This is a genomic window from Kitasatospora sp. NPDC090308 (assembly GCF_044769485.1).
GTDB classification, from domain to species: domain Bacteria; phylum Actinomycetota; class Actinomycetes; order Streptomycetales; family Streptomycetaceae; genus Kitasatospora; species Kitasatospora fiedleri.
This window is the reverse complement of sequence record NZ_JBIVXY010000018.1, coordinates 1-57,547: the sequence shown is the minus strand read 5'-3', so window position 1 is coordinate 57,547 and position 57,547 is coordinate 1. Positions and strand designations below refer to the sequence as shown.

At 75.1% G+C, this 57,547-nt stretch carries 45 protein-coding genes; 28 read left to right on the top strand and 17 right to left on the bottom strand.

Translation table 11 applies throughout. The features are described 5' to 3' along the window. The 11 genes from ACIQVD_RS29990 to ACIQVD_RS29940 all read left to right on the top strand — a co-directional run. Positions 1-1,900: AMP-binding protein (locus tag ACIQVD_RS29990; RefSeq protein WP_402292298.1), on the top strand; the 1,900-nt coding region annotated here is incomplete at its 5' end. Further along, positions 1,900-7,599, top strand: a complete 5,700-nt coding sequence (locus ACIQVD_RS29985; protein ID WP_402292297.1) for an SDR family NAD(P)-dependent oxidoreductase — start codon at positions 1,900-1,902, stop codon at positions 7,597-7,599. The genes ACIQVD_RS29990 and ACIQVD_RS29985, both read left to right, overlap by 1 nt. Beyond that, entirely contained in the window at positions 7,592-8,461 is an 870-nt protein-coding gene (locus tag ACIQVD_RS29980; protein WP_400690967.1) for a 3-hydroxyacyl-CoA dehydrogenase family protein, read from the top strand. Before ACIQVD_RS29985 ends, ACIQVD_RS29980 begins: the two co-directional genes overlap by 8 nt. A 131-nt stretch (positions 8,462-8,592) precedes the next feature. Further along, on the top strand, positions 8,593-8,862 hold the full coding sequence (locus ACIQVD_RS29975) for an acyl carrier protein (protein WP_400690971.1): 270 nt from the start codon (positions 8,593-8,595) through the stop codon (positions 8,860-8,862). A 35-nt stretch (positions 8,863-8,897) separates the two neighbouring features. After that, positions 8,898-10,112: an acyl-CoA dehydrogenase family protein gene (locus tag ACIQVD_RS29970; protein WP_402292296.1), complete on the top strand. Its 1,215-nt coding sequence runs from the start codon at positions 8,898-8,900 to the stop codon at positions 10,110-10,112. Continuing rightward, positions 10,109-11,263 carry an HAD-IIIC family phosphatase gene (locus ACIQVD_RS29965; RefSeq protein ID WP_402292295.1) on the top strand — a complete coding sequence of 385 codons (1,155 nt, stop codon included), beginning with the start codon at positions 10,109-10,111 and terminating at the stop codon, positions 11,261-11,263. The genes ACIQVD_RS29970 and ACIQVD_RS29965 overlap by 4 nt, the downstream gene beginning before the upstream one ends. After that, complete coding sequence (locus tag ACIQVD_RS29960; RefSeq protein WP_402292294.1) at positions 11,260-12,039, top strand: thioesterase II family protein; 780 nt, start codon at positions 11,260-11,262, stop codon at positions 12,037-12,039. The genes ACIQVD_RS29965 and ACIQVD_RS29960 overlap by 4 nt, the downstream gene beginning before the upstream one ends. Next, a complete protein-coding gene (locus tag ACIQVD_RS29955; protein WP_402292293.1) occupies positions 12,036-12,824 on the top strand; it encodes a 4'-phosphopantetheinyl transferase family protein in 789 nt (262 codons plus the stop codon). The genes ACIQVD_RS29960 and ACIQVD_RS29955 overlap by 4 nt, the downstream gene beginning before the upstream one ends. Positions 12,825-12,854: 30 nt before the next feature. Further along, the gene (locus tag ACIQVD_RS29950) at positions 12,855-13,496 is read left to right on the top strand and encodes a LysE family translocator (RefSeq protein ID WP_111555270.1); all 642 of its coding nucleotides are present in this window, start codon (positions 12,855-12,857) and stop codon (positions 13,494-13,496) included. A gap of 17 nt (positions 13,497-13,513) precedes the next feature. Further along, a complete protein-coding gene (locus tag ACIQVD_RS29945; RefSeq protein ID WP_400690987.1) occupies positions 13,514-14,560 on the top strand; it encodes a histidinol-phosphate transaminase in 1,047 nt (348 codons plus the stop codon). 148 nt (positions 14,561-14,708) lie between these two features. Beyond that, on the top strand, positions 14,709-15,398 hold the full coding sequence (locus ACIQVD_RS29940) for a DUF6308 family protein (protein WP_400690990.1): 690 nt from the start codon (positions 14,709-14,711) through the stop codon (positions 15,396-15,398). A gap of 76 nt (positions 15,399-15,474) precedes the next feature. On the opposite strand, the gene ACIQVD_RS29935 is transcribed toward ACIQVD_RS29940, so the two are convergent. From ACIQVD_RS29935 to ACIQVD_RS29905, 7 genes are all read right to left on the bottom strand, one after another. Further along, positions 15,475-16,911, bottom strand: a complete 1,437-nt coding sequence (locus tag ACIQVD_RS29935; RefSeq protein WP_400690993.1) for a carotenoid oxygenase family protein — start codon at positions 16,909-16,911, stop codon at positions 15,475-15,477. Between the two features lie 121 nt (positions 16,912-17,032). After that, positions 17,033-17,965, bottom strand: a complete 933-nt coding sequence (locus ACIQVD_RS29930; RefSeq protein WP_400690996.1) for a hypothetical protein — start codon at positions 17,963-17,965, stop codon at positions 17,033-17,035. Beyond that, complete coding sequence (locus ACIQVD_RS29925) at positions 17,962-19,188, bottom strand: MFS transporter (protein ID WP_400690998.1); 1,227 nt, start codon at positions 19,186-19,188, stop codon at positions 17,962-17,964. The genes ACIQVD_RS29930 and ACIQVD_RS29925 overlap by 4 nt, the downstream gene beginning before the upstream one ends. Continuing rightward, positions 19,188-20,561, bottom strand: coding sequence for an alkaline phosphatase family protein (locus ACIQVD_RS29920; protein WP_402292292.1), 1,374 nt, complete (start codon positions 20,559-20,561; stop codon positions 19,188-19,190). The genes ACIQVD_RS29925 and ACIQVD_RS29920 overlap by 1 nt, the downstream gene beginning before the upstream one ends. A 161-nt stretch (positions 20,562-20,722) precedes the next feature. Further along, the gene (locus tag ACIQVD_RS29915; RefSeq protein WP_400691004.1) at positions 20,723-21,565 is read right to left on the bottom strand and encodes a lysostaphin resistance A-like protein; all 843 of its coding nucleotides are present in this window, start codon (positions 21,563-21,565) and stop codon (positions 20,723-20,725) included. Positions 21,566-21,867: 302 nt separating this feature from the next. Beyond that, positions 21,868-23,235 carry a hypothetical protein gene (locus ACIQVD_RS29910; RefSeq protein WP_402292291.1) on the bottom strand — a complete coding sequence of 456 codons (1,368 nt, stop codon included), beginning with the start codon at positions 23,233-23,235 and terminating at the stop codon, positions 21,868-21,870. Positions 23,236-23,387: 152 nt separating this feature from the next. Then, entirely contained in the window at positions 23,388-24,602 is a 1,215-nt protein-coding gene (locus tag ACIQVD_RS29905; protein WP_402292290.1) for an ROK family protein, read from the bottom strand. A 194-nt stretch (positions 24,603-24,796) separates the two neighbouring features. Between ACIQVD_RS29905 and ACIQVD_RS29900 the strand changes: the two genes are divergently transcribed. The 7 genes from ACIQVD_RS29900 (at position 24,797) to ACIQVD_RS29870 (ending at position 33,002) form a co-directional block, all read left to right on the top strand. Next, a complete protein-coding gene (locus ACIQVD_RS29900; RefSeq protein ID WP_400691012.1) occupies positions 24,797-26,146 on the top strand; it encodes an ABC transporter substrate-binding protein in 1,350 nt (449 codons plus the stop codon). After that, positions 26,143-27,156, top strand: a complete 1,014-nt coding sequence (locus ACIQVD_RS29895) for a carbohydrate ABC transporter permease (RefSeq protein WP_402292289.1) — start codon at positions 26,143-26,145, stop codon at positions 27,154-27,156. Before ACIQVD_RS29900 ends, ACIQVD_RS29895 begins: the two co-directional genes overlap by 4 nt. Next, positions 27,153-27,971, top strand: coding sequence for a carbohydrate ABC transporter permease (locus ACIQVD_RS29890; protein ID WP_400691018.1), 819 nt, complete (start codon positions 27,153-27,155; stop codon positions 27,969-27,971). The genes ACIQVD_RS29895 and ACIQVD_RS29890 overlap by 4 nt, the downstream gene beginning before the upstream one ends. Positions 27,972-28,097: 126 nt before the next feature. After that, positions 28,098-29,390: a Gfo/Idh/MocA family protein gene (locus tag ACIQVD_RS29885; protein WP_402292287.1), complete on the top strand. Its 1,293-nt coding sequence runs from the start codon at positions 28,098-28,100 to the stop codon at positions 29,388-29,390. Between the two features lie 196 nt (positions 29,391-29,586). Next, positions 29,587-31,428 (top strand): ricin-type beta-trefoil lectin domain protein, encoded by a 1,842-nt coding sequence (locus tag ACIQVD_RS29880; RefSeq protein WP_402292286.1) that lies wholly within the window; start codon positions 29,587-29,589, stop codon positions 31,426-31,428. Between the two features lie 159 nt (positions 31,429-31,587). After that, complete coding sequence (locus ACIQVD_RS29875) at positions 31,588-32,253, top strand: GntR family transcriptional regulator (RefSeq protein ID WP_402292285.1); 666 nt, start codon at positions 31,588-31,590, stop codon at positions 32,251-32,253. An 80-nt stretch (positions 32,254-32,333) separates the two neighbouring features. Further along, positions 32,334-33,002 (top strand): GntR family transcriptional regulator, encoded by a 669-nt coding sequence (locus ACIQVD_RS29870; protein ID WP_400691030.1) that lies wholly within the window; start codon positions 32,334-32,336, stop codon positions 33,000-33,002. Positions 33,003-33,101: 99 nt separating this feature from the next. On the opposite strand, the gene ACIQVD_RS29865 is transcribed toward ACIQVD_RS29870, so the two are convergent. Continuing rightward, positions 33,102-33,878, bottom strand: coding sequence for an SDR family NAD(P)-dependent oxidoreductase (locus tag ACIQVD_RS29865; RefSeq protein ID WP_402292284.1), 777 nt, complete (start codon positions 33,876-33,878; stop codon positions 33,102-33,104). Positions 33,879-33,995: 117 nt separating this feature from the next. Here ACIQVD_RS29865 and ACIQVD_RS29860 point away from each other — a divergent pair, with 117 nt between their 5' ends. From ACIQVD_RS29860 to ACIQVD_RS29815, 10 genes are all read left to right on the top strand, one after another. Beyond that, entirely contained in the window at positions 33,996-34,646 is a 651-nt protein-coding gene (locus ACIQVD_RS29860) for a bifunctional 4-hydroxy-2-oxoglutarate aldolase/2-dehydro-3-deoxy-phosphogluconate aldolase (RefSeq protein ID WP_400691036.1), read from the top strand. A gap of 14 nt (positions 34,647-34,660) precedes the next feature. Then, positions 34,661-35,578 (top strand): sugar kinase, encoded by a 918-nt coding sequence (locus ACIQVD_RS29855; protein WP_402292336.1) that lies wholly within the window; start codon positions 34,661-34,663, stop codon positions 35,576-35,578. Positions 35,579-35,642: 64 nt separating this feature from the next. Continuing rightward, the gene (locus ACIQVD_RS29850; protein WP_402292283.1) at positions 35,643-36,614 is read left to right on the top strand and encodes an SMP-30/gluconolactonase/LRE family protein; all 972 of its coding nucleotides are present in this window, start codon (positions 35,643-35,645) and stop codon (positions 36,612-36,614) included. A 29-nt stretch (positions 36,615-36,643) separates the two neighbouring features. Further along, positions 36,644-37,930 carry an MFS transporter gene (locus tag ACIQVD_RS29845; RefSeq protein ID WP_402292281.1) on the top strand — a complete coding sequence of 429 codons (1,287 nt, stop codon included), beginning with the start codon at positions 36,644-36,646 and terminating at the stop codon, positions 37,928-37,930. 56 nt (positions 37,931-37,986) lie between these two features. Next, positions 37,987-39,162, top strand: a complete 1,176-nt coding sequence (locus ACIQVD_RS29840) for a mandelate racemase/muconate lactonizing enzyme family protein (RefSeq protein ID WP_400691045.1) — start codon at positions 37,987-37,989, stop codon at positions 39,160-39,162. Positions 39,163-39,229: 67 nt separating this feature from the next. Then, a complete protein-coding gene (locus tag ACIQVD_RS29835) occupies positions 39,230-40,714 on the top strand; it encodes a hypothetical protein (protein WP_400691048.1) in 1,485 nt (494 codons plus the stop codon). A 125-nt stretch (positions 40,715-40,839) separates the two neighbouring features. Beyond that, complete coding sequence (locus ACIQVD_RS29830; protein ID WP_402292280.1) at positions 40,840-41,157, top strand: hypothetical protein; 318 nt, start codon at positions 40,840-40,842, stop codon at positions 41,155-41,157. A gap of 115 nt (positions 41,158-41,272) precedes the next feature. After that, entirely contained in the window at positions 41,273-43,924 is a 2,652-nt protein-coding gene (locus tag ACIQVD_RS29825; RefSeq protein ID WP_402292279.1) for a SpoIIE family protein phosphatase, read from the top strand. A 241-nt stretch (positions 43,925-44,165) separates the two neighbouring features. Continuing rightward, positions 44,166-44,357, top strand: coding sequence for a hypothetical protein (locus ACIQVD_RS29820; RefSeq protein WP_402292278.1), 192 nt, complete (start codon positions 44,166-44,168; stop codon positions 44,355-44,357). 119 nt (positions 44,358-44,476) lie between these two features. Then, positions 44,477-46,870: a SpoIIE family protein phosphatase gene (locus ACIQVD_RS29815; protein ID WP_402292277.1), complete on the top strand. Its 2,394-nt coding sequence runs from the start codon at positions 44,477-44,479 to the stop codon at positions 46,868-46,870. Positions 46,871-46,906: 36 nt separating this feature from the next. Here ACIQVD_RS29815 and ACIQVD_RS29810 read toward each other — a convergent pair whose 3' ends face one another. From ACIQVD_RS29810 to ACIQVD_RS29770, 9 genes are all read right to left on the bottom strand, one after another. Further along, entirely contained in the window at positions 46,907-47,602 is a 696-nt protein-coding gene (locus ACIQVD_RS29810; protein ID WP_400691060.1) for a FadR/GntR family transcriptional regulator, read from the bottom strand. 227 nt (positions 47,603-47,829) lie between these two features. Beyond that, positions 47,830-48,507: a ThuA domain-containing protein gene (locus tag ACIQVD_RS29805; protein WP_402292276.1), complete on the bottom strand. Its 678-nt coding sequence runs from the start codon at positions 48,505-48,507 to the stop codon at positions 47,830-47,832. A gap of 47 nt (positions 48,508-48,554) precedes the next feature. Continuing rightward, positions 48,555-49,535: a hydroxyacid dehydrogenase gene (locus ACIQVD_RS29800; RefSeq protein WP_400691089.1), complete on the bottom strand. Its 981-nt coding sequence runs from the start codon at positions 49,533-49,535 to the stop codon at positions 48,555-48,557. Between the two features lie 105 nt (positions 49,536-49,640). Beyond that, complete coding sequence (locus ACIQVD_RS29795) at positions 49,641-50,582, bottom strand: carbohydrate ABC transporter permease (RefSeq protein WP_402292275.1); 942 nt, start codon at positions 50,580-50,582, stop codon at positions 49,641-49,643. Then, positions 50,579-51,463, bottom strand: coding sequence for a carbohydrate ABC transporter permease (locus tag ACIQVD_RS29790; protein WP_400691069.1), 885 nt, complete (start codon positions 51,461-51,463; stop codon positions 50,579-50,581). The genes ACIQVD_RS29795 and ACIQVD_RS29790 overlap by 4 nt, the downstream gene beginning before the upstream one ends. Positions 51,464-51,554: 91 nt before the next feature. Then, a complete protein-coding gene (locus ACIQVD_RS29785; RefSeq protein WP_400691072.1) occupies positions 51,555-52,832 on the bottom strand; it encodes an ABC transporter substrate-binding protein in 1,278 nt (425 codons plus the stop codon). A gap of 171 nt (positions 52,833-53,003) precedes the next feature. Further along, on the bottom strand, positions 53,004-54,134 hold the full coding sequence (locus tag ACIQVD_RS29780) for a substrate-binding domain-containing protein (RefSeq protein ID WP_402292274.1): 1,131 nt from the start codon (positions 54,132-54,134) through the stop codon (positions 53,004-53,006). A gap of 147 nt (positions 54,135-54,281) precedes the next feature. Next, a complete protein-coding gene (locus tag ACIQVD_RS29775; RefSeq protein ID WP_402292273.1) occupies positions 54,282-56,321 on the bottom strand; it encodes a PQQ-binding-like beta-propeller repeat protein in 2,040 nt (679 codons plus the stop codon). Positions 56,322-56,347: 26 nt separating this feature from the next. Then, positions 56,348-57,235, bottom strand: a complete 888-nt coding sequence (locus ACIQVD_RS29770; RefSeq protein ID WP_402292272.1) for a heparin lyase I family protein — start codon at positions 57,233-57,235, stop codon at positions 56,348-56,350. Between the last annotated feature and the right edge of the window lie 312 nt (positions 57,236-57,547).

The window sequence follows — 57,547 nt, the reverse complement described above, 5'->3', positions numbered from 1 at the left end:
CGCCGACCGGGCCGCCGACCGGCCGGAGGCCGTCGCCCTCCTCGCCCCCGACCGGGCCCCGCTCAGCTACCGGGCGCTCGCCCGGCGGGTCGAGGAGGTCGGGCGGACCCTGAACGGCCTCGGCCTGGGCCGTCCGCACCGGGTCGCCCTGGTTCTGCCCAACGGCCCCGACCTGGCCGTCGCGTTCCTCGGCACCGCCGCGTACGCCCAGAGCGCCCCGCTCAACCCGGCGTACCGGCGGCAGGAGTTCGCGTTCTACCTCGCGGACATGCGGGCCGACGCCCTGCTGGTCGAGGCGGGCGACGACTCGCCCGCCGTCGAGGTGGCCCGCGAGCGCGGCCTCCGGATCATCGAACTCACCTCCCGGCCCGGCAGCCCCGCCGGTGAGTTCGAGCTGCGCAGCGCCGGCCCGGCCACCGCCGTCCCGGTCGCGGACGGCGGCCCCGGCGGCCCGGACGACACCGCGCTGATCCTGCACACCTCCGGGACCACCGACCGCCCCAAGCTCGTCCCGCTCACCCACGCCAACCTGCACGTCGCCGCCCGCAACACCGGCGCCGCCTTCGCCCTCGACGAGCACGACCTCTGCCTCAACCCGATGCCGCTGTTCCACGCCCACGGCCTGACCAGCACCCTGCTCGCCACCCTGGTGCGCGGCGCGGGCATCGTCTGCACCCCCGGTTTCAGCGACACCGGCTTCTACCGCTGGCTGGGGGAGTTCCGCCCGACCTGGTACACCGCCGTGCCCGCCATGCACCAGGCCCTGCTGTCCGTCGCCGACCGGCACCGCGAGGTCCTCGCCGCGACCCGGCTCCGGTTCGTCCGCTCGGCCTCCGCGCCGCTGCCCGGCGCCGTCCTCACCGCCCTGGAGGAAGCCTTCCGCGCCCCGGTGATCGAGGCGTACGGCATGACCGAGGCCGGCTCCCTGGTCACCACCAACCCGCTGCCGCCCGGGACGCGCAAGCCCCGCTCGGTCGGCCTGCCGGTCGGCGAGGCGGTGGCCGTCCTCGACAAGGCCGGCCGCCCGGTGCCGGTCGGAGAGTCCGGCGAGATCGCCATCCGCGGCGCCAACGTCACCGCCGGCTACGAGGCCAACCCCGAGGCCAACGCCCGTGCTTTCACCGGAGGTTGGCTGCGCACCGGCGACGAGGGGCGGCTCGACGAGGACGGCTACCTGTACGTCGTCGGCCGCAGCAAGGAGATCATCAACCGGGGCGGCTCCAAGGTCGCCCCGGTCGAGATCGACGAGGTGCTGGCCGGCCACCCGGCGGTCAAGCTGGCCGTCGCCTTCGGCGTCCCGCACCCGACCCTCGGCGAGGACGTCGCGGTGGCCGTCGTCCCGCGGCCCGGCGCCGTCGTGGTCGAGCGGGACATCCGCGAGTACGCCCGGGAACGGCTCGCCGACTTCAAGGTCCCCAGCCGGGTCCACCTGGTCGAGGACGTCCCGCGCAGCCCCACCGGCAAGGTCCAGCGGCTGCGGCTCGCCGAACTCCTCGCCGCCGCCGGGGCCGCCGCCCCCGCCCACCGGGACGCCCCCGGCGACCCGCTCGCCCGGCAGGTCGCCGCCGTCTGGGCCGAGGTGCTCGGCACCGAGGACTTCGGCGCCGACGACAACTTCTTCGACCTCGGCGGCAACTCGCTGCTGCTCAAGCGCGTCGCCGCCGCCCTGGGCGAGCGGCTCGGCCGGGACGTCCCGCTGCTGGCGCTGACCATGTGCCCCACCGTCGACACCCTCGCCCGGCACCTCGCCGACCGGCCCGCCGGGCCCGCCGGGTCCGCAGCGCCCGCAGCGCCCGCGGGCCCCGACCCCGCGACCCGGGAACGCCTCGACCGCGGCCGCGACCGGCTGCGCCGGCAGCTCGACCGGCGGCGCACCGGCGCACCGAAGGAGAACAGCTGATGGAGCACGCCGACGACACCACCGGCCTGGAGATCGCCGTCATCGGGCTCGCCTGCCGCTTCCCCGGCGCGGACGGCCCCGAGCAGTACTGGGAGAACCTGCGCACCGGCACCGAGTCGATCACCTTCTTCACCCCCGGGGAACTCGCCGCCCGGGGCGTCCCCGAGGCGCTGCGCACCGACCCCGACTACGTCGCCGCCCAGGGCGTGCTGGCCGGTGCCGACCGCTTCGACGCGGACTTCTTCGGGATGAGCCCGAAGGAGGCCGACCTGACGGACCCCCAGCACCGGGTCCTGCTCCGGTGCGCCTGGGAGGCCCTGGAGGACTCCGGCCACGACCCGCGCGCCGTGCCCGGCCAGGTCGGCGTCTACGCCGGCACCTACTACAACAGCTACGTCGACCACGTCGACGGCCTGATCGACCCCGACGACCCCGGCGAGGTCTTCGCCCGCAACCTCGCCAACGAACGGGACTTCCTGGCGACCCGGATCGCCTACAAGCTCGACCTGTCCGGCCCCGCCCTCACCGTCCAGTCCGCCTGCTCCACCTCCCTGGTCGCCGTCCACCTGGCCTGCCAGGCCCTGCTCAGCGGCGCCTGCGACACCGCGCTGGCCGGCGGTGCCACCGTCCGCGCCCACCAGCACCAGGGCTACCTGTTCCAGCCCGGCGGGATCTTCTCCGCCGACGGCCACTGCCGCCCGTTCGACGCCGCCGCCCAGGGCACCGTCGCCGCCAACGGCGTCGGCGTGGTCGTGCTCAAGCGGCTGGAGGACGCGCTGGCCGACGGCGACCCGGTCCGGGCCGTCATCAAGGGCTCCGCGGTCGGCAACGACGGCGCCGAGCGGATCGGCTTCACCGCCCCCGGCGTGGCCGGCCAGGCCCGGGTGATCCGCGCCGCCCTGGAGGCCGCCGAGGTCGACCCCGCCACCATCGGCTACGTCGAGACCCACGGCAGCGGCACCCCGCTCGGCGACCCGATCGAGATCGAGGCGCTCGGCCGGGCCTTCGGTGGCCTGCCGCCCGGCAGCTGCGCGATCGGCGCCGTCAAGGGCAACATCGGCCACACCCACGCCGCCTCCGGCGTCGCCGGGCTGATCAAGACCGTGCTGGCGCTCCAGCACCGGCAGATCCCGCCCAGCCTGCACTTCGACGTCCCCAACCCGGCCGTCGACTTCACCGCCGTGCCGTTCCGGGTCAACACCCGCCTCACCGACTGGCCCGCCGACCGCGGACCGCGCCGGGCCGGCGTCAGCTCCTTCGGCATGGGCGGCACCAACGCCCACGTCGTCCTGGAGGAGGCCCCCGCGCCCGCCGCCCGCCGCGCCCCCGGCCGCCGCCGCGTCCTGCTGCCGCTCGCCGCCCGCACCGCCACCGCGCTGGAGGCCGCCACCGACCGCCTCGCCGACCGCCTCGACGGCGCCGCCCCGCCCGACCTGGCCGGCACCGCCCGCACCCTGCAGACCGGCCGCCGCCACTTCGGCCACCGCCGCTTCCTGGTCGCCGAGGACACCGCCCGGGCCGCCCGCGCGCTGCGCGAGCGCACCCCCGGCACCGTCCGCACCGGCCACCACGACGGCACCCTGCGCGAGGTCGCCCTGGTGCTGCCCGGCCTCGGCGAGCAGCGCCCCGGCATGGGGCGCGAACTGTACGAGGCCGAACCGGTCTACCGGGCCGCCCTCGACCGCTGCGCCGAAGGCTTCCGCCCCCACCTCGGCCTCGACCTGCGCGAACTGCTCCACCCCGCCGGCGCCGCCGACACCGCCGCCGGGCCCGACCTGCGCCGGATGCTGCGCGGCCCCGCCGCCGCCGACCGCACCGAACTCGACCGCACCCGCTACGCGCAGCCCGCCACCTTCGCCGTCGAGTACGCGCTGGCCCGGCTCTGGGAGTCCTGGGGCGTCCGCCCGGCCGCGCTGATCGGCTACAGCATCGGCGAGTACACCGCCGCGCACCTGGCCGGGGTGCTGTCGCTGGACGACGCCCTCAAGCTGGTCGCCCACCGGGCCCGGCTGATCGACGGCCTGCCCGCCGGCGCCATGCTGGCCGTGCCGCTGCCCGAACGCACCGTCCTCGGCCTGCTCGGCGACGACCTGTCGCCGGCCGCCGTCAACGGGCCCGAGCTGTGCGTGGTCGCCGGCACCGACGAGGCGGTCGCCGCCCTGGAGGCCCGGCTGGCCGCCGACGGCGTCGCCGCCCGGCGGCTGCAGACCACGCACGCCTTCCACTCGCACCTGATGGACCCGATCACCGAGGAGTTCGCCGACCTCGCCGCCGGGGTCGCCCTGCACCCGCCGACCGTCCCGTACGTCTCCAACGTCACCGGCGACTGGGCCGACGCCGACCTGGTCACCGACCCCGGCTACTGGGTGCGGCACCTGCGCCGCCCGGTCCGGTTCGCCGACGGCGTCCGCCGGCTGTGGGAGCGGCCCGGCCGGGTGCTGCTGGAGACCGGCCCCGGCCAGTCGCTGACCAGCCTGGCCCTGCAGCTGCGCCCGGCCGGCGCCGCCCCCGGCGTCGCCCTCGCCTCGATGCCCGGCCGGTTCGACCGGCAGGGCGAGGAGCGGTTCCTGCTGAACACCGCCGGCGCCCTGTGGGCGGCCGGCGTCGACCTCGACTGGTCCGCCGTCGGCGGCGGCGACGGCGCCGCCCGGGTCTCCCTCCCGCCCTACCCGTTCGAGGAGAGCCGGCACTGGATCGACCCGGCCCCCCGCCGGACCGCCCCCCGGCCCGGGCTCGCCCGCCGGGCCGACCTGGCGGACTGGTTCCACACCCCCGTGTGGGAGTCGCTGCCCGCCCGCCCGCAGGCCGCCCCCGGCGCGCCGTCCTCCTGGCTGCTGTTCACCGACGAGGTGGGCGTCGGCGACGCGCTCGCCGCCCGCCTGCGCCGCGACGGCCACCGGGTCAGCACCGTCCGGGCCGGCCGCGGCTGGGGCGAACTCGGCGACGGCGCCTACCGGATCGACCCCGCCAGCGCCGCCGACCACCGCCGCCTGGTCGACCGGCTCACCGCCGACGGCGGCCCGCCCGACCGGACGGTCCACCTGTGGACCGTCGGCCCGCGCCGCCCCGTCGACGAGACCCTGCAACGCGGCTTCCACAGCCTGCTCCGGCTCGACCAGGCCCTCACCGCCGCCGCCCCCGGCACCCCGCCGCACCTCACCGTCGTCTCCAGCGACGCCCACGCCGTCCTCGGCACCGAACCCCTCGCCCCGGAGAAGGCCACCGTCACCGGGCCCGCCCTCGTCCTCCCGCTGGAACAGCCCGGCACCACCTGCCGCGCCGTCGACGTCTCGCTGCCGCCCGGCCGCCGCTGGAGCGCCGCCGACACCGACCTGCTGTACGCGGAACTGCTCGACCCGATCACCCGCCCGCTCACCGCGCTGCGCGGCCGCCGCCACTGGGAGCGCACCCACCGGCCGGTCCGGGTGGAGGCCGCCGCGGACGGCCGCACCCCGCTGCGCGAGCACGGCGTCTACCTGATCACCGGCGGCTTCGGCGGCGTCGGACTCACCCTCGCCCGGCACCTCGCCACCGCCGTCGCGGCCCGGCTGGTCCTGGTCGGCCGCACCCCGCTGCCGCCCCGCGAGGAGTGGGCGGCGCTGCTCGCCGACGGCCGGGCGGACGGCGCGGCGGCCGAGCGGGTCCGGGCCGTGCTGGAGCTAGAGGGGCTCGGCGCGCAGGTGATGACCGCCGCCGCCGACGTGGCCGACGCCGCCGCCCTCCAGCGGGTCGCCGACCGGGCGGTGGAGCGGTTCGGCGCCGTCCACGGCATCGTGCACGCCGCCGGGGTGCCCGCCGCCGGCCTCGCCCAGCTCAAGACCGCCGAGGCCGCCGACCGGGTGCTCGACCCCAAGGTCCGCGGCGGCCTGGCGGTCGACGCGCTGGCCCGCCGGCTGGCGCCCGACTTCACCGTGCACTGCTCCTCCAGCCTGGCGCTGACCGGCGGCGTCGGACAGGTCGACTACGTCGCCGCCAACGCCTTCCTGGACGCCCTGGCGCAGCACAGCGACGCCACCGGCGGCCCGCGCACCGTCTCGGTCAACTGGGACGGCTGGCAGGAGGTCGGCATGGCCTTCCGCACCCTCGGCCCGGGCGGCCACCCGGACGCCGCCGCCCCGGCCGCCCGCACCGGCCCCGTCGACCACCCGCTGCTGGACGCCTGCCTGCGCGACGACGACGCCGTCGCGGTGTACGCGGTGGCACTCAGCGTGGCCGGGTCCTGGCTGATCGACGAGCACCGGATGGCCGGCAACGCCGTCGTCCCCGGCACCGGCCACCTCGAACTCGTCCGGGCCGCCCACGAGCACCAGAGCGGCGACCCCCGGGCGGTGCTGGAGGACGTCACCTTCCTCTCCCCGGTGGTGGTCGGCGAGGACCGGCAGCGCGAACTGCGGGTGGTGCTCGACAAGCGGCACGCCCCGGCGCGGTTCGCCGTGGTCAGCCGCGAGGGCGCGCCCGGCGGCGGGCCGGCGGACGGCGCGGGCGGTGCGGACGGGCCGGGCGGTGCGGACGGGCCGGGCGGTGCCGGGCCGGACGGCGGCGACGGCTGGCAGGTGCACGTGACCGGTGCCGTCGGCCCGGTCGGCGACGACACCGCCCCGCCCCGCCGGCACGACCCGGCCGAGCTGGTCGCCCGGGCCGGCATGCGCGACCTCGGCGCCCTCACCCACACCGGGCCGATGGGCTTCGGCCCGCGCTCGCACTGCCTGCGCCGGGTGCACCTGGGCGAGAAGGAGGCGCTCGCCGAACTCGAACTGCCCGCGCAGTTCGCCGCCGACCTGGACCGGATCGCGCTGCACCCCTCGCTGCTCGACCTGGGCGCGGGCTTCCACGGCATGAACCTCGCCGAGGAGTTCCGCATCCCGCTCCGCTACGGCCGCCTCACCCTGCTCGCCCCGCTGCCGCGCCGGATCTACAGCCACCACCGCTTCCACGAGGCGGACCGCCGCGGCAAGGAGACCTTCACCGCCGACTTCACGCTGCTCGACGAGACCGGCCTGGAGACCGTCCGGGTCGAGGACTTCGTCCTCAAGCGGGTCGCCGACCTGGAGACCCGGCTCGGCGCGCTGCGCGACGGCACCTCCCGGGAGACCGCCGCCTACCGCTTCCCGCCCGCCGCCGCCCCGGCCGCCCGCCCCGGCGACGCCGGACCGCTCCGCGACCACCTGGACCAGGGCATCCGGCCCGCCGAGGGCGTCGAGGCGCTGTTGCGGCTGCTCACCGCCGGTCTCGGCCCGCAGGTCGCGGTGGTCGCCAAGGACCTGGACGCGGTGTTCGCCGACATCCGCGCCCACCGGATCGGCGCCCCCGGGCCGCAGGACGCCCCGGACCCCGGGCGGCCGGACGGCGCGCTCCACCCGCGCCCCGGCCTGCTCACCGCGTACGCCGAGCCCCGGGACGACACCGAGACCGGGCTCGCCGAACTGTGGGCGGACCTGCTCGGCCTGGAGCGGGTCGGCGTGCACGACGAGTTCTTCGAGCTCGGCGGCCACTCGCTGCTCGGCCTGCAACTGGCGGCCCGGATCCGCCGCCGGTTCGGCGTCGACCTGCCGCTGAACACCCTGTTCGAGGCGCTCACGGTGGCGGAGCAGGCCGCCGCCCTCCGCCGCCGCCTCGGCACCGACGCCCCGGCCCACCCCCCGACGACCGGCACCCCGACGACCGACGGCACACAGAAGCGGAGCACAGCACATGTCTGACATCCACACGGTCGGCGTGGTCGGCGCCGGCGTCATGGGCACCGGCCTGGCGCAGGCGCTCGCCCAGTCCGGCCACCGGGTCCTGCTGGTCGACCGGACGCCGGAGATCCTGGCCGCCGCCGAGCGGACGGTCCGTCAGGGCCTGCGCTTCGCCAGGCTGCTGGGCGACCGGGGCCCGCGGGAGGACCAGCGGACCGTCCTGGAGCGGATCACCTCCAGCACCGACTACGAGGGCTTCGACGACGCCGACTTCGTGATCGAGAACATCACCGAGGACTGGGGCCTGAAGAAGGGCGTCTACCAGCGGCTGGACGCGATCTGCCCGGAGCGCACCGTGTTCGCCGCCAACACCTCGGTCATCCCGATCACCCGGATCGGCGCGGCCACCTCCCGCCCGGCCAACGTCCTGGGCATGCACTTCATGAACCCGGTGCCGCTCAAGCCCACGGTGGAGGTGATCCGCGGCCACCACACCTCCGCCGCGACGCTGGACGCCGCCCGCACCCTGCTCGCCCAACTCGGCAAGGAGGGAATCCTGGTGGAGGACTCGCCGGGCTTCGTCAGCAACCGGGTCCTGATGCTCACCGTGAACGAGGCCGTCTACCTGGTCCACGAGGGGGTGGCCGCCGCCGAGGAGGTCGACCGGATCTTCAAGACCTGCTTCGGCCACACCATGGGTCCGCTGGAGACCGCCGACCTGATCGGCCTGGACACCATCCTGCAGTCCGTCGAGGGCCTGTACGCCGCGTTCAGCGACAGCAAGTACCGGCCGTGCCCGCTGCTGGTGCGGATGGTCGACGCCGGACTGCTCGGCCGCAAGAGCGGCCAGGGCTTCTACAGCTACGCCACCGCGCTGCTCTGAGCCCCCGCCGCACCGCAATCCGGGCCACCGCCCCGCCCCCGCCGTACCGGCCCGCGCGCCCCGAGCCGCCACCGGCCCGAACCGAGAAGCCCGAACCGAGAAGCCCGACCGAGAAGAAGGAACCGCACACCATGACGACGGCCGACCACAAGCCGCAGATCCTCGCCTTCCTCGCCCAGTTCTTCGGCGAGCACCGGCTCGCCGACGACGAGGACATCTTCGCCTCCGGGTTCGTGAACTCGCTCTTCATCATGCAGCTGGTGCTGTTCGTCGAGGGCGAGTTCGGCATCACCGTGGAGGACGAGGACCTGGAACTGGCCAACTTCCGCACGGTGGAAGCCCTCGACGCGCTCGTCACCCGCAAGCGGGCCGCCGTGGGCGCCGCCGCGCCGCGCGCCTGACCCGCCGGACCGGAGAGGAGGCAGGAGAGGGACAGATGGCCATCCGAGTGCAACTGACCCCGGGCCAGGCCGCGGCGCGGGAGGAGTACGAGTCCTTCGTCCGGGAGGCCGTGGCCCCCCGCGCGGACGACTGGGACCGCGCCGAGCGGCTCCCCGAGGAGTTCCTGAAGGACTTCGCGGCCCGCGGCCTGCTGGGCGCCGCCGTCCCGGCCGACTACGGCGGCACCGGACTCGACCCGATCACCTTCGGGCTGCTCAACGAGGAACTCGGCCGCGGCTGCTCGTCCGTGCGCAGCCTGGTCACCGTGCACGGCATGGCCTCGTACGCGGTCGCCCGCTGGGGCAGCCGGGACCAACGCGCGCACTGGCTGCCGAAGTTCGCCACCGGCGAGGCGATCGGCGCGTTCGCGCTCACCGAGCCGGGCGCCGGCAGCGACGTCAAGGGCCTGCGGACGGCCGCCCGGCGCACCGCCGACGGCTACCTGCTGACCGGCGAGAAGCGCTGGACCACCTTCGGCGCCCGCGCCGACGTGTACCTGCTGTTCGCCCGGCTGGACGGCCGGGAGGCGGCCTTCCTGGTGCCCCGCGACGCCCCCGGGCTGACCGTCCGGCCGCTCACCGGCGTGCTCGGCACCAGGGCCTCGATGCTCGCCGAACTCAGCCTGGCGGACTGCCGGGTGCCGGACGGCGCGCTGCTCGGCCGCCCCGGCTTCGGGCTGAGCGCCGTCGCCGCCAGCGCCCTCGAACTCGGCCGCTACAGCGTCGCCTGGGGCTGCGTCGGCCTCACCCAGGCGTGCCTGGACGCCTCCCTGGACTACGCCGACCGGCGCGAGACCTTCGGCGTCCGGCTCCGCGACCACCAGCTGGTGCAGCGGATGCTCGCCGACATGGCCACCGGCGCCGCCGCCGCCCGGCTGCTCTGCCAGCAGGCCGGCTGGCTGCGCCAGGACCGCTCCACCGACAGCCTGCACGCCACCTGGCTCGCCAAGTACCACGCCTCCCGCACCGCGTTCCGGTCCGCCTCCGACGCCGTCCAGGTGCACGGCGCGCACGGCTGCGGCGACGCCTACCCGGTGCAGCGCTACCTGCGGGACGCCAAGGTGATGGAGATCATCGAGGGCAGCACCGAACTCCAGCAGACCACCATCGCCGAGTCCGCCTACCACTCCCGCCCCCGCACCGCCCCCACTGCCACCTCCGGCCCCACTGCCACCTCCGGCCCCACTGACACCGAAAGGGTGACGGCATGACCACCCAGGGCACCGCCGACCCGCAGGAAGGCACCGCCGGCGAGCGGCCCGCCAAGACCGTCAAGTGCGTGGTCTGGGACCTCGACCACACCCTCTGGGACGGCATCCTGCTGGAGGACGGCGAGGCGCCGCTGCGCCCCGGACTGCGCGAGGTCATCGTCGAGCTCGACCGCCGCGGCATCCTGCACTCCGTCGCCAGCCGCAACGACCACGACGCCGCCACCGCCGCGCTGCGCCGGCACGGCCTGCTCGACTACTTCCTCTACCCGCAGATCAACTGGAACGCGAAGTCCTCGTCGATCCGCTCCATCGCCGCCTCGCTCAACCTCGGCCTGGACGCCTTCGCCTTCGTCGACGACGACGCCTTCGAGCGCGGCGAGGTCGCCTTCGAGCTCCCCGAACTGCTGTGCGTCGACGCGGCGGACGCGGCCGGCCTCGCCGACCGGCCGGAGTTCTCGCCCCGGTTCGTCACCGAGGACTCCGCCCGCCGCCGCGCGATGTACCTCGCCGACCAGGAACGCACCCGGGTCGAGCAGGAGTTCACCGGCCCCCAGGAAGCCTTCCTCGCCACCCTCGGCATGACGCTCACCGTCCTGCCCGCCCAGGAGGAGGACCTGCGTCGCGCCGAGGAGCTGACCGTCCGGACCCACCAGCTCAACACCACCGGCTACACCTACTCGTACGAGGAGCTCGACGCCTTCCGCCGCTCCGACACCCACGAACTGCTGGTCGCCCGGCTGGAGGACCGGCACGGCCCGTACGGCACCATCGGCCTGGTGCTGCTGGCCGAGGACCCCGGCACCTGGACGGTCAAGCTGCTGCTGATGTCCTGCCGGGTGATGTCCCGGGGCGTCGGCGGCGTGATCATCAACCTGCTGCGCCGCCGCGCCCGGGCGGCGGGCGTCCGGCTGCTGGCCGAGTACCTGCCCAACGGGCGCAACCGGATGATGCTGATCACCTACAAGTTCACCGGGTTCCGGCAGCTCACCGGCGACGACGGGCTGGCGCTGTTCGAGGCCGACCTGACCGACGTCCCCGGTGACCCGCAGTACCTGACCGTGCAGGCGCCGTCCCTCCAACCGCCGTCCGCCGAGCCGCCGTCCGGGGAGGATTCGCCCGGGGAGCCGCCGTCCGGGGAGGGCCCGCGGTGAGCGCGTCCGGCGGGCCGTGGGTGGTCAGGACCGCGCCCAACCCCGGCGCCCGGCTCCGGCTGGTCTGCTTCGCCTACGCCGGGGGCGGCAGCTCGGCGTTCGCCGAGTGGCCGTGCGGCCTGCCGGACGACGTCGAGGTGTGCGCCGTCCGGCTGCCCGGCCGCGAGTCGCGGATCTTCCAGCGGGCCCACACCGACGTCGAGGACCTGCTGCCCGACCTCACCGAGGCGCTGGCCGAGCACTGCCGGCCCCCGTTCGCCCTGTTCGGGCACAGCATGGGCGCGCTGATCGCGTTCGCCCTCACCCGCCGGCTGCGCGCCCTCGGCGCGCCCGCCCCCGACCACCTGGTGGTCTCCGGCCGCCGCGCCCCGCAGCTCGCCCACAACCGGCCGCTGATCCACCACCTGCCGGAGGACCAGTTCCTGGCCCGGCTGCGCGAACTCGGCGGCACCCCCGACGCCCTGCTCGCCGACGCCCGGGTGATGCGCCTGGTCCTGCCCGGACTGCGGGCCGACTTCCAGCTCAACGACTCCTACACCCACCGCCCGCAGGAGCCGCTGCCCGTCCCGATCACCGCCTTCGGCGGCCGGGCCGACCCGGACGTCGACCCCGCGGGCCTGGCCGCCTGGGCCCGGCAGAGCACCGGCGCCTTCACCCTGCGGATGTTCGACGGCGGGCACTTCTTCCTGCACACCGCCCAGGCGGAGGTCCTGGCCGAGCTCTCCCGGCTGCTGCGCCGCCCGGCCGACCGCGGTGCCGGAGCGCTCACCCCGTGACCGCGCCCCGCCCCGACCACCGGCCGCCCGGGCGCTGGCCGCCGGGCCCCGCCGCGCCCGTCCTCGCCCCCGGCGAGGTGCACGTCTGGCGGGCCCGCCTCGACCTGCCCGCGCCCGCCGCGCGCCGGTACGCGGACCTCCTCGACGCCGGGGAGCGGGCCCGGGCCGCCGGCTGCCGACTGCCGCTCGAACGCGCCCGCCACGTCGCCGCGCACGGCGCGCTGCGCACCGTCCTGGCCCGCTACACCGGACAGGCCCCCGCCGACCTCCGGCTGCACCGCACCGCCCGCGGCCGCCCCCGCCTCGCCCCGGCCCCCGGCACGGACGCCGGCGCGGCTCCCGGCGCGGCGGGGCTCGACTTCAACCTCTCGCACTCCGGCGGCCTCGCGCTGATCGCCGTCACCGGCACCGGCACCGTCGGCGTCGACCTGGAGCTGGTCCGCACCGACCTCGACCACCGGGCGATGGCCGCCCGCTTCCTCGACCCGGCCGACGCCCGGCTGATCGCCGCGCTGCCGCCGGCCGCCGGACGGCACGCCTTCTTCACCCGCTGGACCTGGCGGGAGGCGTACGCCAAGGCCGCCGACGTGCCCGTCCCGCGCCGGCTCAGCACCGGCGCACAGGATCCGACGACGATCACCGTCGGTCGGTGGAAACTGAGCAACCTCCCACTGGACAAAGGATATTGTGCGACCGTCGCGGCTTTCGAGCCCTGCGCGCCGGCGCACCGCTGGACCTTGACGCAGGACCGGGCCCGCCGGACGACGCCCATCCGTTCCGCCTGACGAGAACGCGGACGAAAGGAACCGGACCGCATGCCTGACCTGTCCAGCCTCTGGTGGTTCTTCACGGCCTCCCTGGTGCTCCTGCTGATCCCCGGGCCGTCGGTGCTGTACGTCACCGGCCGCACGCTCGACCAGGGGCGCCGGGCCGGCCTGCTGTCCACCCTGGGCCTGGCCTGCGGGGACCTCGTCCAGGTGGTCGCCGCCGTGGTCGGCCTGTCCGCCCTGGTGGCCTCCTCCGAGACGGCCTTCGACGTGGTCAAGTACGCGGGCGCCGGCTACCTGGTCTGGCTCGGCGTCAAGCGCCTGCGCACGCCCGACCCGGACCCGTCCGAGGAACGGCCCGCGGAGGCGCCCGCCCGCTCGCCGCGGATCTTCTCCGACGGCCTGGTCGTCAACGCGCTCAACCCGAAGAGCACCCTGTTCTTCCTCGCCTTCCTCCCGTCCTTCATCCACAGCGGACACGGGGCGGTCTGGTCCCAGACCCTGGTCTTCGGACTGGTCTTCGTCCTGGTCGGCGTCTGCACCAACGCCGGTTGGGCGCTGCTCAGTTCACTCCTGCGCCAACGCGCCCGGCAGAGCCGCGGCTTCCTCCGCGCGGAGCGGTACATCGTCGCCGGCGTCTTCCTCGTCCTCGCCGCCGCCACCCTGGCGACCGGCCTCACCGGCGGCTGAGCCGCCACGGAGCCGACATGACCGACACCCCCGCCGCCGTCCCGCCGGCGCCCGCCGCCCACCGGCCGGACACCGCCCACCGGCTGCACGCGAACGAGAACCCCTACCCGCCGCTGCCCGGCGTCCTGGAACGGGCCACCGCCGCCCTGCGGACCCTCAACCACTACCCGGACCCGACCGCCGCCCGCCTGACCGCCGCCCTCGCCGCGCACCTGCGCGTCCCGCCCGCGCACCTGGTGATCGGCCCCGGCTCGGTCGGCGTGCTGTTCCAACTGGTCCGCTCCGCCGCCGGGCCCGGCGACGAAGTCCTGTACGCCTGGCGTTCGTTCGAGGCGTACCCGGAGGCGACCGCACTCGCCGGGGCCACCCCGGTCGCCGTCCCGCTGGCCGCGGGCGAGGTCCACGACCTCGCCGCGATGGCCGCCGCCGTCACCCCGCGCACCAGGGTCGTCCTGCTCTGCAACCCGAACAACCCGACCGGCACCGCCGTCCCGCCCGCCGACCTGGTGAAGTTCCTGGACGCCGTCCCCGCCGACACCCTGGTCGTGCTGGACGAGGCCTACCGCGAGTTCGCCCCCGACGGCACCCCCGACGGCGTCGACCTCCACCGCACCCGCCCGAACCTGGTCGTGCTCCGCACCTTCTCCAAGGCGTACGGCCTGGCCGGGCTCCGGGTCGGCTACGCCGTCGCCCACGAGACCGTCGCCGCCGCGGCCCGGGCCGTCGCCCTCCCGTTCGGCGTCAGCCGGATCGCCCAGGACGCCGCCGTCGAATCCCTCGCCGCCGGCCCCCACCTGCGCCGGCGGGTCGACGCCCTGGTCGCCGAACGCACCCGGGTCCAGGCCCGGCTGCGGGCCCAGGGCTGGTCCCCGCCCGACTCGCACGCCAACTTCGTCTGGCTCCGGCTGGACGACCGCACCACCGCGTTCGCGGCGGCCTGCACCGCCGCCGGAGTCACCGTCAAAGCCTTCCCCGGCGAAGGCGTCCGCCTCACCATCGGCACCCCCGAGGCCAACGACACCGCCCTCGCCGTCACCGCCGCCTGGCGCGCCTCAGCCGGATAGGCGGACCGAAAGCGTGAGTTGACCGAACGTCAGGTACGGTGGGGCGGCCGGGGGCTGTCGCGTCCCCGCCCCGGAGGGGCCGAGCCGCCCGCCGGCCACCGCACCGAGGCCGGAGCCGGTTCACCGGAAGGACGGAGACCGCGCACCCGTGACCGCCCGGACCGCCCGGACCGGGCCGCAGGGCCCGCCGCTGGCCGCGCGGTTGCACGCCCTGCTCGCCCGTGACGGTGCCGTGGCCGACCTGCGCCGCTACTACGGGATCGGGCTGCCGCCCGGTGCCGCGCCGTACACCGGCGGCCGGTTCGAGCGGCTGGCCGGTGGCGGGGAGCGCCCGGGCAGCGCCGACCGGTTCACCGCGGACGACCTGATCGCCGTGCAGACCCTGTCGGTGACCGTGCCCGCCCGCGTCGCCCTGGACCTGCTGGAAGGCCGGCTGGGGGAGGACCTGCACGCCCTGCTGCGCGCCGTGCCGGTCGGTCTCGACCTGGCCGACGCCGACCCCGGACACGTCGCCGACGACTCGCCCGCCGCCCGGGCCTGGCACCTGCTGGTCGCCGAGCCCGGCGTCGGCTGGGTCCTCGCCGGGAAGCTGCTGGCCCGCAAGCGCCCCCGGCTGCTGCCGGTCTACGACCGGGTGGTGCGTTGCGCGCTGGACCGGCCCGACCGGTTCTGGTCGCCGCTGCACACCGCCCTGCGCGCGGACGGCGGCGCGCTGGCGCACCGGCTGGCGCAGCTGCACGCCGCCGCCGACCTGCCGGCGGCGGTGAGCGCGCTGCGGGTGTGCGACGTCGTGGTGTGGACGGGCCACCGCGCCACCGGCCACCCCTGCCCCTCCTGACCGCGCCGCACGCCGCGCGCCGAGGACGGGCCGCCGCCGACGCTTCCGGCCGGTGCCCCCGGCCGGCCCCCGCCCGTCAGAGCGGCGGCGGCCCGTCCTCGGTGGGCAGCCAGCAGCCGTGCAGGCCGAGCGGGACGCGGACCGGGACGCGGGCGCGGGCGATCGGCCCGGCGGCGGGGTCCGCGGCGGGGAGCACCAGGAACCAGCTGGTGCCGTCGGTGCGGTCGGTGGCGAAGGTGAGCCAGTAGCCGTCCCCGCCGCTGCCGCCGGGGGCGTGGACCGGCTCGCCGACCGAGAGGTCGCCCGCGTCCCAGTGCCGGGTGGTGCCGTCGGCCAGGTCGTACCAGCGGATCGCGTCGTACTCGCCGGACAGCAGGTCGGCGCGGCCGGTGGTGGCGGCCAGCGCGGCGTACCGGTGGCGGCGGCCGAGGAGGCGGTCGTCGATGCGGGGGAACTCGACCCGGGCGTCGTCCAGCACGGTGCGGGACAGGGTGCCCGTACCGGGGTCGATCCGGGCCCGGACCAGGGCGCCGGTGACGGGCGGCTCGCCGGGGCGGGGGCCGCCGAGGGCGAGGCGGCTCCACTGGACGTAGTCGAGGACGACCGGGGCGTCGGCCTCCGGGCCGTCGTCGTAGGCGTTGACGGTGTGCCACATCCAGAACGCCTCGTCGGCGGCCCAGCGCGGCGGGCCGCCGTCGCGCGGGACCAGGACCACCCGGGTGCCGTGCTCGGGCCGCCAGGCCAGGAACGAGCCGCCGGCCATCGCCGCGTCGAGGTCGAAGAAGGCGGGGGCCAGCACGAGGACGGCGTAGCGGCCGGTGAGTGCCATGTCGTGGATCATCACGGGCCGGTCCACGCCGTCGATCGGCGTCGGCCCGTTGGTGACGGTGCCGTCCCGGCCGATCGTCGCCCAGGTCAGGTACGGCGGTTCGAGGGCGTAGCAGAAGACGACCATCTCGCCGGTGAGCGGGTCGGTCTTGGGGTGGGCGGTGATCCCGGCGGGCAGCGCGCCGTCGAAGTCCTCGGGCCCGAGGGTGGCCAGGCCCGGGCCGATCCGGAACGGGCGGGCGGACTCGGCGAGGGCGAGCAGCCGCCCGCCGTGCCGCACCACGTTGACGTCGGGCAGGTCGCGGAAGGTGCCGGCGAGTTCGGGGCCGACCTGCTCGGCGGACGGCAGGACCATCGACTCCAGCCCGCCCCACAGGGCGCGGCCCGCGCGCTCCTCGGCCGCCAGGGCGGGGGTGCGCACGAAGCGGTTGCGGTAGCGGGCCCGGCCGCCGGAGAGCCGGACGCCGTGCAGCATGCCGTCGCCGTCGATCGGGTAGAGGTAGGAGCCGACCGGGGTGAACCGGGGATTGGGGCCGTTGCGCAGGTACAGGCCGTCGAGGTCGTCGGGGATCTCGCCGGTCACCTCCAGGTCGGCGGCGTCCACCTCCTCGGTGACCGGCGCGAACGCCCCGAGCAGGTGCGGTACCCGGGTCGGGTCGAACCGGGTGCGTGCTGGCGTGTCCATGGGGCCTCCCGGAGCACGGTCTCGGCACCTTCCAGTGAACCCCCCTCGCCCGCCCGTGGCCAGTGGCCCGTGGCCTGTAGCCGCGGGTGGGGGCCGGGTCGGCGTCCGGGGCGCGCGGCGGTCAGCGCAGCTGGGCGGGGGACTCGGCGTCCCGGGCGAGCAGCCGGGGGGTGCCGCCGCCGTCGGCGGGGACGGTCCAGGTGTCGGCGCCGGTGCCGTGGTCGTGCGGGAGGCCGTAGGCCACGGTGGCGTCGTCGAGCCAGGCCGCCTGGTCGTCGACGCTGCGGGTCTCGGCGAGCGGGGTCTCGGTGCCGTCGGCGAGGAGCAGGACGGTCAGCCGCCAGGTCTGGTCGGGGAGCATCTTCTTGTAGGCGATCCGGGTGCCGTCCGGGGAGAGGGACGGGCACTCGACGTTGTCCTTGAGGACCTGGAGGTCGCGCCGGGCGAAGTCGCCGCGCACCAGCGAGCGGTGGCCGCCGGTGGACAGGGTGGCGTAGAAGGTGTTGTCGTCGGTGGTGAAGGTGACGCCCCAGACGTTGGCGTCGGCGGGCAGCGGGCGGCCCTCCTCGGTGAAGCTCTCCAGGGTGCCGACCAGGGTGCCGGTGCGGGTGTCGAGGATGCCGGAGCGGGTGGAGAAGCGCCCGCCGTTGTAGGAGTCGCCCGCGACGAAGACCGTCCAGGCGACCATCCGGCCCGAGGGCGAGACCCGGGCCCGGCTGGGCGTGCCGTTCAGCGGGATGCTGCGCAGCTGGTTCAGGTTCCGGTCCAGGACGGTGAGTTGGTAGGAGCCGGGGCTCTCCCGCAGGCACACGCCGGTGCCGGACGCGGCGTACACCCGGGCGCAGTGCAGGTCGGTGCCGGAGCGGGTGCCGTCGGGGTGCTGGAGGGCGAGGGTGCCGCCGGCGGTGTCGCGCAGCAGCAGGCCGGGTGCGTCGAGGGTCACCGCGCGGCGGTCCCCGGCCGGGGCCGGGTGGGCGCGCAGCAGGGTGTAGCCGACGGCGACGGCGGCGAGCAGCACGGTGGCGGCGAGGGCGGTCAGGACGCGCCACTTCATCGGGTGGTTCCTTTGAGCAGGGGAGCGGCGGCGGCCGTGGCCGCGACGGCGGCCGCGGCGGCGGCCAGGCAGGCGGTGGTGCTGCCCAGGTGCTGCCAGGCCAGGCCGAACAGCAGGGAGGAGACCAGGTAGGCCAGGGCCTGGCAGGTCTGGACGAGGGCCAGGCCGGTGGTGCGCAGCTCGGGGGCGGTGAGCGGGCCGGCCAGCGCCATCAGGACGCCGTCGGTGGCGGCGTAGAAGGCGCCGTACAGCAGCAGGACGGCCCAGAGCGGGCCGCGCCCGGTGGCCAGCAGGAGGTAGACGGCGAGCAGCGCGCCGTAGCCGCCGAGGGCGACCGGGCGGCGGCCGATCCGGTCGGCGAGCCGGCCCAGCGGCGGGGCGAGCACCAGGTAGGCGCTGGCGGTGCCGACGGCCAGCAGCGGGAAGGTGGTCAGCGGCAGGTCGTCGCGGTGCTGGAGCAGCAGGTAGACGAAGCCGTCGCCGACGGTGGCCAGGCCGAGCAGCGCGGCGCCCGCGCAGACCGCCCGCAGCGGCCCGGCCTTCAGCAGGGCGAGGGCGGCGCGCGGGGAGACGGCGCCGGGCGGCAGCGGCTGCTCGCGGTCGCGGACGAACAGGGCGAGCAGCAGCACGCCGAGCAGGGCGAAGCACAGGCTGGTGACGAATACGGCGTCCCAGGAGCGCCCCGCCCCGCCGGCCAGCGCGAGCACGCCGAGGGCCACGACCGGCCCGGCGAACGCGCCGAGGCTGTCGAGGGCGCGGTGCGCGCCGAAAGCCCGGCCGAGCTGCTCGCGGGGCGCGGAGAGGGTGATGAGCGCGTCGCGCGGGGCGGTGCGCAGGCCCTTGCCGGTGCGGTCGGCGGCCAGTACGGCGCCGACCGCCGCGGGCGCGGCGGGCGTCAGCAGCAGCCCGACCTTGGCGAGCGCGGACAGGCCGTAGCCGACGGCGGCGACGAGTTTGCGCCGGCGGAGCCGGTCGGCCAGGTAGCCGCCGGCGAGGCGGGTGAGCGCGGTGGCGCCGGTGTAGAGGCCGTCGAAGGCGCCGTACTGGGCGACGCCGAGGTGCAGGCCGAGGACCAGGTAGGCGGGCAGGACGGCGGTGACCATCTCGGAGGAGACGTCGGTGGCCAGGCTGACCAGGCCGAGCGCCAGGACGTTCCCGGTCAGCACGCGGCGGGCCGGGGCCCCCTTGAGGGAGGCCCCGGGGCGGGTGTCGGTGAGGTACATCAGCTGAGCGTGAGGTCGTCGAACCAGGTGATGCTGGGGTCGCTCGGGTGGTTGTCGTCGTGGTTGACCAGCTGCACGGTGTACGAGTGGCCGGGGGTGAGCTTGTCGGTGACCTGCTGCCAGGAGCCGTTCGCCGTGCAGGTCTTGGGCAGCGGGGTGCTGGTGCTGCCGCTGGTGTTGTGCTTGACGACGACGGTCGCCCAGGCGTACGCCACGGTGTCCTTGCAGTCGCCCTTCCACCAGAGGGTGAGCTTGGTGACGCCGGGCGGCGCGGTGAAGGTCTGGGTGAGGACGGAGTCGCCGTTGGTGGGCGAGGCGGAGCCCACCGCGGCGGCGTAGGCGCCGGAGTGCGGGGCGGCGGCGATCGCGGTGGTGCCGGTGCGGGTCCAGCCGGTGAACGTGCCGTACTCGAAGCCGCCGTTGACCAGGCCCGGGATCGGGGTGGGCGAGGGGCCGGGCGAGGCCGGGCCGGTGGGGGAGGGAGTGGCGGTGGGCGGCGGCGAGGTGGTCCACACGTCGGTGATCGGGGTCGCGCCGGCGGCGGAGCCCAGCGGGGCGAGCCCGTAGGCGTCCTCCAGCGTCCGCAGCACGCTGTAGTGGTTGATCTGCTCGGCGTAGGTGCCGGGCCGGACCTTCTCGCCGACCATGACGGTGGCGATCTGGTTGATCGAGCTGAAGTTGTCCTCGTCGAAGGTGGCGATCAGCAGGCTGTTGTGGGTCTTGGCCCACTGCGCGTAGCCGTCGAGGTTGTTCTTCAGCCAGGTGTCCCCGGTGCCGACGGCGCAGTCGTGCATGTCGTTGCACATGTCGGGGGTCACGAAGGAGACGGTGGGCAGCTTGCTGTAGTCGGTCGGGAAGGTGCCGAACGGGACGCTGCTGGCGGCGGGCACGTTGTCGAAGTCGGCCCACGGCGCGTGCTTGCGCTGGTAGGTGCCGCTGGAGCAGCCGGTGTAGCCGGTCGAGGGGAGCGCCTCGGAGTAGCCCTTGAACGTGTACCCGGCGGAGAGCAGTTGGCTGCCCAGGTTGGCCGTCCCGGTGAAGTTCTTCGGGCAGGAGTCGTCGGTGACGCCCTGCTGGGAGCCGGAGAACAGGGCGAGGTAGTTCGGCTGGCTGGGGTGGGTGACCCCGTAGGACTGGGTGAAGCTCGCGCCCTGCGCGGCCAGGGAGTTGACGTACGGCGCGTTGGCGCTGCCGATGATCGTCGAGTAGTCCTTGTTCTCGAACAGCACGATCACGACGTGGTCCGGGCGGGGCACGGCAGCGGCGGCGGCAGCGGTCGTGGTGCCGGAGAACCCGGTGTCCACGGCCAGGACCGAGCCGACGAGGGCGAGCGCTCCCGCGAGGAGGGAGGCGATCACCGGCTTCCTGATCATTGTGGTCGTCCTTACTGAGGACGGACGCTCGCGGCGGAGCGCTCGGCGCGGGAGGGTGTGGGGCGCGGCAGCCGGGCGGGGCCGGACGCCTGCGGCGGCTGCATCATGGCAGGCGACCGGCAGGACATGTCAATGGTGTTTGCCGACTGGCCACCCACTTGTCAGACAACGGCCGAATCCGGGCCGTCGGGGCCCCCGTCGGCGGGCGGGAGGCGGGTGGGGGCGGCGCCGGCGGCGGCCGGTTCGACGGAGCGGCGCCTGACGAGCAGGACGACGATCAGGACGACCTGGAGCACGATCGGCAGCACCGCGCCGGGGTACGCCGCGGGGTCGGCGCCGACGCCGTTGGACAGCAGGCTGAAGTCCCACAGGCCGTGGACCAGCATCGGCAGCAGCAGGGTGGAGCCGACGCGCAGGCACAGGTAGAAGAAGTAGCCGGAGGTGGAGACGACGACGGCCTGCAGGACCGCCTGCGCGCCCGAGCCGATGGCGTTGCTGAGGTGGACGAGGCCGAAGACCACCGAGGTCCAGAGCGCGACCCGGCCCTCGCTGAACCCGGCCTTCCGGAAGACCTGCACGCCGACGCCCCGGAACATCAGTTCCTCGCCGACGCCCACGCACACCGTCACGGCGAGCAGCGCCGCCACCATGGACGGCGGCTGGTCGGCGAGGTTCGGGTAGTTCACCGCCAGGACGGCGACGACCAGCATCGAGACCGGCACGAACCGCACCCAGCGCCGCACCGGCACCCGGCAGCGCAGCACGTCGCCCCACCAGCCGAGCCGGCTCACCAGCACCGCGCCGAACACCACCGACAGGCCGATCGGGACCAGCCCGTTGCGGACCAGCGCCTCGGTGGTGGGGAACTCGCTCTTCGCACCGCCCCGGTCGACCCCGATGAGCAGGCCGAGGCCCTGGATGATCGCGAGGTAGACGACGACCACGGCGAGGAACCACGGCCAGGTCAGCCGCCGGGTTCGGGCGTGGGACGGATCTGCGGCCATGGGGGCTCCGTTCGGGCGCGGTGGCGGCTCCGCCCGCGGGGAGGCGCGCGCCCCGTGCGCAGGACGGAAATACCTGCACATGAAAGGCAGATGCTCATTTCTACCCCCGATATCGGTGAATCGGGCGAATCCGGACGGGCGGGGGTGTCGGCGGCCCGGGAACCGTATTCGGCCATCGTCGCCCGGTTGCCGCCGACGTGTGGGGGGCGGACCTCGCCCGGGGTGCCGTCCTCGGCGCCGCTGCCCCGGGTGCCGGCGCGGGTCTCGCCGCCCGCCGGCCCCCGGGCCGCCCGCGAGCGGGGCTACGGGCCCTTGACGTCCGACTGCCGGCCGCTCTTGAGCAGGCAGTCCCGGAACTCGTACCAGGGCGCGGTGCCGGTCCAGCGGAGGAAGCCGGTGTCGCCGGTGCCGGCCGTCGCGTTGATGAAGCGGCAGCCGTCGTAGAGCAGCTTGCCCGCGGTGGTCGCGGTCGGCGCGACCACCTGGTGCGAGCCCATCAGGGTGCAGTCCTGGTAGCGGACCATCGGCCCGCGCGAGGGGTTGACGGTGTCGAAGCGGTACACGTGGGTGACGGCGGACGGGGCCCAGCTCTGGAAGGAGTTGGCGGTGTCGTCGCAGGAGACGAAGGTGATGGTGCCCTTGTACCAGGCGGAGTCGATCAACTTGTGCCCGGCGCCGCGCAGTTCGAACCGGATGCCCTGGACCAGCAGCCGCATGACCGAGTCGGCCCGGGTGGCGGCCTGCGCGCCGAGCTGGAAGACGGTGCCGGTGGAGGCGGCGTCGGTGATGATGTAGGAGCCGCCGATGAAGTTCATCGACCCGCCGCGCTCGTTGCGCACGAACACGCCGGACTTGAACTCGGCCTTGCAGTCCCGGAACCAGTAGTTCAGGAACTGGTCCTGCTGCGAGACGGCCGGGGTCATGCCGATCACCAGGAAGGCGTCGGCGTAGGACCCGCCGATCTGGCAGTGGTCCCAGCCCATCTCGCTGTTCAGGTTGGCGGTGGCGGGGCCGTCCAGGCCGATGCCGACCTTCCAGCTGCCGCGCCACTCGACGTCGGTGTACCAGGTGTCCTGCACGCCGTACGCGGCCGAGGACCGGGCGAGGTTGAACGTCGCGGTCGGGTCCAGGCTCTCGAAGGTCAGCCCGCTGATCCGGATGTTGCGGTACCGCTGGTCGTTGGTCCACAGCACGGTGTCCCGCGCGGCCGGCGCGTACGTGATCCGGGACAGCCGCTTGCCGTAGCCGACGATCGCGATGCCGTCCACGACCTTCTTGGCCACCTCGCCGCTGACGTTCGGCAGCAGCGAGTCCGGCTGGTTCAGCAGGTAGTTGCCCGGCGGGACGAGCAGCACCTTGGTCGGCGTCGGGCCGCCCACCGGGTTGACCTGCTCGGTGGCCAGCAGCTCGGCCGCCGCCGCCCGGAACGCCGCGTCACTGGCCGTCCGCCCGGTCGGGTCGGCCCCCTTCGCCAGGACGTCCACCACGTAGCCGTCCACCCCGGTCGCCGCGCCGGCCGCCGCGGCGCTGCCGCCGCCCAGCACCAGGCCCCCGGCCAGCGCCCCGGCCCCGGTGAACCCGGCCAGCACCGCCCGCCGCCCGGGCCGCCCCGCCGTCCCGTCGGCCCGCTCCCGGCCGTCGCCGTTCCCTCGCCCCGTGTTCCTGGACACGCGTTCCCCCTCGTGATCGGTCGTCATCGTAGGGGTGTGATCATCTGTCATGTCCGTTCGGATGAAAAGGTTTTCCCGCGTACTGACCCGAACTCCGGTGCGGTAGGCGGAGTTTGCCACGAAAAGTCGGCGCCGGCCGGCCCGGCCCCCGGTCAGGTGGTGGCGGTGGTGCGCAGCTCGAAGACGTCCTGGTTCAGCGGGCGTTCGACGGCCGGGACGGGTGCCGGGGCGGGTGCCGGGTCGGCCGCGGGCCGGGGTTCGGGCGCGCTGCGGAAGTCGAAGAGGTTCCGGTCGACGTGGTCGAGGGCGAGCCGGACCGCTCCGAGGGCGACCGTCTCGGCGCCGAGCTGGGAGGCGCGCACCTCGGGCGCGTCGAGGCAGAGCCGGCCCAGGTGGCGGCGCATGGGGACGGCCAGGATCTCGCCCGCGACGGAGATGCCGCCGCTGATCACCACCAGGTCCGGGTTGACGGTCAGCACCATGGCCGCGGTGCCCTGGGCGTAGGTGCGGGCGAAGCGTTCGACCCGGTCGAGGGCGGCCGGGTCGCCGTCGGCGGCGGCGGCGAAGACCTGCGCGGTGTCGGCCTCGCCGCGCAGGTCGGCGAGGTCGCTGCCGTCCCAGCCGAGGATGGCCAGTCCGGCGATCTCGCCGGCCGCGCCGGTCCGGCCGCGGTGCAGCCGGCCGCCCAGGACGAGGGCGGCGCCGGTGCGGTGGCCGGTGAGCAGCTGGATGAAGTCGTCGGTGCCCTGGGCGGCGCCGCGCCAGTGCTCGGCGAGCGCGGCGAGGTTGGCGTCGTTCTCGGCGAAGGCGGGGCAGTCGAACCAGCCGGACGCCTCCTCGGCCAGGTGCAGGTCGTTCCACTCCGGCAGGGGCGTGGACAGCCGGACCCGGCCGGTGCCGTCGACGATGCCCGGCACGCCGACGCACAGGGCGCGCAGCCGGGCCGCGGGGTGCTCGGCGAGCAGGCCGGCCGCGGCGTCCCGGATGGCGGCGAGCCGTTCCTCGCGGGTCGGTCCGGCGGCCAGGGCGGCCCGCCGGGTGTCGATCAGCCGGCCGTCGAGGTCGGCCAGGAGCAGCAGCACGGAGTGCGCGCCGACGTCGATGCCGAGCACGTGCCCGGCGTCGGCCCGGAAGCGGTGGCGCCGGGCGGGCCGTCCGATGCTCTTGCCGGGGGCGACCTCCTCGACCCAGCCCAGCCGGGCCAGGTCGTCCAGGACCTGGTCGACGGTCTGGCGGGAGAGCGAGGCGGCCTTGCTGATCTGACTGGTGGTCATCGGTTCGCGCCCGCGCAGGGCGCGCAGGACGGCCTCCAGATTGAGCCGGCGCAGCACGGCCGGATCGCCGCCGACGAGCGCTTGACCCTTCACCGGACCTCCCTTCCCCCGGCCGCCCTGGCGCGGCCCGGGAGCCATCATAGGACACCTCCGGCGACATATGCAGGATAGTTACGAAAGAACCCGACCGAACTGTTGACGTGGCGCTTCGCGGCTTCCTACGATCCTGCCAACCCCTTAAGCAAGAACCCTTCATAAGGGTCGCACCCCCCACCGAGGAGCCGGCCATGCCGTCGTCCACCCCCACCTCCGGCCGCAGAGGCCCCCGCCGCCCGGCCCTGGCCGCCTGTGCCGCCCTGCTCGTGGCGGGCCTGGCGAGTGCCTGCGGCACCCCCGGCACCGCCCCGGCCTCCTCGACCGCCCCCTCGGCCGTCTCCACCGCGATCACCACCGACAAGGTCACCCTGTCGGTGCTCAGCTCGGACACCTCCGAGACCACCAAGGCGCTGAGCGCGGCGTTCCAGAAGAAGTACCCGAACGTCACGGTCGACTTCCGCTTCACCGGCGTCGACAGCTACGACACCAGCCTGGACCTCACCCTCGGCTCCGACAGCGCGCCCGACCTGGCGCTGCTCAACAAGCTCGGCAACACCGCCAAGGCCGGTCTGATCCGCCCCCTGGACCCGTACGTCGACGCCTACGGCTGGGACAAGTCCGTGTCGGCCAGCGAGCTGGACCAGTGGCGCGCCGACAGCCAGGGCAAGACGCTGGGGGTGGGCAAGCTGTGGGCCGCGCCGGCCGGCTTCTCCCTGGTCGGCGTCTACTACAACAAGGACATCGCGGCGAAGCTGGGCATCGAACCGCCCACCACGCTCGCCGAGTTCGAGCAGGACCTGGCCAAGGCCAAGGCCGCCGGCGAGCTGCCGATCCAGATGCCCAACATGCAGGGCCAGTCGTCCTACCTCTTCCAGGCCCTGACCGACAACTTCCAGGGGCCGGACAAGAGCACCGCGTGGGCGTTCGGCAGCTCCGGCAGCAGCCTGGAGAACGACCCCGCCACCCGGGCCGCCCAGAAGGTGGCCGACTGGGCCAAGCAGGGCTACCTGCCGAGCGGCGCCAACGGCACCGACGGGGCCGCGGCGATGACCGCCTTCACCAAGGGCCAGGGCCTGTTCATGTTCGACGGCAACTGGGACGCGACCGCGGTCGACAAGGCGCTGCCCGGCAAGGCCGGCTTCTTCACCCTGCCCGGCGAGAGCGCCGGCGCCCCGGCGACCGGCGTCGGCACCTCGCTCGCCTACGCCATCCCCACCAAGGCCGAGCACCCCGACCTGGCCGCCGCGTTCCTCGACTTCATGACCACCCCCGAGGCCGCGGCCATCGAGTTCGCCAGCGGCTACATGCCCGTCGCCCAGGCCGACACCGTCAAGACCCCCGACAACAGCATCCTGAAGGACTACGCGGCCGCCTGGGCCGGGGTCGCCAAGAGCAACGGCCTGGTGCCGTACTTCAACAACAGCACCCCGACCATGAACGACACCCTGACCTCCCAGGGCCAGCAGCTCGTCGCGGGCCGGACCTCGCCCGCCGACTACCTGAAGGCGCTGCAGGACGACTGGCAGAAGGGCCACAAGTGACCGCCGCGCACCAGCCGGCACCCAGGACCGCCGCCCCGGCCCCAGCCCGCACGCAGCGGGCCGGGGCGGCCCCCGCCGCGGGCGGACGGGCGGCGGCCCGCCGGGGGCGCTCCGCCGGTGCCGCCCGGAGCCGCGCCGGGCGCGGCCCCCGCCGCCAGCGGGTCGCCTACCTCTACCTGCTGCCCGCGCTGCTGCTGTACACGGCGTTCGTGATCGCGCCGTGGCTGCACACCCTGGAGCTGTCCTTCTACCGCTGGGACGGCGTCACCGCCGGCGTCTGGACCGGGCTGGACAACTACCGGCAGGTGCTCACCGACCCGCAGCTGATCGGCTCGCTGTGGCACGCCCTGGGCTTCATCGGCTTCTACACCGTGCTGCCGATCGCCGCCGGCCTGGTGCTGGCGGCCGTCATCGGCCGGGCCCGGCAGGGCCGCAACTTCGCCGTCTCCCGCACCGTGCTGTTCCTGCCGCAGATCGTCCCGCTGGTCGCCGTCGGCGTCATCTGGCGCTGGATGTACGCCCAGGACGGCACCGTCAACCAGCTGCTGGACGCGGTCGGCCTGCGCTCCTGGACCCGGGCCTGGCTCGGCGACTTCACCTGGGCCTACGTCGCGGTCGGCCTGGTCGGCAGCTGGGTGATGCTGGGCCTGTGCCTGGTGCTCTTCCAGGCCGGCATCCAGAAGATCGACACCAGCCTCTACGAGGCCGCCCGGATCGACGGCGCCGGGCCCGTCCGGGAGTTCCTCTCGGTCACCCTGCCCGGCCTGCGGGCGGAGATCGGCGTCGCGGTCACCGTCACCGTCATCTCGGCGCTGGCCAGCTTCGACGTCGTCTACGTGACCACCGGCGGCGGCCCCGGTGACACCACCACCGTGCCCGGCCTGCTCATCTACCGGCTCGCCTTCACCGGCGGCGAGGTGGGCACCGCCTGCGCCCTGGCCGTCGTCCTCAGCCTGCTGATCTCGCTGGTGGTCCTCGCCATCGGCCGCCTCACCCGGGAGCGCGCATGAGCCGCACCGACCGCCTGACCGGCCGCGCGCTGCTGGCCGTCTTCTGCGCGGGCGTCCTGATCCCGTTCGCCGCGCTCCTGCTGGCCGCGCTCAACCCGCCCGGCACCCCGCTGTCCGGCCTCTCCCTGCCCGAGCACCCCACCCTGGCCGCCTTCGGCCGGGCCTGGTCCACCGCCGGGTTCGGCCGCCTGCTGGCCAACAGCGCGATGGTCGGCCTCGGCGTCGTCCCGCTCGCCCTGTTCTGCGCGACGCTGGCCGGCTACGCCTTCGCCACCATGCGCTTCCGCGGCCGGGAGGTCATCTTCGGCCTGCTGCTGCTGGGCCTGACCCTGCCCTACGAGGCCGCGGTCGTCCCGCTCTACTACGACCTGCGCTCGCTGGGCCTGACCGACACCCCGGTCTCGCTGATCCTGGCCCTGGTCGGCCTCTACATGCCGTTCGGCGCGTTCTGGATGCGCCAGCAGTTCACCGCGCTGCCCAAGGAACTGCTGGAGGCGGCCTCCCTGGACGGCGCCTCCAGCTGGACCGTGCTGTGGAAGGTGCTCGTCCCCTGCGTCCGCCCGGCCCTGACCACCCTGGGGCTGCTGTACTTCCTGTGGGCCTGGAACCAGTTCCTGCTGACGCTGATCCTCATCCAGACCCCGGCCCACCGCACCGCCCCCGCCGGCCTGGCCTTCTTCGTCGGCGCCCACACCACCGACGTGCCGATGCTGGCCGCCGCCACCCTGATCGTGATCGGTCCCGTGGTGCTCGTCTACCTGCTCTTCCAGCGCAACTTCGTCGCCGGCATGGTCGCCGGAGCCGTCAAGGGCTGACCCCGGCCCGCCCTCCCGTGCCCGCGCCTCCCGCGCCCGCGCCTCCCGCGCCCGCGCCGCCCTGCCGCGCCCGTCCCGGGCGCAGCACGCCCTCCTTCCGCCTCCCGACCCAAGGACCCGTCGCCCATGACCCCTCCCCTTCGCCTGCTGCTGGTCGGAGCGGGCAACCGAGGCAGCACCTACACCGGCTACGCCGCCCGCACCGGCCGCGCCGTGGTCGCCGCGGTCTGCGAACCCGACCCGGAGCGCGCCGCCCGGGCCCGCGCCGCCCACCCGGACGCGGAGATCCTCACCGACTGGCGACCGCTGGCGCAGCGGCGGAAGTTCGCCGACGCCGTCGTGATCACCACCCAGGACGCGGACCACGTCGAACCGGCCGTCGCGTTCGCCGGACTCGGCTACCACATCCTGCTGGAGAAGCCGATGGCCACGACCGAGGACGACGTCCTGCGCATCATCGACGCCGTCGAGCGGGCCGGCGTCATGCTCGCCGTCTGCCACGTGCTGCGCTACACCCCCTACACCCGGGCCCTCAAGCGGATCGTCGACTCCGGCCGCCTCGGCGAGGTCGTCAGCGTCGAGCACCTGGAACCGGTCGGCTGGTGGCACCAGGCGCACTCCTACGTGCGCGGCAACTGGCGCCGCGAGGCCGACGCCACCCCGATGCTGCTCGCCAAGTCCTCGCACGACCTGGACTGGCTCTCCCACATCGTCGGCCGGCCGGTGCTGCGGGTGTCCTCCTTCGGCGGCCTGAAGCACTTCCGCGCCGAACAGCGCCCCGAAGGCGCCACCGACCGCTGCCCGGACTGCCCGATCGAGGCGTCCTGCCCCTACTCCGCCAAGCGCCTGTACGTCGGCTGCCTGGGCGACCCGGACCGCGAGCGCTGGCCGCTGTCGGTCGTCACCCCCGCCCGCACCGAGGACGGGGTGATCGAGGCGCTGCGCACCAGCCCCTACGGCCGCTGCGTGTACGCCTGCGACAACGACGTGGTCGACCACCAGGTGGTCAACCTGGAGTACGAGGGCGGCGCCACCGCCTCCTTCACGATGACCGCGTTCACCGAGTACGCCCAGCGCAAGACCCGGATCTTCGGCACCCACGGGCAGCTGGAGGGCGACGGCGTGCAGGTCACCCTGACCGACTTCCGCACCGGCGCGAAGGAAGTGCTCACCCTGGGCCTGGAGGGCGCCGACGCGGGCACCGGGCACGGCGGCGGCGACGAGCGGCTGGTCGACGCGTTCCTGGACGCCCTCGCCACCGGAGACCCCCACCGCATCCTGTCCGACCCGCGCACCAGCCTGGAGAGCCACCTGGTCGCCTGGGCCGCCGAGCGCGCCCGCCACGGGCACACCGTCGAGCCGATCCGCAGCCGCTTCCCGGTCGGCGCCCCGGCCGCCCCGGCCGCGCCGACGCCCTGAGCCTCCGCGCCCCCTGCCCCACCCCCTGACCCGGCCCCCGAGCCGGGCCCCTGGAACTCCGCCCCCACCCGCCACCGGCGTCCGCACCGCCGGCGGCGGCAGCGGACCGCGGCACCCTCGCCGCACACACCCCCCGTCCGGGCGGCACCGCACACCGCCCGGACGGGACGACCACCCCCACCGAGAGGACTCAACGATGAGGACAACCGCAAGACGCCTGCTCACCGGCCTGCTGGCGACGGCCACCGTCGCCGCCGGCCTCGGCGCCACCGTCCCGGCCACCGCCACCGCCGCCGCGCCCGCCGCGCCGGTCGTGTTCTCGCCCGCCACCATCGCCCCCACCCCGTACCTGGGCTGGAGCAGCTGGAGCCTGCAGGCCACCACCTACCCGGGCGTCAACCCGCACAGCTGGTCCAGCTGGCTCAACGAGGACCACATCCTCCAGCAGGCCAACGCGCTGGTCTCCACCGGCCTGGCGTCCGCCGGCTACACGTTCGTCAACATCGACGCCGCCTGGTACGCCGACATCGACCGCAACCCGCACTTCGACGCCTACGGCCGGATCGACCAGGACACCACCCGCTTCCCCGACCCGATGGCCACCGTGGTCGACAAGGTGCACGCCCTCGGCCTCAAGATGGGCGTCTACGACTACGCCGGCATGGCGAAGGAGGCGTACAACCTCAACGCCCCCGTCTACGGCACCACCCACGGCTGCACCACCCAGAACGCCGTCCTCAGGGACTCCACCGGCGCCCCCGTCGTGCTGCCCAGCGCCTGGGACAACGCCTACGCCCTCGACATGTCCGACGCCAACCCCTGCGGCTACGAGTACATCCACTCGGTCGCCCAGAAGCTCGCCGGCTACGGCATCGACTACCTCAAGCTCGACGGCGTCACCCCCTCGGGCACCTCGGGCACGGTCGCCGACCTGGCCAGGAGCAGCTACTACGAGGTCGCCGGCTGGCGCAAGGCGTTCGACGCCCTCGGCTGGCAGGGCCACCTGGAACTGTCCTGGGCGATGCGCAAGGACGAGGCCCCCTACTGGCAGCAGAACGCCACCGGCGTCCGCACCCAGGGCGACGTCGAGTGCTACTGCAGCACCCTGGTCGACTGGAACCACGTCGTCTCCCGCTTCACCAGCGCCCCGGGCTGGGCGCCCTACACCAAGCCCGGCTTCTTCCCCGACCTGGACTCGCTCGACGTCGGCAACGGCGCGATGGACGGCCTGACCGACGACCAGCGCCGGACCGCCACCACCCTGTGGTCCATCGTCAACTCCCCGATGTACACCGGTGACGACCTCACCAAGCTCGACTCCCTCGGGCTGTCGCTGCTCACCAACCCGGAGGTCATCGCCCAGAACCAGCAGGGCCTGCCCGCCAAGCCGGTCAGCCAGGCCACCAACCAGCAGACCTGGTACGTCCGGAACAAGGACGGCAGCTACACCGTCGCGCTGTTCAACCTCGGCTCCACCGCCGCGACCGTGACCGCGAACTGGGCCGACCTCGGCCTGCGGACCGCCCAGTCGGCGGGCGTCCACGACATGTGGACCCACACCGACCTGGGCGCCGGCACCGGAAGCTTCAGCGCCACCCTGCCCGCCTACGGCTCCCGGCTGCTCAAGCTCACCCCCAGCGGCCCGGTCGCGCCCAGCGGCCCGATCACCGGCCTGGCCGGCAAGTGCGCCGACGTCAAGGGCGCCGTCTCCACCGACGGCACCGACCTCGACCTGTGGGGCTGCAACGGCGGCGCCAACCAGAACTGGACGATCCCGGGCGACGGCACCGTCCGCGCCTACGGCAAGTGCATGGACGTCCGGGGCGGCGCCACCGCCGCCGGCACCAGCGTCCAGCTCTACACCTGCAACGGCACCCCCGCCCAGTCCTGGACCTACCAGAGCGACCACACCCTGAAGAACACCAAGTCCGGCATGTGCCTGGACGTCGCGGGCGCGACCAGCACCAGCGGTACCCGCCTGGACATCTGGCCCTGCAGCGCCGCCGGCAACCAGCTCTGGAACCTGCCCACCGCGTGACCCGGCCACCGGGCCGCCGGTGCGGCCCGGTGCACGGGGCGGGCGCGGCCGGACCGATCCGGCCGCGCCCGTCGGGCCCGACGGCGGGAGAACGGGGGAGAACGGGGGAGAACGGGGGAGGAGGCGTGGAGCGGCGGCCCGATCGCCTACGGTGTGGGCATGGGTACCTGGGCGAAGTCGCTGCCGCCGGTCAAGAGCAAGGCCGATCTGGCCTACGAGAGCCTGCACCGGGCGATCGCCGACGGCGATCTGAAGCCGGGCGAGCGGGTCAACATGGACGAGCTGTCCCGGGCGCTCGGGGTCAGCAAGATCCCGATCCGGGAGGCGGTCAAGCGGTTGGAGTCCGACGGGCTGCTGGTCACCCGGCCGCACGCCGGCCCGGTGGTCGCGGGGGTGGACGCCGCCGAGATGCGCGGGGTGTTCCTGGCCCGGGAGGCGATCGAGGCGCTGGTCGCCGAACTCGCGGCGGCCCGGATCACCGAGGACCGGCTCGCCGAACTGGCGGACGTCCAGGCCCGGATGACCGCCGCCCTCGACGCCGGGACCACCGAGCGGATGGCGGAGCTGAACTCCCGCTTCCACGGCGTCCTCGCCGAGGCGGCGGGCTACCGGGTGCTGGCCGAGCTGACCGACCAGCTGCTGCTGACGGTGCGCCGCTACCGGGTGGCCGCGCCGCTGGACACCGGCAGCTGGGAGGCGGTGGTCGCCGAGCACGAGGTGCTGCTGACCGCGGTGCGCTCGCGCGACCCCCGGGCCGCCGCCGACGCCGCCCGGGCGCACATCCGCTCCCAGGCCGACCAGGAGCCGGTGCCCCGGGAGGGCTGACCCCGCGGGGCGTGTCCGGACCGTTGCGCTGGGTTTGTTGAGCCTTGGACAGTAGGCAGGATATCGCATACGATTGACCGATGGGTGAGAACAGCTGGGCGAATCCGCTGCCGGTGGTCAGGAGCAAGGCCGATCTGGCCTACGAGAGCCTGCACGGGGCGATCGCGCGCGGCGACCTCAGGCCGGGGGACCGGGTCAACATGGACGAGCTGTCCCGGGTGCTGGGCGTGAGCAAGATCCCGATCCGGGAGGCGGTCAAGCGGCTGGAGTCCGACGGGCTGCTGGTGTCCCGGCCGCACGCCGGGGTCACGGTGGCCGCCGTGGACGTGGCCGAGATGCGCGGGGTGTTCCTGGCCCGCGAGGCGATCGAGACGCTGGTGGCCGGCCTGGCCGCGGAGCGGATCACGGACGGTGCCCTCGCCGCGGTCGAGGGCGTCCAGGCGGAGATGCGCGCCGCGCTGGAAGGCGGGGAGCTGACCGCGATGGCGGAGCTCAACTCCCGCTTCCACCGCCTGCTGGCCGAGGCGGCCGGCTACCGGGTGCTGGCCGAGCTGACCGATCAACTGCTGCTGACGGTGCGCCGGTTCCGGATCACCGCGCCGATGGGCGAGCGCGAGTGGGGCTCGGTCGTCGAGGAGCACGAGGCGCTGCTGGCCGCCCTGCACGCGCGCGACGCGCGGGCCGCGGCGGACGCCGCCCGGCTGCACATGCGCGCCCAGGCCGACCACGAGGTCGCCGTCGGCGCCTGACACCCGGCACCGGCCGCGCCGGACTCCCGTGGTCCGGACGTCGAACGGTCCGGAGGTCGAGGAGCCCGGCTGCCGAAGGGCCCGGGCGCCGAAGGGCCGTCAGGCGTCCAGCGGGGGCAGGCCCAGCCGTTCGCGGTGGGTGTCGCGGAGCAGGCTGGCGGGGCTGACCAGGCGGGCGCCGGCGTCCAGGACGAGTTCGGAGCCGGTGAGCAGTGCGGCGGCGGGGCTGAGGGCGAGGGCGACGGCGTCGGCGACCTGCGCGGCGTCGGCGACGGTGCGCAGCGGGTTGCTCTCGCGCAGCCGGGCCAGGTCCTGGTCGGCGCGGGCCCCGAGGCGGGACTCGGTGGCGGGGGTGCGGACCCAGCCGGGGGAGAGGGTGAGGAAGGTCAGCCCGTGGTGGCCGTAGTCGACGGCCAACTGCCGGGTGAGGGCGGCGACGGCGCCCTTGGCGGCGGCGTAGGCGGGCAGGCCGGGCGCGGCGGTGCGGTGCAGGACCGAGCCGACCGTCACCACGGTGCCCGTCCCGGCGGCCAGCATGGCGGGCAGCACCTCGCGCACGCACAGGAACACCGAGGTGAGGTTGGCGTCCAGCACGTGGTGCCACTGCGCGTCGGTGGTCTCGTGCAGCGGCGCGCCCTCGGTCAGTCCGGCGCAGGTGACCAGGGCGTCGAGGTGGCCCAGCCGGTCGAGGGCGGCGGCGACCGCGGCCCGCACCTGGGCGGGGTCGGTGGCGTCCGCGTGGTGCATCCGGACCCCGTCGGGGCCGGTGCCGGCGAGGTCGAGGCCGGCCACCTGCCAGCCGTCGGCGAGCAGGCGGGCGGCGACGGCGCGGCCGATGCCGCCGGCCGCGCCGGTGAGGAGGGCCGTTCTGGTCATGAGGGCCGTTCTGGTCATGAGGGGGCCTTTCGGGACGGCGGAGCGGGGGCGGACGGGCGGGGGCGAAGGAGGAACGTATACTATATCTGAAATGCTGTTCGAGCCCTGGAGGCAGGCGTGCAACCGGACGACCTCATCGAGAGCCTGCGCAGGCACCGGCTCCTGGCCATCGTCCGCGGGAGCGACCCGGACGCGGCGCTCGACACGGTCCTGGCGCTGTTCCGGGGCGGTGTCCCGCTGGTCGAGGTGTCGCTGACCACCGCCGGGGCGCTGACCGTGATCGAGCGGGCCCGCGCCGTCCTGGGGGAGGACGCGGCGCTCGGCGCGGGCACCGTCCTCACCGCCGCCGACGCCCGGGACGCGGCGGCGGCCGGCGCGTCCTTCGCCGTCACCCCCGGGGTGACCGCCGCGCTCGGCCGGGCCCGCGAGTCGGGCCTGCCGGTGCTCGCCGGGGTGGTGACGCCCACCGAGGTGGCGCTCGCGCTGGCCGAGGGCGCCGCCGCGCTCAAGCTCTTCCCGGCCGCCCTCGGCGGCCCCGGTTACCTGAGGGCCCTGCGCGACCCGTTCCCCGCCGCGCACTTCGTCCCCGTCGGCGGCGTCGACGCCCGGGCCGCCGCCGCGTTCCTGGCCGCCGGGGCGCTGGCCGTCGGCGTCGGCGGCCCGCTGGTCGGCGCCGCCGCCCACCCCGGCGGCGACGCCGGACTGCCCGGCCGGATCGAGGAGTTCCTGCGCGTGGTGAAGGAGGAGCGGCCGTGCTCGACGTCGTGACGCTCGGGGAGGCGATGGGCGCGCTGCGCGCCGACCGCCCCCTGCACCTGGGCGGCTCCCTCGACCTGTCGGTGGCCGGCGCCGAGGCCAACGTCGCCATCGGGCTGGCCCGGCTCGGCCACCGGGTGCGCTGGGCGGGCGTGGTCGGCGCCGACGAGTTCGGCCGCCTGGTGCTGCGCACGCTGCGCGCCGAGGGCGTCGACCTCGCCCACGCCCCGGTGGCCGACCACGCGCCCACCGGACTGGTCGTCTTCGAACCCCGCACCACCGACCTGACCCGGGTCGTCTACTACCGCACGCACTCGGCGGGCAGCCTGCTGTCCGAGCGGCACGCCGCCGCCGCGCTCGCCGAGGGCGCGCACGTGGTCCACCTGACCGGCGTCACCGCCGCCCTGGGCCCCGGCCCGCTGGGCGCCGTGCGGTACGCGGCCGAGCGGGCGAACCGCACCGGCGCGGCGCTCTGCCTGGACGTCAACCACCGCGCCCGGCTGTGGACCGCCGCGGACGCCGCCGAGGCGCTGCGCCCGCTGGCCGCCCGCGCCACCGTGCTGGTCGCCTCGGACGACGAGCTGCACCTGGCCGCCCCGGCGGCGGCGGACACCGAGGCCGCGCGGGTGGAGGCGCTGCTGGAGGCGGGCGTCCGGGAGGTGGTGGTCAAGCGCGGCGCCGAGGGTGCCGAGGTGTTCACCGAGGACGGGTCCACGGCCCGGGCGGCGGTGCCGGTGACGGTGCGCGACACGGTCGGCGCCGGTGACGCGTTCACGGCCGGCTACCTGTCGGGCCGGCTGGACGGCCTGTCGGTGGCCGACCGGCTGGAACGGGCGGTCTCGCTGGGCGCGTTCGCGGTCGCCGCGGCGGGCGACTGGGAGGGCCCGCCGGTCCGGACCGAGCTCGGACTGCTCTCCGCCGCGCCCGGCACCGCCCTGCGCTGAGCGCAGCCCCGCACCGCGCACCACCCGCACCGCGCACCACCCGCACCGAACGGAGGAGTCGCCGATGCGCGAGGACCACTGGCGGCCGATCGGCCCGGCCCGCCACCAGCTGGCCGAGGCCGCGCGCTGGCACGACGGGCGGCTGTACTACACCGACCTGCTGCGCGGGACGCTGCACGCCTGGGACCCGGCCCGGCCGGGCCGGGTGCGGACGCCGGCCGACCTGGGGGTGCCGCTGGGCGCGGTGGCCCCGGTGGCGGGCCGGGCGGGGGAGTGGATCGCCGCGGCCGGGGACGGGATCGTCCGGCTGGGCCCCACCGGCCCGGTGCGCTGGCTGGCCCGCCCGGAGGCCGGTGCCGACCGGCCGCGGCGGATGAACGACGCGGGCTGCGATCCGGCGGGCCGGTTCTGGGCCACCAGCATGGCCGCCGACGCGGCCGAGGGCGCGGGCAGCCTGTACCGGGTGGACACCGACGGGGGCGTGCACCGGGTGCTGGCGGGACTGACCGTGCCCAACGGGCCGGTCTTCGCCCCGGACGGCACGGTGCTCTACCTCGCCGACAGCGCCCGCGGCGAGATCACCGCCCACGCCCTCGACCCGGCCACCGGGGAGCTGGGCCGCAGCCGGACGCTGGTGCGGCTGCCCGCCGCGCAGGGCCGCCCCGACGGCATGGCCGTGGACGCCCGGGGCCGGCTGTGGGTCGCGGCCTGGGGGGCGGGGACGGTGCGCTGCCACGCCCCGGACGGCCGGCTGCTGGGCGCCTCGGCCGTCGGTACGCCGCACGTCAGCAGCGTGGCCTTCGGCGGCGGGCTGATGTTCGCCACCACCGCCCGGCACCGGCTGCCGGAGCCGGACGCCCTGGCGGGCGCGGTGCTGGCCCGTCGTTCGGAGGTGGCCGCGCCGCCCGCCGCGGCCTACCGGGAGGAGGCCGGGACACGAAACGGAAACACCGCCGCAGCAGCTATGGACCGCATTTCGTATATCGCATACGGTAACTCGCACAAGCCGCCCCCAGCCGGTGGGAGAACCCCGTGACCACCACAGCACACCCCGGAAGAACCCTCGTGAACAGCACCCCCAGCGCCCCCACCCGGCGCACCATGGCCGCCGCGACCGTCGGCACCGTCATGGAGTGGTACGACTTCAACCTCTACGGCCTCGCCTCGGCGCTGGTCTTCGGCCCGCTCTTCTTCGGCTCCAGCTCGACCGGCGCCACCCTGGCCTCCTTCGCCACCTTCGGCGTCGGCTTCGCGGCCCGCCCCGTCGGCGGCATCCTCTTCGGCCACCTCGGCGACCGGATCGGCCGCAAGTACGTCCTGCTGGTCACCATGCTCGGCATGGGCGTCGCCACCACCCTGGTCGGCGTCCTGCCCACCCACGCCACCGTCGGCGTGTGGGCCCCGGTCCTGCTCGTCCTGCTGCGGATCTGCCAGGGCATCGCGGTCGGCGGCGAGTTCGCCGGCGCGACGCTGCTCACCGTCGAGAACTCCCCCAACGGCAAGCGCGGCCTGTTCGGCTCCATCCCCGCGATGGGCACCGGCGCCGGCTCCGTCCTGGCCACCGCCGTCTTCGCCCTGGTCGCCCTGCTGCCCGACCACGCCTTCCTCACCTGGGGCTGGCGCATCCCGTTCCTGCTCAGCTTCGTCCTGGTGCTGTTCGGCGTGTGGCTGCGCCGGGGCATCAAGGAGACCCCGGTCTTCACCGAGCTGGCCGACCAGGCCGAGACCGTCCGCTTCCCGTTCCTGACCGTTGTCAAGGAGCAGCCCGGCGCCGTCCTGCGGGTGCTCGGGATCACCGCCTCCGGCTTCGTCTGGGCCTACCTGATCCAGGCGTTCGGCCTCTCCTACGCCACCAAGGACCTGGGCATCCCCAAGTCCACCATGCTGTGGGCCGCCGCCCTGGCCGGCGCCCTGGAGATCCTCACCATCCCGTTCTGGGGCTGGCTCTCCGACCGGATCGGCCGCCGCACCATGGTCGCCATCGGCCTGGGCTGCACCATCGTCTACGCCTACCCGTTCTTCTGGCTGCTGGGCACCGGCAACACCGCGCTGGTCTTCCTGGCGCTGGTGCTGGCCGTCCCGGTCTGCAAGGACATGGTCTTCGGCCCGCAGGCCGCCCTGGTCGCCGAGCAGTTCGACGCCCGGGTCCGGTTCAGCGGGGTCAGCGTCGGCCGCGAGTTCGGCGGAGCGATCTTCGGCGGCACCACCCCCTTCATCGGCGCGGCGCTCGTCGCCGGCACCGACTCCATCGCCCCCGTCGCCCTCTACGTGGTGGCCGGCTGCCTGATCACCGCGGTCGCGGTCTTCAGCGGACGCGAGACCTCGCGCGGCGACATCCTCGAACACGCCTGACCCGCCCCGCCCTCCGACCGAGGGCGGCCCGCACCACCCCCGCAGGAGAGAGACCCGTGAGCACCCAGCCGCTCCGCATCACCAAGGTCGAGGCCCTGGCCCTGTCCGCCAGCTTCGACGACCTCTACGACTCGCCCGCAGACGTGCCGGACTGGCTGCGCTACCCGGCCTCCAGCCACCTGGTGCTGCCCCGCCGCGGCCAGTACGCCACCCTGGTCAAGGTCCACACCGAGGACGGCAGCGTCGGCATCGGCGAGGCGTACGGCCTGCCCTCCCCGCAGGTCACCGCCACCGTCGTCGCCACCGTGCTGGCCCCGCTGCTGATCGGCCAGGACGCGCTGGCCACCGGCGCGGTCTGGGAGCGCCTCTACCAGGGCCAGGCGGCCGGCGGCCACAACCGCGGCTTCTACCTCGAAGCCCTGGCCGGCGTCGACCTCGCCCTGTGGGACCTGCGCGGCAAGCTCGCCGGACAGCCCGTCCACCGCCTGCTCGGCGGCCCGATCCGGGAGACGGTGCCCTGCTACGCCAGCCCCGTCGCGCTGCACGCCGACCCCGAGGACTCCGCCCGCCAGGCGCTCGGCTTCGTCGACGCCGGCTTCAAGGCGCTCAAGGTCAAGATCGGGCGCGGCGAGCGCACCGACCGGGCCCACCTGAGCGCGGTGCGCGCCGCCGTCGGCGAGGACGTCGAGATCCTCACCGACGCCAACTGCGCCTACGACCTCGACCGGGCCACCCGGGTCGGCGCCGTCCTGGCCGACCTCGGCATCTCCTGGTACGAGGAGCCGCTCCAGGTCGACGACTTGGCCAACCTGGGCGAACTGCGCCGCCGCACCGGCCTGACCGTGGTCAACGGCGAGACCCACTTCACCCGCTTCGACCTGCGCGAGTCCCTGCTGAACCGGGCCATCGACGTCTTCATGCCGAACGTGGCCCGGTGCGGCGGCATCACCGAGGCGATGCGGCTGTCCGCGCTCGCCTCCGCCTTCCACGTCGACATCGCCCCGCACGGCGTCGGCTCCGGCGTCAGCCTGTGCGCCGCCCTGCACCTGTGCGCGGCCACCCCGAACCTGCGCACCTACGAGTACAACCGGCTGCCCAACCCGATCCGCGAGGCCATCCTGCGCAACCCGCCGAAGTTCGCCGACGGCGTGCTGACCGTGCCCACCGGCCCGGGCCTGGGCTTCGACCTCGACGAGGACGCCGTCGACCGCTACACCGTCGCCCGTCTCTGACCCCGGCCGGAGACGCGGACACCCGCAGTACCCCGTCGCCTTCCCCACCCACCCCCGGAGGTAGACCATGGCCCTGCCCGAGCCGAGCGGGATCAGCCGCCGCTCCATGCTGCGCGGCGCCGCGACCGTCGGCGCCGGCGCGGCGCTCTCGCCCCTGCTCCACCTGTCCCCGGCCGCGGCGGCCACCGCCGCCGCCACCTCGGGCAGCTACGCGATCCGCTTCGACCAGGCCGCCAAGCAGACCATCCTCGGCCTGGGCTTCGAGATCCAGTCCGACTCCATCGGCTCGGGCAACAACGGCCTGCCGGACACCGTCAGCGGCGTCCCGCACGACCTCACCGCCTCCGAACTCACCCGGTTCTACCAGCAGATGCTGATGGGCGGCCGCTCCGACCGCGGCTTCCGCTACTGCCGGCTGGCGATGGGCCTCTACTACCGGGGCCTGGACCCCACCCGCAAGCACATCCAGGACCGCTTCGCCGGCCAGGGCGCCGGACTCGCCGACATGATGAGCCGCGCCCGCATCGAGGGCACCTCGGTGGAGTACTGGTCGCCCGCCCCGGGCTGGAAGTCCAACGACTCCTACATCGGCGGCCACCTCTCCTCCTTCGACCCGCAGTTCCTGTCCGACTTCGGCGACGCCCTGGTCGGCGACCTCGACCACCTCACCGCCCAGGGCGTCCCGGTCTCGATGTGGGGCCTGCAGAACGAGCCCCGGCTCTCCACCGGCTACTCCTCCTGCGTCTACACCGCCGACCAGTACCTGGCGACCTTCAAGGCCGTCGTGCCGAAGATCAAGTCCAGGTACCCGAACGTCATGGTCACCGCCGACAGCCTCGACGGCTGGGGCGGCGCCATCGGCCAGGCGATCACCCGGGACGCCACCGCGCTGTCCTACGTGGACGCCTGGACCTACCACCGGATCGGCTACGACTCCGACTACCAGATCGACCACGACTTCCGGGTCGGAGCGTCCGGCAAGACGGTCTTCAACAACGAGTTCGAGTACCTCGACAACACGACCTCGGACGTGCGGACGGTCAACACCGCCCAGTCGATCATGAACTGGATGGTCTTCCAGGACGCCCCCACCTGGTTCTGGCTGCACGCCCTCAAGCCCACCACCAACGCCGAGGCGCCCGGCTACTCGCTCGGCTTCTGGCGACCGCCGGGCGACACCGACTTCAGCCACTTCCCGGACATCCCGGTCGGCCACTGGGACTTCAACCCGCAGAACTGGAACGCCGTGGCCGGCTTCGTCCGGTACCTGCCGTGGGACTCCGTCCGCTACGGCGTCGACGAGTCCGCCGTCCTGCGGGACCAGCGGATCATGGCCTGGAAGACCCCGGCCGGCAAGCCCGTCTTCGCGATCACCAACCGCTCCGCCACCGACTCCTTCACCTACACCGTCGACACCCGGACCGCCGCCGCCTTCGAGGGCCACCGCTACGGCCCCTCGACCAACAACCAGTCCCTGGGATTCAAGACCGGCCCGACCCTGACCATCACCGTCCCGCCGCTGTCCATCGAGTTCTGGGTCCGCACCCCCTGACCCGCCCCCCGCCGCCCCGGACCCCGGCCCGGGGCGGCCCCGCAAGCCGCGGCGGTGCCCACCGCCCCCGCCCTGACGGGCGGCGGGCGCCGCCGCACCCACCGAGCACCACCCCGGAGGACACCGTGTCCTGCTTCTCCACCGCCTCCACCGCCTCCGCCGCTCCCGCCGCCTCCGCCGCTCCGTCCCCGGGCGCGCCGGCTCCGTCGGCGCGCCCGCCGCACGTCTGGGGGCCGCCGTGGATCGTCACCCTGCGCACCGCCCTGGACGACGGACGCACCGGCCTGCGCGTCTCGGCGCACTGGACGCCCACCGCCGCGGAGGCCGTCGCCGCCGCCGGGCGGCAGGCCGCGCTGGCGGGCGCGCCCGGCACGGGGGAGCGGGCCGAGGTCCGCCGGTGGGAGCCGAGCGGCCTGCCCCGTTCCGCCGCCGCCACCCGCTGAACGGGCCCGCCACCCCGACCGCCGCCGCGCCCGCTACTCGTCCGGACAGGCCGTCGGCCCGGCGGGCTCCCAGAATGTAGGGGTGAGCGAGCACGGGAGACCGCGGTGGGCCCGGTTGCCGCGCAGTCTGGCGACGCGGGTGTTCCTGCTGCAACTGGTGGTGATCGTGGTGCTGGCCGGTGCCGCGCTGGCGGCGCTGGTGGTGCAGGCCCGCCAGCGCACCACGCAGGAGGCGTACGACCGCTCGATGTCGGTCGCCGAGTCCTTCGCCAACGCGCCCGGGACGCGCGCCGCGATGGAGTCCGCCGACCCCAGCGCCGTCCTCCAGCCCGCCGCCGAGCAGACCCGGATGAAGGCGGGCGTGGCGTACGTGGTGGCGTTCGACCCGAACGGCATCCGCTGGTCCCACCCCGACCCGAGCCTGATCGGCGGCCACGTCTCCGGCGCGTTCGCCCCCGCCTTCAGCGGCCGGCCGTTCCAGGAGACCTTCGACAGCACCCTGTTCGGCCGGGCCGTGGACACCACGGTCGCCGTCTTCGACCCCGCCGGGAAGCCGGTGGGCCTGGTCTCGGTCGGCATCCAGGTCAAGAGCGTCCAGGAGCACCTCCAGGCGCAGCTGCCCGTGCTGTTCGCCGCCACGGGCGTCGCCCTGGTGCTCGCCGCCGGCGGCTCGGCCCTGGTCAGCCGGCGGCTGCGGCGGCAGACCCACGGCCTGGGACCGGCCGAGATGACCCGGATGTACGAACACCACGACGCCGTGCTGCACGCCGTCCGCGAGGGCGTCGTCATCACCGGCGACGGCCGCCTGCAACTCGCCAACGACGAGGCCCGCCGCCTGCTCGACCTGCCCGCCACGGACCCCGCCCCGCGGCTCGACGCCCTCGGCCTGCCGCCCGACCTCGCCGACCTGCTCGGCTCCGGCCGCACCGCCACCGACGAGGTGCACCCCGTCGGCGACCGCCTGCTGGCCGTCAACCAGCGCCCCGTCCGCCGGGCCGGCCGCACCGACGGCGCGGTCGCCACCCTGCGCGACACCACCGAGCTGCGCGCGCTGGCCGGCCGCGCCGAGACCGCGCACCGCCGCCTCGACCTGCTGTACGCCGCCGGACTGCGGATCGGCACCACGCTCGACGTCACCCGCACCGCCGAGGAACTCGCCGCCGCCGCCGTCCCGGAGTTCGCCGACTACACCACCGTCGAACTCCTGGAACCCGTGCTGGAGGGCGCCGAACCCGAGCCCGGCAGCCTGCGGGTGCGCCGCACCGCCCGGGTCGGCGTCCGGGCCGGCTTCCCGCTGTACCCGCTCGGCCACCCCGTCGGCACCGCGCCCGTCTCCACCATCCCCGCCGACCTGGTCGCCGGCCGGGCCCTGCTGATCGACCTCGCCGCCCGCGACGACTGGTGCGCCGACCCCGAACACGCCCGCGAACTGCTCGACTTCGGCCTGCACAGCTTGGTCTCGGTGCCGCTCCAGGCCGGCGGCCTGGTCCTGGGGGTGGCCAACTTCTGGCGCGCCGAGCAGCAGCCGTTCACCGCCGACGACCTCGCCTTCGCCGAGGAGCTCGCGCTGCGCGCCGCCGTCTGCCTGGACAACGCCCGCCGCTACACCCGCGAGCACGCCACCGCCACCGCGCTCCAGCGCAGCCTGCTGCCCGGCGAACTGCCCGCCCACAGCGCCGTCGACACCGCCTGGCGCTACCGGCCCGCCGAGGCCGGCGTCGGCGGCGACTGGTTCGACGTCATCCCGCTCTCCGGCGCCCGGGTCGCGCTGGCCGTCGGCGACGTGGTGGGCCACGGCGTCGGCGCCGCCGCCACCATGGGAAGGCTGCGCACCGCGGTGCACAACTTCGCCGCCCTCGACCTCGAACCGGACGAACTCCTCGCCCAGCTCGACGAGTTCGCCACCCGACTCGACCCCAACGCGGACGGCGCGGTCACCGGCGCGACCTGCCTGTACGCCGTCTACGACCCGGCCACCGGGCACTGCGCGCTGGCCTCCGCCGGCCACCCGCCGCCCGCGCTGCTGCACCCCGACGGCACCGTGCACGTCCCCGAGCTGCCGCTCTCCCCGCCGCTGGGCACCGGCGCGGCGCTGCCCGCCGAGCTGCTCGACCTGCACCTGGACGAGGGCACCCTGCTGGTGCTGTTCACCGACGGCCTGCTCCAGCAGCGCCACCGCGACACCGACGAGGCGTTCGGCCTGCTCGCCCGGGCCCTGGCCGGCTCCGACGGCACCCCCGAGGGCGCCTGCACCGCCGTCCTGGACGCGCTGCTGCCCGAACGCCCCGAGGACGACGTCGCGCTGCTCGCCGCCCGCACCCGCCGCCTCGACCCCGACCGGATCGCCGAGTGGCGGCTCGAACGGGACCCCGCCGCGGTCTCCCGGATCCGCGCCGAGGTGACCGCGACCCTGGAGCGCTGGGGCCTGGAGCACAAGGTCTTCGCCACCGAGCTGATCATCAGCGAACTCGTCACCAACACCATCCGCTACGGCACCGAGCCGGTCCGGATGCGCCTGCTCTGCGACGACCGGCACCTGATCTGCGAGGTCGCCGACGGCAGCAGCACCTCCCCGCACCTGCGCCGCGCCGCAGACACCGACGAGGGCGGCCGGGGCCTCTACCTGGTGGCCCGGTTCTGCGAGCGCTGGGGCACCCGCTACCTGGCCCGCGGCAAGATCATCTGGGCCGAGCAGACCCTCGCGGAGGACCCGGGCCCCGCCGAGCCGGACGCCGACGCCCTGCTCGACCAGTGGGGGGACCTGTAACGACGGTCGGGGCGTCCGGACCGGACGGCGGGGCTCGGGCGGGGCGGCGGGGCTCGGACCGGGTGGCGGCGGACCGCCGCCGGGAGCAGGTCGACGGCCCCGACCGGCCCGAGGACCAGCGAGGCGCGGACGTCGACGTCCAGCCGGGGGAGGAGCAAGCCCGGCCAGCCGGGGGGTGACGGCGGGCAGCAGCGCGCAGGGCGATCTGGGCCCGGGAGGCCCCGGCGGAACGCTGCACCGGATGGCCGCCGTCGGCGGCGCCACCGGTGACCTGCCGGCCGCCCACCGGGCCGGCGCCCGGGTCTCCGCCGTCGCACCGGCGCGCCCACCGACGCCGCCGACTTCGCCACCGCCCCCGCACGCCCGCGTCCTGGACGGTGCCACCGACCTCCCCGCCCTCCCCGACGCCCTGGAGCCGGACCTCGCGGGGTAGCCACGCCCCCCGGCGGCGCGCCAGCCGGGTGGTGGGCGGCGGTCGCGGCGTGCCCGCGGTCGTCCGGCGGCGCATCCTGGCAGGAGGTACGCGCCCGAGCCCGGAAGGGGAGACGCCCCGTGGACTCTCCAGCACCCCCCGCGCCCGCCCCCGGCCAGGACCCGGCGCGGGAGCCCGTCCCCGCGAGCGCCGCGGTCCTGCTCGACCCGGCGGGCACCGTCACCTGGTGGTCGCAGGGCGCCGCCGACCTGTTCGGCGTCCCCGCCGACGGCCTGCGCGGCCGTCCGGCCGCCGAGCTGCTCGGCGGCCCGCTGCCCACCGGCACCGCCCCCGTCGAGGGCGCCCGACTGCGGCGCGCCGACGGCGGTTCGCGCACCGTCGACCTGCGCCTGCTGCCCGCGGGCCCGCCCGGCGGCGGCGCGCTGCTGACGATCACCCCGCAGCCCGCCGACCCGGCCGGCCTCGGGCTCCCGGACGCCTCGCTGGCCCGGGCCGTGCTCCAGCAGGACCGCATCGCCACCGCCTACCTCGACCGCGGCCTGCGCCCCGTCCGGCTCAGCGCCGCCTTCGACGCCCTGCTGGTGAGCGGCCTCGGCACCGGCCCGGACGGCCAGGACTGGTTGGAGCGCCTGCGCACCCCCGAGGGCGTGCCCGCCCGGGCCGCCTGCGACCGGACCGCCCTCGACGGCACCGCCGTCATCGGGGTCGAGCACCGCCTGGACGAGCAGCGGGTCTTCTCCCTCACCTGCTTCCCCGCCGCCGACCCCGACGACGGCCCCGACGGGCGCCCCCGCGGCGTGGTCGTCGTCCTGGTCGAGCTGCCCGCCGCCGGCCGCGCCCGGCTCGGCCTGGCCGAGGCGTACCGGCGCGCCGCCGAGATCGGCGGCTCCCTCGACGTGGTCGGCGGGGCCCGCGAACTCGTCGACGTGCTGGTTCCGGCTCTGGGCGACCTGGCCGCCGTCGACTTCCCCGACGCCGTCCTGCAGGGCCGCGACCCGCAGCTCGGCTACCCCGGCGTCCAGGCGTCCGCGCCGCGCCGGGTCGCCGCGAAGGCCACCGGGGGGCGCTGGCCCGCCCCGCTCGTGCAGGTCGGCGAACCCGTCCCCACCGTCCCCGACCGGCCGGAGATCGCGGCCGTCGCGGTCGGCGGCGCCCTCGCTTTCGACCCGGACAGCGCCCGCTACGCGCTCAGCGGAGACCCGCGGCTGATCGCCGCGCACGTCCCCGCGGGCATGCGCTCCGCGATCGGCTGCCCGCTCTACTACCGCGGCCGGCTGTTCGGCTACGTCATGGTCTGGCGCACCACCACCCCCGAACCGTTCGACGACGCCGACGTGAAACTCGTCCAGGACCTGTGCGACCGCACCGCACTCGCCCTCGACAACGCCTTCCGCTACACCCGCGAGCACGCCACCGCCGTCGTCCTCCAGAACAGCCTGCTCCCGCCGCCCACCACCGACACCACCACCGCCTGCGAGAGCACCGGCGCCTACCGGCCCGCCGACGGCACCCTCGGCGTCGGCGGCGACTGGTACGACGCCTTCCCGCTCTCCTCGCTGCGCACCGCCCTGGTCATCGGCGACGTCACCGGCCACGGGCTCCAGGCCACCGCCACCATGGCCCGGCTGCGCACCGCCGTCCACACCCTCGCCGAACTCGACCTGCCGCCCGACGACCTGCTGATCCGCCTCAACGACCTGGTCCAGCGGATGGCCGCCGAGTCCGCCGAGCCCGACACCGTCGGCGCCACCTGCCTGTTCGCCGTCTACGACCCCGTCGGCCGGGAACTGCACACCGCCAGCGCCGGACACCCCCCGCCGCTGCTGCTCACCCCGGACGGCACCGCCCGCTACCTGCCGCTCGACCCCGGGCCGCCGCTCGGCGCGGGCGACAGCGCCTACGAGGTGCACCGCACCGTGCTGGAGCCGGGCAGCCTGCTCGCCCTGTACACCGACGGCCTCACCGGCCACGACCCGGACGCCGCCATGCCCGGCCTGCTCACCCGGCTGCCCGGCCTCGCCCCCGCCGACCGCCCCCTCCAGGACGTCGCCGCCGACCTGCTCGCCGCCCGCCCCGGCGCCGACCACCCCGAGGACGACACCGCGCTGCTGCTCGCCCGCACCCGCGCCGTCCTGCCGCAGTCCACCCTGACCCGGCGGTACGCCGACCTCGCCGACGTCCAGCGGGCCCGCGCCGACACCGGGGCCCAGCTCGCCGCCTGGGGCCTGGACCACCTCGCCTTCGCCGCCGAACTCATCGTCAGCGAGCTGGTCACCAACGCCATCCGCTACACCCACGGCCCCGCCGTGCTGCGGCTGATCCGCGACCGGACGCTGGTCTGCGAGGTCTCCGACCCCTCCAACACCCAGCCGCGCCTGCGCCGCGCGCTGGACAGCGACGAGGGCGGGCGCGGCCTGTTCCTGATCGCGCAGCTGGCGGAGCGCTGGGGCTGCCGGTACGCGGAGCGCGGCAAGACGATCTGGACCGAACTCGCCCTGGAACCGAGGTTCTGAGCCGGCGGCCGCGGTTCCGCGCCCCGCGGCCGGCCGTCACAGCCCCAGGTCGTGCCCGGTCTCGGTGAGGTGGCGTGCCATCGCCCCGGCCGCGGCGTCCGGGTCGCCGGCGACGACCGCGTCGAGGATCTCCCGGTGCGCGTCGACGGTCTCCTGGTGGCTGCTGCCGCGCTCCTCCCGGCCCTGGAAGCTGGTGCGGCGGGCGTCCAGCAGGACGCCGTTCATGGCCGACAGGATGAAGGAGAGCACGTTGGAGTCGGCCAGGTCGGCCAGCGCCTGGTGGAAGGCCAGGTCGGCGGCGATGAAGGCGTCGCGGTCGCCGGTGCGCTCGCGCATGGCGGCCAGCGCGAGTTCGGCCCCGTCCACCGAACCCTGTCCGGCGGCGACCCGGGAGGCCGCGCGGCGGGCGAGCTCGCCCTCGATCACCCGGCGGGTCTCTATCAGGTCGCGCAGCTCCATCGAGTTCTGGCTGAGGCGGAACTCCAGGATCTGCTCCAGCACCGTGGGGGAGGGCACCGCGACCCGGGCCCGCCGGCCCTGGCTGGAGACCAGCACGCCCCGGGCCACCAGGGTCCGGACGGCCTCGCGGACCACCAGGCGGTTCACCCCGTGCCGCTCGGCCAGCTCGCCCTCGGCCGGGATCTCGTCACCGGCCCGCAGGTCGCGCTCCTTGATCTCCGCGATGATCTCCCGGACGATCTGGTCGCTCAGCGTCCCGCGTCCGACCGTCATCCGACCAGCCCCCCGACGGCTCCCGGGCACCCGTCCGCGACGGCGGACCGTCGCCCGCCGCCCCGCGGGGCCTGCGCCACCGGGAACACTCCACCGAGCATGCGCGAGCTCCCCTTCCTGGTCCTGGGCGAGCACGACCATAGCACCGCCCCCGGCCTGGCAGCACAGCTTCCAGGCCGGGGCGCCCGGCCGGGTCCGCCGCGCGCCCGCGCCTCCGGTCGCGGCCGTCAGTCCGCCGCGCCGGCCGCCCAGCGCAGGCCGCCCAGCAGGTGGCGGCGGAAGAGCGGGTCCGCGTACGCCTCCTCCCGGTGGCCCAGGGCGGTGAAGAAGGAGCGGCCCGCCCCGGACTCCCGGCACCACACCAGGGGGTGGTCGCCGCCCATGCCGCCGCCCCGGTAGCCCGACTCGTCGACGGTCGCCAGCACCCGCACCCCCGGCCGCGGGCCGTCCCGGAAGTCGTACCACTCGTCGCACCACGGCCAGCGCGCCGGCAGGTGGGCGGTCGCCGGGTGGTCCCGGTCCTCCACCAGCACGGTGGCGGGCTGCACCTCGGGGTGCCCGGCGAAGCGGGCGCCGAGCAGCTCGCCGTAGTACGGCCAGTCGTACTCGGTGCAGGCGGCCGAGTGCACGCCCGCGAAGCCGCCGCCGCCCTCCACCCAGCGCCGCAGCGCCGCCCGCCCGTCCGGGGTGAGCACCTCGCCGCTGGTGGACAGGAACACCACCGCGCCGCGCCCGGCCAGCGAGGCGTCGGTGAACACCGCCGGGTCCTCGGTGGCCTCGACGGCGAAGCCGTGGTCCCGGCCCAGTTCGCGCAGCGCCGCCGTCGCGGCCGGGAGGGAGGCGTGGCGGTAGCCGGTGGTGCGGGTGTACAGCAGGACGTCGGTCAGTCGGCCGGTGGCGGGCATCGCGGGTGCTCCGGGTGGTGGTTGCGGTGGCGGGTTCGGCGGTTCGCTCAGGCCGAGACGGACAGCGCCGCGCGGCTCACCGGGTGGGCGAACTCCCGTCCGGCACAGTACCGTTCGACCTCGTCCAGGGCACCGGCGGTGATCCGCAGCAGCTCGCCGCCCAGCGAGCCGGCGATGTGCGGGGTGAGCAGCACGTTGGGCAGCGTGTACAGCGGCGAGTCGGCCGGCAGCACCTCGGGCTCGGTGACGTCGAGGACGGCGTGCAGGCGGCCCGAGCGCAGTTCGGCGGTCAGCGCCGCGGTGTCGACCAGCGAGCCGCGCCCGGTGTTGATGAGCGTCGCCCCGTCCCGCATCAGCGCCAGCCGCCGGGTGTCCAGCAGGTGGTGGGTCTCGGGCAGCGCGGGGGCGTGCAGCGAGACGACGTCGCAGAGCGGGAGCAGCTCGTCCAGCTCGGCGGGCCGGGCCCCGAGGGCGCGGGCCCCGGCCGGGTCGAGGTGGGGGTCGGCCACCAGGACGTCGAAGTCGAAGGGCCGCAGCAGCTCCAGCACCCGGCGCCCGACCAGGGAGGCGCCGACGACGCCGATGGTGCGCCGGTAGTTGCCGAAGCCGGGGAAGTGCGCCGACCAGTCCAGGGCGGCCCGGTGCTCGCGGTAGAGGCCGCCGATCTCCAGGACGCGCTTGTTGGCGAACAGCATGGCGGCGAGGGTGTACTCGGCGACCGGGACGGCGTTGGCCGCGGCGGCCGAGCTGACCCGCAGCCCGCGCTCCCAGCACGCCTCCGTCACGTGGTGCTTGACGCTTCCGGCGGCGTGCACGACGGCCGCCAGCGCGGGCAGCCGGTCCAGCGCGGCGGCGTCCAGCGGGGGGCAGCCCCAGGAGGTGACCAGCAGCTCGACGGAGGCCGGGTCCGCGATCCGGTCGAAGTCCCCGGCGGCCTCGACGACGAGTCCCGGGTCGAGGTCGACGTGGCGGGCAAGCCGCTCGACCGCGGCCGGGGGGAAGAGCGCGTCGCGGTGCCGGCGGCCCATGGCGAACAGGGCGCGCGGGCGGTGCGCGGCGGGCTGGGCGGGCGGGCGGTCCGGAACGGGCCGGGCGGGCGGGGTCGTGGGCACGGGGATCCTCATGTCGATGGCCTACTTGACGGCGCCGGCCGTCATGCCGGACTTCCAGAACCGCTGGAGCATCAGGAACAGCACCACCAGCGGGGCCACGGACACCAGCGATCCGACCACGGCCAGCAGGTAGTCCTGCGGGTGCCCCTGGGAGAGCGCGGACGAGTACCAGACGTACAGGCCGAGGTTGACCGGGAAGAGGTCCTTGTCGGACAGCATCACCAGGGGCAGGAAGAACGAGTTCCAGATCTGGGTGAACTGGAACAGGAAGATGGTCACGAAGGCCGGGGCCAGCATCGGGAAGGCGATCCGGCAGAACGCCCGGAACTCGCCCGCCCCGTCCATCCGGGCGGCCTCCAGCACCTCGTCGGGCACGTAGGCGGCGCTGAACACCCGGGCCAGGTAGACCCCGAACGGGAAGACCAGGCCGGGCAGGAAGACGCCCCAGAAGGTGTTCACCAGGCCGACCCGGGCGGCGAGCAGGTACAGCGGGACCGCCAGCGCCGTGCCCGGCACCATCACGCCGAGCAGGGCGAAGGCGAAGAGCTTCTCCTTGCCGGGGAAGGCCAGCTTGTCGAAGGCGTACCCGGCGGCCACCGCGAACACCGTGGCCAGCAGCGAGCCGACGCCGGCGTACAGCACCGTGTTGCCGATCCAGCGCAGGTAGATGCCGTGGTCGGTGCTGAACAGGTGGCCGAGGTTCTCGAGGAGCGCGAACCGCCTGCCGGGGGCGAAGCCGTTGGTGCCGAACAGGTCCTGGCGGCTCTTGGTGGAGGACAGCACCAGCCAGAGCATCGGCAGCAGGGTGTAGAGGGCGGCCAGGCCCAGCACCGCGGTCACGCCGGCCCGGGACAGCAGCGCCGGGTGGCGCGGGCGGGGGCGCCGCCGGGCCGGGGTGCTCGGGCCGGGCCGGGCCGGGGCCGCGGCGGGGGTCGGGGCCCGGAGGGTCGGGGGCTTGGTCACGGCTGGCTCCTGTGGCGCGACAGACGGGTGACGAGGAACGACAGGGCGGCGGCGAACAGCGCGATGAGCAGCGAGGCGGCCGCCGCCAGGCCGAAGTCGTTGCGGGTGAAGGCGGCGGTCTGGACGTACATGTTGGGCGTCCAGCTGCTGCCGATCGCGCTGGAGGCGCTGTAGATGACCTTCGGCTCGGTGAACAGCTGGATCGACCCGATCACCGTGAACAGGACGGCCAGCGCGACCGAGGGGCGGATCATCGGCAGCTTGATCGACAGGGCGGTGCGGAGGCCGCCCGCGCCGTCGATCCGGGCCGCGTCCAGCACCTCGCCGGGCACCGCCTTGAGCGCGGCGTAGAAGATCACCGTGTTGTAGCCGGTCCACTCCCAGACCGCGATGTTGGCGGTGGAGAGGACCGCGTTGTCCGCCGACAGGAAGTCGACGTTCCCGAGCAGGCCGATCACCGGGCTGAGGCCGGGGGTGTACAGGTAGACCCAGATCAGCGCCGCGATCAGGCCGGGCACCGCGTGCGGCAGGAACAGGGCCAGCTGGAAGAAGGCCCGGGCCCGGGCCAGCCCCGAGTCCAGCAGCAGCGCCAGGGCGAGCGCGCCGCCGATCATCACCGGGATGTAGACCACGACGTACAGGACGATGGTGAGGAACCCGTGGCGGAACGCCGGGTCCGCCAGCGCGTGGGTGAAGTTGTCCAGGCCGGCGAAGACCCGGTGGGCGCCGCCGAAGCCGAGGCCGGAGGTGCGGGTGGTGAACAGGCTCATCCAGCCCGCGTAGAGCAGCGGGGCGAGGGTGACGGCGCTGAACAGGACGAGAAACGGTGCCAGGAGCAGCGCGGCGGTTCGGCGCTGGGCACGGGCTGACGGGCTTGCCATACCGGCTTCCTCGGGGGTGCGGGGGAGGGCCCGGCGGTGGCCCGCCGGGCGGGCGGCGGGGCGGGCGCGGGCCCACCAGGGGTGGCGCGGACTACGGGGCGAGCTGCATGCCGCGGTGCCGGACGTCCTCGACGGTGGCCTGCTGCGCGCCGTTCAGGACGTCGGCCAGGCGCGCGCCGCCGGCGACCTTGGGCAGCTGGTCGACGATCGCGGTGTTCGTGGTGCCCATCACCGGGCCCCAGGTCCAGCCGGGCAGGACCGCGTCGTAGGAGGCGCCGCCGACGGCGTACACGTCCTGGCCGCCGAAGTAGGTGGTGGGGTAGGCGGCCTTGGCGACCGGCACCAGCTTCGGGTCGGCGGGGAACATGCTGCTGGTCCCGGAGGAGACCCAGGCCCTCATGCCCTCGGGGTCGGTGGTGATCCACTTGATGAACTCGGCGGCGGCCGGGCTGTTCTTGGCGCCCTTGGGGATCACGAAGGACGAGCCGCCGTACATCGCGGAGGCCGGTCGGCCGTCCCAGGTCGGGACGGGGGCCACCGACCACTTGCCGGCCTGGTCGGCGACGGTCGCCTGGAGGGAGCCGGCGCACCAGCTGGCGCAGACGTAGGCGACGGTCCGGCCCTGCTGGACGCTGGTCCAGAACGGGTCGAGCGTGCTCAGCGAGCCGACCAGGTCCTGCTGGGCGAGGTCGCTCCAGTAGTCGGCGACCTTGCGGGAGGCCGGGTCGGTCAGCGACACCTTCCAGGAGTCGCCCCGGATGCCGAACCAGTGCGCCCCGGCCTGCCAGGCGAGGGCGGTCAGCAGCCCCGGGTTGTCGGTGAACAGCACCCCGCCGCGGGCGTCCGGGTCGGCCTGCTTCACCTGCTGCGCCATCGTCCGGTACTCGTCCCAGGTCGTGGGGACGGCGATCCGGTGGGCGGAGAAGAAGTCGTTGCGGTAGTACATCATCAGCGGGGCCGCGTCCCGGGGGACGCCCCAGGTCCTGCCGCCGAGCTCGACCAACTGCCGCACCGGCTCCGGGAACTCGTCCCTGACCGTGGCGGTGAGGCCGGCGTCCAGGCTCTCCAGGGCGCCCTGGGCGGCGAACTCCGGCAGCTGCGGGTACTCGACCACCGCGACGTCCGGGACGGTGCCGGCCTTCACCGCGTTGGTGAGCTTGGAGTAGTACTCCTGGCCGGACGGCACCGACTCGAAGGTCACCTTGATGCCCGGGTGGGACTGGTTGAACGCCTCGGCGACCTTGTCGGAGCCCTTGACGAAGGACCAGAAGGTGACCGCGCCGGTCGCCGGTCCGGCGGCGGGCCCGGGCGCGGACGACCCGCTCTCCGCGCTTCCGCAGCCCGTGACGAGGGCGCCGATGATCGCCACGGAACAGGACAGCAATGTCAGGCGTCTACGGAACATGGGGTGCCACCGATCGTTTGCTGGGGTGTCACCGTCATCATTCGGTACGTACGACAGCCCGTCAACACATATGCTTTCGAATGTTAGAAACGAAAGCATTACGACATCGGAAGTCCCCGCCAGGGCCGCACGGGCTCAGGACGGCCCGGCGGCCCCGCAGGAGGCCCGCACCCGCAGTTCCGGGCGGAGCAGCACCTCGGCCAGCGGCGCGGCCGGGTCGGCCAGCCGGCGCAGCACCAGCTCCAGCGCCCACGAGCCCACCGCCTGCTTGGGGGGAGCCACCGCGGTGAGCGGGATCTCGCTCAGCTCGGCCACCTCGTCGTCGTAGGTGATCATGGCCAGGTCCTCCGGCACCCGCAGGCCCCGGGCCCGCAGCAGGCCGAGCAGGGTGATCGCGTCGATGTCGTTGTGCACCAGCGCGGCCCGGAACCCGCCCGCCGCCACGGCCCGGACCACCTCCTCGAAGCGGGCGTCGGCCGCCGCCGCGTCACCGGTGGTGGTGATCCGGTACTCCGGCCCCGGGGCCAGCCCCGCGGACTTCACCGCGTCGGTGTAACCGGCGCTCAGCAGCGCGGTGTTGGGGCTCTCGGCCCGGGCCACCAGGGCCACCCGGTCGTGCCCGAGCCCGGCCAGGTGGCGCACCGCCAGCGCCGCGCCGTACGCGTGGTCGGAGGCCACCTGCTCCAGCCGGCCCGCCGCCGGCCCGGCCCGGCGCTCCACCAGGACGGCGGGCACCTCGATGCCGCCCAGCCAGCGCTCGGTCTCCTCCAGCGGGCGCAGGCCCGGGTGCAGCATCAGCAGCAGCCCGTCGACACCGCCGGCCAGCAGCCGGCGCACCTGCTCCTGGTTGTCCGCCAGCGACTCCCCGGAGACGGCCAGCACCACCCGCACGCCGCGCGCCCGGGCCGCGTCCTGGACGCCCCGGATCACCTCCGCGTAGTAGTAGCCGCCCGGCGGCACCACCAGCCCGACCGTGCGCTGCTCCGCCCCCTCCGGCCCGGCGGCGGCCCCGGTCGGGGCCGTGGTCGCGGTCGGGGCCCGGCCCGCGGCGGAGGACCGGGCCGCGGCGGGGGCCGGTTCGGGCGCGGCCAGCGCCCGTGCGCCGCCGTGCACCCGGGCCAGCAGCCCCCGGTCGGCCAGCTCCCGCACGTCCTGGCGCAGGGTGACGGCGGAGACGCCCATCTCCGTGGCCAGTTCCTTGACGGTGATCGCGCCCCGGTGCTCCACCGCGCGCAGGATCGCCTGCCGCCGTTCGTCAGCCAACACCTCTGGTCCTCCCTCGGTAGCGAGCGAACGGTTCCCCCTTCACTCGACAGACGAAAGATATCAATCAAAGGTCTACACCTGGCGCGGATCACCGAATCGGCCCCCGCCGGAACCCGGCGGGGGCCGATGAGCCCGGCGGGGCCCGGTCTAGCGGTGGTCGTCCACCTCGATCAGGTTGTGGTCGCGCAGCGTGTACAGCTTGCCGCCGTGGGCGTTCAGGTGCGGCCCGCTGTACCAGGCGCCGTTGACCCCGGCGACCACCGTGCCGACCGCGAACGTCTTCGGGTCGAAGCGGAACAGCGTGGTGGTCGAGACGCCGTAGACCGCCCCCCGGTTGACCACCAGGGCGGCGAAGCCCTGGCAGACGGCGCTCACGTCCGCGGTGAACAGCTGCTCGCGGGTGCGCAGGTCGATGACGAACGACCTGCCGTTCCGGGTCAGCACGTACAGGTGGCGGCCCTGCGCCGCCATCGCCGCCACGCCGCCGGACGAGCCGGTCTGCTGCGTCTCGGTCCGCCACTGCTCCTTGCCGGTGCGCGGGTCGACGGCGACCACGGTGCCGCGCGGCCCGGTCTTGGCGGCGTTGTCGCCGCCCAGGTAGGCGGTCCCGCCGTGGGCGGCCACCGCCCGGACGTGCTGGACGCCGTCGATCGGGTTGACGAAGCAGGCCGACTTCCGGGTCCGCGGGTCGTACGTCCACAGGGCGCCGCCGCCCGCGGTGTCGTTCTGCACGGCGACCAGCAGCAGCCGGTGGTCCCGGTCCCAGCAGGTGTCCAGCGGCCGGTTCAGCTCGGACGCGAAGGACGCGACCTGCCGGGGCTGCTCGCCGTCGCGCGGGTCGTAGCACCAGATGCCCTGGGCGTCGTACTGGCCGGTGTGGAGGACGCCGTCGATCACCTCGGCGTCCTTGGCCTCGCCGGGCGCCCGCAGGTTGAGCACCTCGCCGTTGCGCAGGCCGTGCCGGGCGATGGTGCCGTTGCCGCCCAGGTAGAGGTAGCCGCCGCCGGCCGCCACGCCCATGGCCGCCTGGGCGTCGGCGGGCGCGCCCGCCTCGCCGAGGTCGGTGGTCACCGAGGTGCCGGCGGCCGGGTCGATCTCGACCAGGAGGCCGTAGCCGGAGACCACCGCCAGCTTCCCGCCGGTCCGGTCCAGGCCCCAGATCTCGCCGAGGTCCGGCCCGTCGAAGGCCAGCGGGGTGATCGTCCGGTCGGCCTTCGAGTAGACCTGCACGCCGGTCTCGGAGGCGAAGTAGAACCGCTCCGCGTCGGCCGCGAAGGTCTTGACCGTCTTGCCCCGGGTGGGCACCAGCGTGTAGTCGGACAGGTCCGCCAGGTTCATCACGGCGAACTTCGCCGGGTCCGTCCCGCCCGAGGTGCCGACCAGCAGGCGGTCGCCGAAGACGGCGAGTTCGCGCAGGCTCGGGTCCTGCTCCATCTCCTTGGGCACCACCGAGGAGAAGGTGCGCGCGGCCCGGTCGTAGGCGTACAGCGAGGCCTTGCTCGCGCCGCCCCCGCCGGCCAGGATGCTGCCCGCCCCGAAGAAGACGGTCGTGTCGGTGGCGGCCACCGCCCGGGCCAGCGTCGCGTTCGGGTCGGGCGTGCCCAGGTCGGACACCTCGCCGGTGGCCGGGTCGTACTCCCACAGCACCGGCGCGACGTTCGGCATGCCGCCGACCGCGTAGACCTTGCCGTCGGGGGCGACCGCGAGGTCGCGGATGTCGCGGTCCCCGGTCCGGCCGACCGGGACGGCGGGCCGGTCGGGGGTGGAGAGGTCCCAGCGGTACAGGTTGGGCTTGCCCTGGTCGGCCTTGAGGATCACGCCGATGTACAGGTACCGGCCGGTGGGGTCCGCGGCGAGCGCCTGCACGGACGGCTCCGGACCGGCGTCGAGATCGGTGCGGGAGACCACCTTCCGGGTCGGCAGGTGGAAGCCGATCACCCGGGACGGGTTCAGGTTGCGCGAGCCGATGTAGACGGTGTCGCCCACCAGGACGCCGCTCATCAGCGAGAACTGGACCAGACCCGGCCCCAGGTCGGTCACCGTCGGGGCGCCCGGCGCCCCGGCGCCCGCCGCGGGGGTCGCGGCGGCGGCCCGGGCGGCGGGCAGCGATCCGGCGGCGAGGACCGCGCCGAACGCTCCGCCGGCCCGCAGGAGGCGGCGTCTGCTCAGGAAGGGACTGTCGGTCACTGCTGCTCCTCGTGGGGGTGGTGCTGCTACTGGGGGTCGGCGTCGGGAAGCCGGAGGATGCGGATGCCGTCGTGCCGGACGGTGCGGGTCGGGACGTCCCCGGCCGCGGTCGACTCCGAGGGCCGGTACAGGCCCCACTTGAGGTAGCCGTGGTCGGCCGGCGAGCTCGGCTTCCAGGTGGCCACCCCGTCGAGCGCGATCACCTGCCGGTAGTCGCACTGCCCCGGGAGCCGCACCGAGACCCGGAAGCAGCCGGTGTCGTCGGCGGCCCAGCGCACGTCCACCCGGAAGTCCATCCACCGGTCGACGTACGGCTGGAAGTCGGCCACGACCGTCTCCTGGAAGTCCAGCTGCGGCGAGCGGAACGCCACCGCGTTGCGCTTGGCCATCAGGTAGAAGGCCGGCGGCTGGCCGCCGCCGTACTTGCCCTGGAAGAAGATGTCGCCGGTCGTGCTGCCGCCCGGCCGGTACGGCTGCCAGTCCCGCAGCTGGGCGCTGAACTCGTAGCGCTCGCTGTCGCCGGGGCGGAAGGTCCCGTTCGGCAGCAGGTCCGTGGCGCTCTCGCTGCGCGGGGCGCCGTCGGAGACGTAGGCCGGGTCGTCCAGGGTCACCCGGTGCTCCACCGCGTACGGACCCCGGTCGCCCGGCCGCACGACGGCGGAGGCGTCCGGCGCGCTCGCGTGGGTGGTGGTCAGGCCCGGGACGCCCGAGTCGAGCGTCCCGCTCTCGTAGTCCACGTCCAGCAGGGCCGGGCCCGGCTGGGTCCCGAGCCCCGCGCAGCCGGTCGCCGGGGTGGCGCCGACCGGGCGGGCGGGGGTCCGGGCCTGGGCTTGGGCCTGGGCTTGGGCCGCCAAGGCGGGCACCAGCAGTGCGGCCACGAGCAGGGGAGCCGATGCCTTGCGAAGTCCGACCATGCCGCTCCTCCGGAGCCCGTGGAACCAAACGACATCACTTGAGCCGCATCCGGCGGCTTTCGATGTCGAGCATGCTGGCATGTTTCATGTGATATCGAAAGGCTGTCGGCGGAAGTTTGCCGAATCGTGGGGTGGCGCGCCTCGCACTCCGCCCGGAGACGCCGACGGCCCGGCCCCTCCGTGGCAGGAGGGCCGGGCCGTCGAGGACGGGCTGGGGTCAGGCGGGGAGTCCGATGGGGCGTTCGCCGTTGCGTCGTTGTTGGATGACGACGGCGATGACGAGGAGGGTGCCTTGGGCGACGTTCTGCCAGA

Bases quoted from the DNA above. Each gene is read 5' to 3' on its own strand.
- ACIQVD_RS29865 (WP_402292284.1), bottom strand. From the start codon at position 33,878: ATGACCAGAACGGCCCTCCTCACCGGCGCGGCCGGCGGCATCGGCCGC.
- ACIQVD_RS29770 (WP_402292272.1), bottom strand. From the start codon at position 57,235: ATGGTCGGACTTCGCAAGGCATCGGCTCCCCTGCTCGTGGCCGCACTG.
- ACIQVD_RS29835 (WP_400691048.1), top strand. From the start codon at position 39,230: ATGGCCCTGCCCGAGCCGAGCGGGATCAGCCGCCGCTCCATGCTGCGC.
- ACIQVD_RS29850 (WP_402292283.1), top strand. From the start codon at position 35,643: ATGCGCGAGGACCACTGGCGGCCGATCGGCCCGGCCCGCCACCAGCTG.
- ACIQVD_RS29935 (WP_400690993.1), bottom strand. From the start codon at position 16,911: ATGGACACGCCAGCACGCACCCGGTTCGACCCGACCCGGGTACCGCAC.
- ACIQVD_RS29915 (WP_400691004.1), bottom strand. From the start codon at position 21,565: ATGGCCGCAGATCCGTCCCACGCCCGAACCCGGCGGCTGACCTGGCCG.
- ACIQVD_RS29950 (WP_111555270.1), top strand. From the start codon at position 12,855: ATGCCTGACCTGTCCAGCCTCTGGTGGTTCTTCACGGCCTCCCTGGTG.
- ACIQVD_RS29870 (WP_400691030.1), top strand. From the start codon at position 32,334: ATGGGTGAGAACAGCTGGGCGAATCCGCTGCCGGTGGTCAGGAGCAAG.
- ACIQVD_RS29855 (WP_402292336.1), top strand. From the start codon at position 34,661: ATGGGCGCGCTGCGCGCCGACCGCCCCCTGCACCTGGGCGGCTCCCTC.
- ACIQVD_RS29890 (WP_400691018.1), top strand. From the start codon at position 27,153: ATGAGCCGCACCGACCGCCTGACCGGCCGCGCGCTGCTGGCCGTCTTC.
- ACIQVD_RS29805 (WP_402292276.1), bottom strand. From the start codon at position 48,507: ATGCCCGCCACCGGCCGACTGACCGACGTCCTGCTGTACACCCGCACC.
- ACIQVD_RS29920 (WP_402292292.1), bottom strand. From the start codon at position 20,561: ATGATCAGGAAGCCGGTGATCGCCTCCCTCCTCGCGGGAGCGCTCGCC.
- ACIQVD_RS29880 (WP_402292286.1), top strand. From the start codon at position 29,587: ATGAGGACAACCGCAAGACGCCTGCTCACCGGCCTGCTGGCGACGGCC.
- ACIQVD_RS29790 (WP_400691069.1), bottom strand. From the start codon at position 51,463: ATGGCAAGCCCGTCAGCCCGTGCCCAGCGCCGAACCGCCGCGCTGCTC.
- ACIQVD_RS29820 (WP_402292278.1), top strand. From the start codon at position 44,166: ATGGCCGCCGTCGGCGGCGCCACCGGTGACCTGCCGGCCGCCCACCGG.
- ACIQVD_RS29965 (WP_402292295.1), top strand. From the start codon at position 10,109: ATGACCACCCAGGGCACCGCCGACCCGCAGGAAGGCACCGCCGGCGAG.
- ACIQVD_RS29810 (WP_400691060.1), bottom strand. From the start codon at position 47,602: ATGACGGTCGGACGCGGGACGCTGAGCGACCAGATCGTCCGGGAGATC.
- ACIQVD_RS29985 (WP_402292297.1), top strand. From the start codon at position 1,900: ATGGAGCACGCCGACGACACCACCGGCCTGGAGATCGCCGTCATCGGG.
- ACIQVD_RS29980 (WP_400690967.1), top strand. From the start codon at position 7,592: ATGTCTGACATCCACACGGTCGGCGTGGTCGGCGCCGGCGTCATGGGC.
- ACIQVD_RS29800 (WP_400691089.1), bottom strand. From the start codon at position 49,535: ATGGGCCGCCGGCACCGCGACGCGCTCTTCCCCCCGGCCGCGGTCGAG.
- ACIQVD_RS29975 (WP_400690971.1), top strand. From the start codon at position 8,593: ATGACGACGGCCGACCACAAGCCGCAGATCCTCGCCTTCCTCGCCCAG.
- ACIQVD_RS29945 (WP_400690987.1), top strand. From the start codon at position 13,514: ATGACCGACACCCCCGCCGCCGTCCCGCCGGCGCCCGCCGCCCACCGG.
- ACIQVD_RS29930 (WP_400690996.1), bottom strand. From the start codon at position 17,965: ATGAAGTGGCGCGTCCTGACCGCCCTCGCCGCCACCGTGCTGCTCGCC.
- ACIQVD_RS29900 (WP_400691012.1), top strand. From the start codon at position 24,797: ATGCCGTCGTCCACCCCCACCTCCGGCCGCAGAGGCCCCCGCCGCCCG.
- ACIQVD_RS29970 (WP_402292296.1), top strand. From the start codon at position 8,898: ATGGCCATCCGAGTGCAACTGACCCCGGGCCAGGCCGCGGCGCGGGAG.
- ACIQVD_RS29885 (WP_402292287.1), top strand. From the start codon at position 28,098: ATGACCCCTCCCCTTCGCCTGCTGCTGGTCGGAGCGGGCAACCGAGGC.
- ACIQVD_RS29875 (WP_402292285.1), top strand. From the start codon at position 31,588: ATGGGTACCTGGGCGAAGTCGCTGCCGCCGGTCAAGAGCAAGGCCGAT.
- ACIQVD_RS29925 (WP_400690998.1), bottom strand. From the start codon at position 19,188: ATGTACCTCACCGACACCCGCCCCGGGGCCTCCCTCAAGGGGGCCCCG.